General features: G+C 54.6%; 55 protein-coding genes, 1 tRNA gene and 1 pseudogene (1 of these 57 running past the window's edge). 28 read left to right on the top strand and 29 right to left on the bottom strand.

Features of this window, described 5'->3' with window-relative positions:
* Nucleotides 1-169, bottom strand: partial view of an FdhF/YdeP family oxidoreductase gene (locus ACP5OT_RS11950; protein ID WP_428132239.1) — the 5' portion only. The gene continues 2066 nt to the left of window position 1, outside the view; the window shows 169 of its 2235 coding nt (coding positions 1-169); its start codon is at nucleotides 167-169; the stop codon falls past the left edge of the window.
* Between the two features lie 202 nt (nucleotides 170-371).
* Between ACP5OT_RS11950 and ACP5OT_RS11945 the strand changes: the two genes are divergently transcribed.
* Both ACP5OT_RS11945 and ACP5OT_RS11940 read left to right on the top strand, forming a co-directional pair.
* Entirely contained in the window at nucleotides 372-1076 is a 705-nt protein-coding gene (locus ACP5OT_RS11945; RefSeq protein WP_424677262.1) for a PIG-L deacetylase family protein, read from the top strand.
* Nucleotides 1077-1408: 332 nt separating this feature from the next.
* A complete protein-coding gene (locus tag ACP5OT_RS11940) occupies nucleotides 1409-2848 on the top strand; it encodes an aspartate aminotransferase family protein (RefSeq protein WP_424677261.1) in 1440 nt (479 codons plus the stop codon).
* A gap of 3 nt (nucleotides 2849-2851) precedes the next feature.
* Here the strand turns inward: ACP5OT_RS11940 and ACP5OT_RS11935 are convergent, their stop codons facing one another.
* Both ACP5OT_RS11935 and ACP5OT_RS11930 read right to left on the bottom strand, forming a co-directional pair.
* On the bottom strand, nucleotides 2852-3169 hold the full coding sequence (locus tag ACP5OT_RS11935) for a hypothetical protein (protein WP_428132236.1): 318 nt from the start codon (nucleotides 3167-3169) through the stop codon (nucleotides 2852-2854).
* Between the two features lie 353 nt (nucleotides 3170-3522).
* Nucleotides 3523-3597 (bottom strand) — tRNA-Met (locus tag ACP5OT_RS11930).
* A gap of 33 nt (nucleotides 3598-3630) precedes the next feature.
* Between ACP5OT_RS11930 and ACP5OT_RS11925 the strand changes: the two genes are divergently transcribed.
* Complete coding sequence (locus ACP5OT_RS11925) at nucleotides 3631-4122, top strand: GNAT family N-acetyltransferase (RefSeq protein ID WP_424677296.1); 492 nt, start codon at nucleotides 3631-3633, stop codon at nucleotides 4120-4122.
* Nucleotides 4123-4167: 45 nt separating this feature from the next.
* Here ACP5OT_RS11925 and cfa read toward each other — a convergent pair whose 3' ends face one another.
* On the bottom strand, nucleotides 4168-5352 hold the full coding sequence (gene cfa, locus ACP5OT_RS11920) for a cyclopropane fatty acyl phospholipid synthase (protein WP_424677295.1): 1185 nt from the start codon (nucleotides 5350-5352) through the stop codon (nucleotides 4168-4170).
* A gap of 160 nt (nucleotides 5353-5512) precedes the next feature.
* Between cfa and ACP5OT_RS11915 the strand changes: the two genes are divergently transcribed.
* From ACP5OT_RS11915 to ACP5OT_RS11895, 5 genes are all read left to right on the top strand, one after another.
* Complete coding sequence (locus tag ACP5OT_RS11915; protein WP_424677294.1) at nucleotides 5513-5983, top strand: MarR family winged helix-turn-helix transcriptional regulator; 471 nt, start codon at nucleotides 5513-5515, stop codon at nucleotides 5981-5983.
* A gap of 79 nt (nucleotides 5984-6062) precedes the next feature.
* Nucleotides 6063-7574 (top strand): ComEC/Rec2 family competence protein, encoded by a 1512-nt coding sequence (locus tag ACP5OT_RS11910; RefSeq protein ID WP_424677293.1) that lies wholly within the window; start codon nucleotides 6063-6065, stop codon nucleotides 7572-7574.
* Nucleotides 7575-7643: 69 nt separating this feature from the next.
* Nucleotides 7644-9533, top strand: coding sequence for a S9 family peptidase (locus ACP5OT_RS11905; protein ID WP_428132234.1), 1890 nt, complete (start codon nucleotides 7644-7646; stop codon nucleotides 9531-9533).
* A gap of 134 nt (nucleotides 9534-9667) precedes the next feature.
* On the top strand, nucleotides 9668-10684 hold the full coding sequence (locus ACP5OT_RS11900; protein WP_424677291.1) for a sensor histidine kinase: 1017 nt from the start codon (nucleotides 9668-9670) through the stop codon (nucleotides 10682-10684).
* Between the two features lie 140 nt (nucleotides 10685-10824).
* On the top strand, nucleotides 10825-11535 hold the full coding sequence (locus ACP5OT_RS11895; RefSeq protein ID WP_424677290.1) for a response regulator: 711 nt from the start codon (nucleotides 10825-10827) through the stop codon (nucleotides 11533-11535).
* Nucleotides 11536-11614: 79 nt separating this feature from the next.
* On the opposite strand, the gene topA is transcribed toward ACP5OT_RS11895, so the two are convergent.
* Nucleotides 11615-13954, bottom strand: coding sequence for a type I DNA topoisomerase (gene topA / locus ACP5OT_RS11890; RefSeq protein WP_424677289.1), 2340 nt, complete (start codon nucleotides 13952-13954; stop codon nucleotides 11615-11617).
* Between the two features lie 370 nt (nucleotides 13955-14324).
* Between topA and ACP5OT_RS11885 the strand changes: the two genes are divergently transcribed.
* The 3 genes from ACP5OT_RS11885 (at nucleotide 14325) to meaB (ending at nucleotide 19847) form a co-directional block, all read left to right on the top strand.
* Nucleotides 14325-16466, top strand: a complete 2142-nt coding sequence (locus tag ACP5OT_RS11885) for a methylmalonyl-CoA mutase family protein (protein WP_424677288.1) — start codon at nucleotides 14325-14327, stop codon at nucleotides 16464-16466.
* The gene (gene scpA, locus ACP5OT_RS11880) at nucleotides 16463-18664 is read left to right on the top strand and encodes a methylmalonyl-CoA mutase (protein WP_424677287.1); all 2202 of its coding nucleotides are present in this window, start codon (nucleotides 16463-16465) and stop codon (nucleotides 18662-18664) included. Before ACP5OT_RS11885 ends, scpA begins: the two co-directional genes overlap by 4 nt.
* A 73-nt stretch (nucleotides 18665-18737) precedes the next feature.
* Entirely contained in the window at nucleotides 18738-19847 is a 1110-nt protein-coding gene (gene meaB / locus ACP5OT_RS11875) for a methylmalonyl Co-A mutase-associated GTPase MeaB (protein ID WP_428111996.1), read from the top strand.
* A 162-nt stretch (nucleotides 19848-20009) separates the two neighbouring features.
* On the opposite strand, the gene ACP5OT_RS11870 is transcribed toward meaB, so the two are convergent.
* From ACP5OT_RS11870 to ACP5OT_RS11840, 7 genes are all read right to left on the bottom strand, one after another.
* Nucleotides 20010-20687 (bottom strand): response regulator transcription factor, encoded by a 678-nt coding sequence (locus ACP5OT_RS11870; RefSeq protein WP_424676976.1) that lies wholly within the window; start codon nucleotides 20685-20687, stop codon nucleotides 20010-20012.
* Nucleotides 20688-20766: 79 nt separating this feature from the next.
* The gene (locus ACP5OT_RS11865; protein ID WP_012616623.1) at nucleotides 20767-21309 is read right to left on the bottom strand and encodes an acyl-CoA thioesterase; all 543 of its coding nucleotides are present in this window, start codon (nucleotides 21307-21309) and stop codon (nucleotides 20767-20769) included.
* Nucleotides 21310-21356: 47 nt separating this feature from the next.
* Complete coding sequence (locus ACP5OT_RS11860) at nucleotides 21357-22199, bottom strand: class I SAM-dependent methyltransferase (RefSeq protein WP_424676974.1); 843 nt, start codon at nucleotides 22197-22199, stop codon at nucleotides 21357-21359.
* A complete protein-coding gene (locus tag ACP5OT_RS11855; RefSeq protein WP_424676973.1) occupies nucleotides 22199-23512 on the bottom strand; it encodes a WD40 repeat domain-containing protein in 1314 nt (437 codons plus the stop codon). The genes ACP5OT_RS11860 and ACP5OT_RS11855 overlap by 1 nt, the downstream gene beginning before the upstream one ends.
* A gap of 105 nt (nucleotides 23513-23617) precedes the next feature.
* Nucleotides 23618-24229 (bottom strand): molybdenum cofactor guanylyltransferase, encoded by a 612-nt coding sequence (locus tag ACP5OT_RS11850; RefSeq protein ID WP_424676972.1) that lies wholly within the window; start codon nucleotides 24227-24229, stop codon nucleotides 23618-23620.
* A 33-nt stretch (nucleotides 24230-24262) separates the two neighbouring features.
* On the bottom strand, nucleotides 24263-25516 hold the full coding sequence (gene rho, locus ACP5OT_RS11845) for a transcription termination factor Rho (RefSeq protein WP_424676971.1): 1254 nt from the start codon (nucleotides 25514-25516) through the stop codon (nucleotides 24263-24265).
* A gap of 23 nt (nucleotides 25517-25539) precedes the next feature.
* Entirely contained in the window at nucleotides 25540-26553 is a 1014-nt protein-coding gene (locus ACP5OT_RS11840; RefSeq protein WP_424676970.1) for a DNA-directed RNA polymerase subunit alpha, read from the bottom strand.
* Nucleotides 26554-26909: 356 nt separating this feature from the next.
* Between ACP5OT_RS11840 and ACP5OT_RS11835 the strand changes: the two genes are divergently transcribed.
* From ACP5OT_RS11835 to ACP5OT_RS11805, 7 genes are all read left to right on the top strand, one after another.
* Nucleotides 26910-27449: a peroxiredoxin family protein gene (locus tag ACP5OT_RS11835; protein WP_424676969.1), complete on the top strand. Its 540-nt coding sequence runs from the start codon at nucleotides 26910-26912 to the stop codon at nucleotides 27447-27449.
* A 10-nt stretch (nucleotides 27450-27459) separates the two neighbouring features.
* Complete coding sequence (locus tag ACP5OT_RS11830) at nucleotides 27460-28194, top strand: prolipoprotein diacylglyceryl transferase (protein WP_428132230.1); 735 nt, start codon at nucleotides 27460-27462, stop codon at nucleotides 28192-28194.
* A gap of 58 nt (nucleotides 28195-28252) precedes the next feature.
* Nucleotides 28253-29542 (top strand): response regulator, encoded by a 1290-nt coding sequence (locus ACP5OT_RS11825; protein WP_424676967.1) that lies wholly within the window; start codon nucleotides 28253-28255, stop codon nucleotides 29540-29542.
* A gap of 71 nt (nucleotides 29543-29613) precedes the next feature.
* Nucleotides 29614-31311: a circadian clock protein KaiC gene (kaiC, locus tag ACP5OT_RS11820; protein ID WP_424676966.1), complete on the top strand. Its 1698-nt coding sequence runs from the start codon at nucleotides 29614-29616 to the stop codon at nucleotides 31309-31311.
* On the top strand, nucleotides 31304-31606 hold the full coding sequence (locus tag ACP5OT_RS11815) for a circadian clock KaiB family protein (RefSeq protein ID WP_424676965.1): 303 nt from the start codon (nucleotides 31304-31306) through the stop codon (nucleotides 31604-31606). The genes kaiC and ACP5OT_RS11815 overlap by 8 nt, the downstream gene beginning before the upstream one ends.
* A 4-nt stretch (nucleotides 31607-31610) precedes the next feature.
* Nucleotides 31611-31916 carry a circadian clock KaiB family protein gene (locus tag ACP5OT_RS11810; protein WP_424676964.1) on the top strand — a complete coding sequence of 102 codons (306 nt, stop codon included), beginning with the start codon at nucleotides 31611-31613 and terminating at the stop codon, nucleotides 31914-31916.
* Nucleotides 31917-31992: 76 nt separating this feature from the next.
* Nucleotides 31993-33141: a histidine kinase dimerization/phosphoacceptor domain -containing protein gene (locus ACP5OT_RS11805; RefSeq protein WP_424676963.1), complete on the top strand. Its 1149-nt coding sequence runs from the start codon at nucleotides 31993-31995 to the stop codon at nucleotides 33139-33141.
* A gap of 22 nt (nucleotides 33142-33163) precedes the next feature.
* Here ACP5OT_RS11805 and ACP5OT_RS11800 read toward each other — a convergent pair whose 3' ends face one another.
* From ACP5OT_RS11800 to ACP5OT_RS11765, 8 genes are all read right to left on the bottom strand, one after another.
* Nucleotides 33164-33808 (bottom strand): haloacid dehalogenase, encoded by a 645-nt coding sequence (locus ACP5OT_RS11800; protein ID WP_424676962.1) that lies wholly within the window; start codon nucleotides 33806-33808, stop codon nucleotides 33164-33166.
* 74 nt (nucleotides 33809-33882) lie between these two features.
* Entirely contained in the window at nucleotides 33883-34992 is a 1110-nt protein-coding gene (locus ACP5OT_RS11795) for a GGDEF domain-containing protein (protein ID WP_424676961.1), read from the bottom strand.
* Between the two features lie 248 nt (nucleotides 34993-35240).
* Complete coding sequence (locus ACP5OT_RS11790; RefSeq protein WP_424676960.1) at nucleotides 35241-35870, bottom strand: cyclase family protein; 630 nt, start codon at nucleotides 35868-35870, stop codon at nucleotides 35241-35243.
* 8 nt (nucleotides 35871-35878) lie between these two features.
* Nucleotides 35879-37036 (bottom strand): ABC transporter ATP-binding protein, encoded by a 1158-nt coding sequence (locus tag ACP5OT_RS11785; protein WP_424676959.1) that lies wholly within the window; start codon nucleotides 37034-37036, stop codon nucleotides 35879-35881.
* The gene (gene modB, locus ACP5OT_RS11780; RefSeq protein ID WP_428112014.1) at nucleotides 37014-37718 is read right to left on the bottom strand and encodes a molybdate ABC transporter permease subunit; all 705 of its coding nucleotides are present in this window, start codon (nucleotides 37716-37718) and stop codon (nucleotides 37014-37016) included. Before modB ends, ACP5OT_RS11785 begins: the two co-directional genes overlap by 23 nt.
* A 6-nt stretch (nucleotides 37719-37724) precedes the next feature.
* On the bottom strand, nucleotides 37725-38522 hold the full coding sequence (gene modA / locus ACP5OT_RS11775; RefSeq protein WP_428112017.1) for a molybdate ABC transporter substrate-binding protein: 798 nt from the start codon (nucleotides 38520-38522) through the stop codon (nucleotides 37725-37727).
* Nucleotides 38519-39073, bottom strand: a complete 555-nt coding sequence (locus tag ACP5OT_RS11770; protein ID WP_424676956.1) for a PadR family transcriptional regulator — start codon at nucleotides 39071-39073, stop codon at nucleotides 38519-38521. The genes modA and ACP5OT_RS11770 overlap by 4 nt, the downstream gene beginning before the upstream one ends.
* A 291-nt stretch (nucleotides 39074-39364) precedes the next feature.
* Nucleotides 39365-41398, bottom strand: a complete 2034-nt coding sequence (locus ACP5OT_RS11765; protein WP_424676955.1) for a S9 family peptidase — start codon at nucleotides 41396-41398, stop codon at nucleotides 39365-39367.
* A gap of 227 nt (nucleotides 41399-41625) precedes the next feature.
* Between ACP5OT_RS11765 and ACP5OT_RS11760 the strand changes: the two genes are divergently transcribed.
* The 6 genes and pseudogenes from ACP5OT_RS11760 (at nucleotide 41626) to ACP5OT_RS11735 (ending at nucleotide 47531) form a co-directional block, all read left to right on the top strand.
* On the top strand, nucleotides 41626-42354 hold the full coding sequence (locus tag ACP5OT_RS11760) for a helix-turn-helix transcriptional regulator (RefSeq protein ID WP_428132228.1): 729 nt from the start codon (nucleotides 41626-41628) through the stop codon (nucleotides 42352-42354).
* Between the two features lie 501 nt (nucleotides 42355-42855).
* Nucleotides 42856-43508, top strand: a pseudogene (locus ACP5OT_RS11755) (restriction endonuclease).
* A 2-nt stretch (nucleotides 43509-43510) separates the two neighbouring features.
* Complete coding sequence (locus tag ACP5OT_RS11750; protein ID WP_428132226.1) at nucleotides 43511-44053, top strand: hypothetical protein; 543 nt, start codon at nucleotides 43511-43513, stop codon at nucleotides 44051-44053.
* A complete protein-coding gene (locus ACP5OT_RS11745) occupies nucleotides 44032-44910 on the top strand; it encodes a hypothetical protein (RefSeq protein ID WP_424677375.1) in 879 nt (292 codons plus the stop codon). The genes ACP5OT_RS11750 and ACP5OT_RS11745 overlap by 22 nt, the downstream gene beginning before the upstream one ends.
* A 39-nt stretch (nucleotides 44911-44949) precedes the next feature.
* On the top strand, nucleotides 44950-45930 hold the full coding sequence (locus ACP5OT_RS11740) for an IS5 family transposase (RefSeq protein ID WP_424677376.1): 981 nt from the start codon (nucleotides 44950-44952) through the stop codon (nucleotides 45928-45930).
* Nucleotides 45931-46403: 473 nt separating this feature from the next.
* A complete protein-coding gene (locus tag ACP5OT_RS11735) occupies nucleotides 46404-47531 on the top strand; it encodes a glycosyltransferase family 4 protein (protein ID WP_428112026.1) in 1128 nt (375 codons plus the stop codon).
* A gap of 18 nt (nucleotides 47532-47549) precedes the next feature.
* Here the strand turns inward: ACP5OT_RS11735 and ACP5OT_RS11730 are convergent, their stop codons facing one another.
* Nucleotides 47550-48110, bottom strand: a complete 561-nt coding sequence (locus tag ACP5OT_RS11730) for an SH3 domain-containing protein (RefSeq protein ID WP_424677378.1) — start codon at nucleotides 48108-48110, stop codon at nucleotides 47550-47552.
* Between the two features lie 12 nt (nucleotides 48111-48122).
* Entirely contained in the window at nucleotides 48123-49007 is an 885-nt protein-coding gene (locus ACP5OT_RS11725) for a GNAT family N-acetyltransferase (protein WP_428112031.1), read from the bottom strand.
* A 54-nt stretch (nucleotides 49008-49061) separates the two neighbouring features.
* Here ACP5OT_RS11725 and ACP5OT_RS11720 point away from each other — a divergent pair, with 54 nt between their 5' ends.
* Entirely contained in the window at nucleotides 49062-49565 is a 504-nt protein-coding gene (locus tag ACP5OT_RS11720) for a protein-tyrosine phosphatase family protein (protein WP_424677380.1), read from the top strand.
* Nucleotide 49566: 1 nt separating this feature from the next.
* On the opposite strand, the gene ACP5OT_RS11715 is transcribed toward ACP5OT_RS11720, so the two are convergent.
* Nucleotides 49567-50481 carry a phosphatidylglycerol lysyltransferase domain-containing protein gene (locus tag ACP5OT_RS11715; protein WP_428132222.1) on the bottom strand — a complete coding sequence of 305 codons (915 nt, stop codon included), beginning with the start codon at nucleotides 50479-50481 and terminating at the stop codon, nucleotides 49567-49569.
* Between the two features lie 98 nt (nucleotides 50482-50579).
* A complete protein-coding gene (gene udk / locus ACP5OT_RS11710; protein ID WP_012616656.1) occupies nucleotides 50580-51209 on the bottom strand; it encodes a uridine kinase in 630 nt (209 codons plus the stop codon).
* A 110-nt stretch (nucleotides 51210-51319) separates the two neighbouring features.
* On the opposite strand from udk, the gene ACP5OT_RS11705 reads away from it, so the two are divergent.
* The gene (locus tag ACP5OT_RS11705; protein WP_428132220.1) at nucleotides 51320-51475 is read left to right on the top strand and encodes a hypothetical protein; all 156 of its coding nucleotides are present in this window, start codon (nucleotides 51320-51322) and stop codon (nucleotides 51473-51475) included.
* A gap of 190 nt (nucleotides 51476-51665) precedes the next feature.
* On the opposite strand, the gene ACP5OT_RS11700 is transcribed toward ACP5OT_RS11705, so the two are convergent.
* The 5 genes from ACP5OT_RS11700 to ACP5OT_RS11680 form a co-directional block, all read right to left on the bottom strand.
* Nucleotides 51666-51803: a hypothetical protein gene (locus ACP5OT_RS11700; protein WP_424677382.1), complete on the bottom strand. Its 138-nt coding sequence runs from the start codon at nucleotides 51801-51803 to the stop codon at nucleotides 51666-51668.
* A 4-nt stretch (nucleotides 51804-51807) separates the two neighbouring features.
* A complete protein-coding gene (locus ACP5OT_RS11695) occupies nucleotides 51808-52515 on the bottom strand; it encodes a zinc metallopeptidase (RefSeq protein WP_424677383.1) in 708 nt (235 codons plus the stop codon).
* A 372-nt stretch (nucleotides 52516-52887) separates the two neighbouring features.
* Nucleotides 52888-53106: a YtxH domain-containing protein gene (locus ACP5OT_RS11690; protein ID WP_424677384.1), complete on the bottom strand. Its 219-nt coding sequence runs from the start codon at nucleotides 53104-53106 to the stop codon at nucleotides 52888-52890.
* A gap of 22 nt (nucleotides 53107-53128) precedes the next feature.
* Nucleotides 53129-54415 carry a Glu/Leu/Phe/Val family dehydrogenase gene (locus tag ACP5OT_RS11685; RefSeq protein WP_424677385.1) on the bottom strand — a complete coding sequence of 429 codons (1287 nt, stop codon included), beginning with the start codon at nucleotides 54413-54415 and terminating at the stop codon, nucleotides 53129-53131.
* 107 nt (nucleotides 54416-54522) lie between these two features.
* Complete coding sequence (locus tag ACP5OT_RS11680; protein ID WP_428132217.1) at nucleotides 54523-55587, bottom strand: M42 family metallopeptidase; 1065 nt, start codon at nucleotides 55585-55587, stop codon at nucleotides 54523-54525.
* Nucleotides 55588-55843: 256 nt separating this feature from the next.
* Between ACP5OT_RS11680 and ACP5OT_RS11675 the strand changes: the two genes are divergently transcribed.
* Together ACP5OT_RS11675 and ACP5OT_RS11670 are read left to right on the top strand one after the other, a co-directional pair.
* Nucleotides 55844-56197: a metallopeptidase family protein gene (locus tag ACP5OT_RS11675; protein WP_428132215.1), complete on the top strand. Its 354-nt coding sequence runs from the start codon at nucleotides 55844-55846 to the stop codon at nucleotides 56195-56197.
* 36 nt (nucleotides 56198-56233) lie between these two features.
* Nucleotides 56234-57481: a glycosyl hydrolase family 18 protein gene (locus ACP5OT_RS11670; protein ID WP_428132213.1), complete on the top strand. Its 1248-nt coding sequence runs from the start codon at nucleotides 56234-56236 to the stop codon at nucleotides 57479-57481.
* The last annotated feature ends 190 nt before the right edge of the window (nucleotides 57482-57671 follow it).

Genomic DNA, 57671 nt, shown 5'->3' with positions numbered 1-57671 from the left:
CACAACCATCGCATACACCCTTGTGCAAAATGCGCCATGCTGTACCTAAGTTATCGCGATTTTCCCAAATAGTGCGCACGATTTCCCAATAATGGTTGGGCTTCACCTGACCCAAACCATTAGGGACCAAACTAACCCACGTTGCCGGATTCCAGCCCCGTCGTTGCATATTGACTCCTCACGTTTTGAGCGAATTGGGAAAGCTCTGCCTTTAATTGTACTGCAACTACCGGTGAGATTACAACTTTTGCTTTAGCAGTGATCTGGTTGTAGGAATAAGCACCAACGACCATCTGATGGTACGACATCCTTCGTTACAACCCTCTAGACAAAACCCCTTCAATTCGTGTAGACTAGGATAAGGAGGTTGTATGCATGTCCCACCCGAACCCATCGTAGTGATAGCCGCTCACGCTGACGATATAGAGTTCGCCGCTGCCGGCACGATTGCCGGTTGGGCAGCAGCCGGGCATCCGATTACCTATTGCATCGTTACCGACGGATCGGCCGGGTCAAACGAACCGGGAGCCGATCTCACCGCTTTAGTCCAACGTCGGCAGAAAGAACAGCGGGCCGCCGCTGCTGTTTTGGGTGTGCATGATGTGCGCTTCCTTGGCTATCGTGATGGCGTGTTACAACCCACCCTCGAATTACGACGCGAACTGACGCGCCTCATCCGTGAGGTACGTCCATTCCGTGTCCTCTGCCAGGACCCAACGCTGGTCTTTGCCGGCAAGAGCTACATTAATCACCCTGACCATCGTGCGGCTGGCGAAGCAGCGATCTATGCCGTCTTTCCCAGCGCCGAAACGCGCCCCATCTTTCCAGAACTGCTCGCCGAAGGCTACGAGCCGCACAAAGTGCGCGAACTCTACCTGATGTTCCCACCAGCACCCGATCTTTATCTAGACATTAGTGACCGGATCGAGCAAAAGATCGAGAGCTTGCTCTGTCATCGATCGCAACTCGGCCCCGAAGTCGCCGATTGGGTGCGCAAGTGGGATGCCGAAAACGGCGCGCAGATTGGCGTTGCCTACGCCGAAGCCTTCCGGGTGCTACGTCTCGTCGATAATTAACCGCGCGACACGAACCATTCCGATCACGGGTAGCGTCTGCTACACCCGGATGGTTTGGTGTACGCGCTGCGTTGTTGTTGCTAGCGCCGGTGTATACCGGCTAGAAAGGAAAACCATTGGCAGATTGATACCAATGCGGTGTGCGTGAGTCAGGGCCGCGCACATCTCAGTTGCACCGAGGTTGATGTTCGGTGTGTTGCCCTGGTGTCCGTGTCCGCGCCAGCGTCGGGGCGAGTGCCTACGATGTGGTTTCCCCTAATTGCCTACTGCGGCGTAGCAGTCGCGCATTGCGCGTCGGAGATCACGGTAGCGGACGTAGTTAGTGAGGCTATATGAGTACCTTGACGAACAATCGATTACAGGCCCTCAGCGACAATGTGTGGTTACACTTCTTCCAAATGGGCCATTTCTCCAGTACCGGCGTGCGACCCACTGTGCTCGTGCGCGGTGAAGGTTCGCGCGTGTGGGATCAAGACGGTCACGAGTATATTGATGGTTTGTCCGGTCTTTTCACAGTCAATGTTGGTTATGGTCGCCGCGAAATCATTGAGGCGATCAGTGCGCAACTGAGCGAGATTGCATACGTTAGCCCCTTTAGCTTCCCCAGCCTCCCCCAAATCGATCTATCGGCACGGCTAGCCGCTCTTAGTCCGACCGGCCCTCGCTCACGGGTCTTCTTGACCACCGGTGGCTCAGATGCGGTTGAAACTGCCCTGAAGCTGGCAAAAGCCTATCAACGCCGCCGTGGATTTGCCGACCGTACCAAGATCATTGCCCGCCGGATTAGTTATCACGGTACCTCGATGGGTGCCCTGTCGGTTAATGGTGTGACCTCGATCCGCAACGGGTTCGGCCCACTGGTTCCGGGAGCGCGCCACGTACCGCTCCCCTATCGCTACCGCTGCGATTACTGTGCTTTACACAGTGGCTGCCGTGGCGTCTGCGCTGATGAGGTCGAGCGCCTGATTGAGTTTGAGGGGCCGGAGACAATTGCCGCCATCATCATGGAACCAGTCCAGAATAGCGGCGGTGCGATCGTCTCGCCGCCCGGCTACCTCCAACGTATCCGCCAAATCTGCGATCACTACGGGATTGTGATGATTGTCGATGAAGTCATCTGCGGTTTTGGGCGGGTAGGTGACTGGTTCGGTTCCACGGCGATGGCGGTTCACCCCGACATCATTACCTGCGCCAAAGGGATTACCAGTGGCTATGCACCGCTCGGTGCGGCAATTGTGCGTGACACCATTGCCGACATGTTTGTTTCCGAGAATGACGCCGACAAGTTCATGCACGGTATTACCTTCGGTGGACACGTGGCGAGCTGCGCTGCCGCGCTCGCAAATCTCGACATTATCGAGCGTGAACACCTGCTTGAGCGCAGCCGTGAGATGGGGACGTACCTTATGCGTGAACTAGAGGCAGCGATTGGTCAGCACCCCAATGTCGGCGATGTGCGCGGGATGGGCATGTTTATGGCGATTGAGCTGGTGCGTGACCGTACCACCCGCGAGTCCATTGCTGAAGAGCGGTTGATGAGCTGGTTGAGCGAACAATTGAAGCAGCGCGGCTTGATCTGCCGGGCCGATGACCGGCTCGAACCGGTTATCCAACTGGCCCCACCGTTGATTCTCACCCGCGAAGAGGCCGATCGCTGCGTCACCATCATCGCCGAGGCCGTGCATGCCCTGGGCCGGAAGCTCAATAGCACACCCACGGTCATTGCCCTCAACCCACCGGTTGAGGCGCCAACGGCTGTGGCAGCGGATTAGCATCTAGATTTCTGACACTTCATGCCAGGCCGGCTTGATCATTGCCGCAGGCCTCGCTAGTGTTATTGTTGCTAGAGAGGCCTGTTTGTCTGCACGTGCGCACGACGATACCGGCATTGCAGCCGGCCCCCGCAGAATCCCTCCGACAAACCCCACATCACTCGGGGAAGATTGGCATACAAGTGCCGGCGCACGAGCGCTCTCGTCAGGCAAGAGCGCCTGCACTTGCCATGCCAACATGGTGGTTCGGGCAAACCGTTGATTCACCCACTGCACAACACCATCCACACCGAGCACCACCATTGCCGGTGCCGTATCCACCTGCGGTCTTGTAAGCAATACCTTGCCGGTTGGCACAACTACGGCGTTGCAGTGCGATGGTGATGGCCCTTTGCACGACCGCACGGCTGAGCGTCTCTATCGTGTATCGATGTGGAGAGCTAATGATCGGCCATCATTGAGTCGTTTGGTCAAATAGGGTACTATGAAACGTGCTCACATTGCGGTATGACAAGATGGCGTTATGCCTCCCCGATGACAACGCCGTTCATACGGTGTTGCGCGCCGTTGACCTGTGACCACGCGATCTGTCCGTACCGGTAGTCAAGGTGCTATCGGGATACTTCGGAACACAACAAAACGCCGGAGCGTTATGCTCCGGCGTTGTATCATGTTGGTAGCGGCGGCAGGATTCGAACCTGCGACCTTCGGGTTATGAGCCCGACGAGCTGCCACTGCTCCACGCCGCGTCGCGTGTAGTAATATATCACATCGAGGCGAGTATGTCAAGAGGTTTTTTGCTACATTGGATTGACGGGCAGGCAAATGCTACCGACCATCTGGATCTCATCCGAGCACTCTTCCGTGAATACGCAGCTAGCCTCCCGATTGATCTCGGGTATCAGGGGTTCGAGGCCGAATTAGCCACGCTTCCGGGCGCATATGCACCACCACAAGGTCGCCTACTCCTCGCACTGGCTGAAGGTAGCGCCGCCGGTTGTGTTGCCTTACGTCCGCTTTCGGCAACGATCTGCGAAATGAAGCGGCTCTACGTGCGACCACCGTTTCGTCGGTTTGGACTGGGCCGCTTGTTGGTCAGCAAGATCGTTGCCGAAGCGATAGCCATCGGCTACGAGCTGATGCGCCTCGATACCCTGCCTTCTATGCACAGTGCGATTCGGCTGTACGAAGCGCTCGGGTTTACCCGCTGTCCTCCCTATTATCCAACACCGATTGCCGAAACCGTCTTCATGGAACGACGATTGCAGGTATAGCCACCCGGCACAGCGGCACTGCTGCGCGATGCCGCTGCGCCATCACTATCGAACCGAGCGATAGCCGCCGCGTACACCCCGCGGTGACAACACCAATTGCCACAGTTGGCTGGCTCGGGCCATGAAGCTCCCTGCACTCATGAGTAAATACAAACGCCACATACGGTAGAAGCGCTCGCCATACCGCTGCGCCAAGCGTGGCCATGCCTGCTCGAAATTGGTATGCCACGCTTTGAGAGTTGCAACGTAGTTGACACCAAAGTTATGCCAATCTTCGAGTACAAACAACCCCTCAAATGCTGCAGTTAGCAAACGGGGCGACGGCAACATTGAATTGGGGAAGATGTACCGTTCGATCCACGCATCGCGACCCTGGTAAGCGACATTTGAACCAATCGTGTGGAGGAGCAAGAGACCATCATCGGCGAGCAGGCGGCGAGCCGTTCTCATAAAGGTACGGTAGTTGCGATAACCTACATGCTCGAACATACCGACCGAGATGATGCGGTCAAAGACACCGGTCGTCTGACGGTAATCTTCAAGCCGGATGGCGACCGGTAAACCACGGCAACGGTCACGCGCCAGTTCGGCCTGCTCCTTCGATACGGTAATACCCACAACGTGGACACCGTAGCGTTCGGCCAGATACTGAGCTGTGCCACCCCAACCACACCCAATGTCGAGCACACGCATCCCGGGTTGGAGATCGAGTTTCCGGGCGATCAGATCGAGCTTCGCCTCCTGCGCCTCATCGAGGGTACGCGCACCGCCGTCCCAATAGGCACAACTGTAGATCATGCGGCGGTCGAGCATTGCAGCATAGAGATCGTTGCCGACATCGTAGTGGCGTTGACCGATGACAAACGCACCCTTACCGCGTTGCCGGTTACGCCACCGACTATCGATCCAGAGCGGGAGGTTGACGAGCCAACCTACCTGCACCGGTGCCTGAATCTGGAGCAAGCGACAAATGAACTCGTCGATGGCGTCGCAATCCCACCACCCATCCATGTACGCTTCGCCCAAACCGAGCGAGCCGTGCAAAAGGCAACGGAGATAGAGCCGCTCGTCGTGAACACGAATGTCCCATGGCTGTGAACCGTTGATCGTAATGCCGGCGGTATTCAGTAATTGTACGGCGTAATCATGGGCGAAGTGGTGGAGTATCCGTGATGTGGTTGATGGCGTGGACGATACCGTCGTATGAGAAGCCAGCTCACGTTCCGTCATGCATTCCTCCTTGTAAATTCTGCATAACATCTGAACTCGCTTCACAACCTTACTTGCTGCATATTCACTTTTCAACGATCATTTCATCACTTGTCACCCCCTGCTAAGAGCGGTATACTGCTTGCAAAGAAAATGATTGCACATGTGCAGGTTTACTATTATGAAACAGCACGATGCTCGTTCTCATCTGCCGCACCAGCTCATCCACGATGTGTACGTCCTGCTCGATGATGGTGATCGGCGCGCGTTAGCGCATACCAACCTGACTCCGCTCGAATTTAATCTGCTCTTGCAACTCGATCTTGAGCAGGGTCAGCGGCTTACCGATGTCGGCGCAAAGTTGCTCTGCGTGAAGAGCACGATTACCCGGTTAGTCGACCGGCTCGAGCGTGACGGGTTAGTACGTCGCAACCCCGATCCCGACGACCGGCGGGCACAGCGTCTCATTTTAACACCACGCGGTGCGGCCGTGCGTGCTGAGGCGCTAGCGATGCATAATGCCGCAGTCGAACGTCGGATGAATCTGCTCGACCCTGAAGAACAAGAGCAACTAACCCGGCTATTGCTCAAATTGCGCGACGGGTTGGCGGCCGATTTAGCTGCCCAGCAAGCTGTTGAGACCGAACGGTAATTGGTGTCGACCATGAGTCCTTTCCTCGTCTCAAACGGTATTCTTCATGATACCGTGTTGTTGACGACAGGCAAAGGACATGAATCTAATCCATCTGACGCTAGGCTGGTTGGCCGGCATTGCAGTAGCAGGGAGTACCGACGTTTCCCCGCAGTGGCTCATGCTGGCTGCGGTTGTGGCATTGTCTGCTGTTCCCATTGATCGCAGCCGGCATCGCTGGTTGTCGCTTGCGGTATTGTGTTTTGCCGTGGGTGGCCTCCGCTATCACATTGCACAGCCGTGGTTGGGACCACAGCACGTTGAACGTTGGGCCGATACCGAAATTACCCTGGTCGGGCAGGTAGCTGAGGAACCACGCCGCGACGATCTCGGCCAACAGGTAGTCCTTGTTGCCAGCCAAGCCGGCCCACCCGGTCAGATGAATCTGGCAGAGGGGCACATCCTCGTGCGCCTCCCCCCCTATCCTCCTTACTATCCCGGCGATCGGTTAATGGTGAGTGGACGCCTTACCCAGCCCAAACCACCCCAACACCCAACTGATTTTGATTACCGCGCATACCTCGCCCGCCGTGGCATCATGGTCCTGATCAAGCATCCGACATCGGTCAAAAAACTCGCTAACCCCGCACCTGCATGGGGATTGTCCCACATCAGCCAATTTCGCGAACATTGCCGACGCGTGGTGTTACGCCTCTTTCCCGAGCCACAAGCGGCGCTGGCGATCGGTATTTTACTCGGTATTCAGGCCGGTTTGCCCGAAACGGCCCGTCTGGCATTCGCCACGACCGGTACCTCCCACATTCTCGTAGTTTCAGGTTGGAATTTTAGTATTGTTGCCGCAATGCTGACCGGGCTTGCATCGTTGATCCGCTTGCGTTCGTGGCCCGCATTTTGGCTCAGTTTGGCGGTGATGTGGATCTACGCCGGTTTCACCGGTGCCTCGGCTGCGGTCGTTCGAGCCGCGATGATGGCGAGTCTTGCTTTACTGGCCCGCACGGTCGAACGACAGAGTGAACCGTGGCGTCTGCTGCTCGCAGCCTGTTGGTTACTGACCTTAATCAATCCACAGACGCTGTGGGATCTCGGTTTTCAACTCTCAGCCCTGGCAACTGCTAGCCTCTTCGCGTTCGGCAAACCGATGGAGCGCTGGCTCGCTTGTGAACGGTGGCCGAACCATCCGGTGACGGCAGCGGTGCGCGAGGCCCTGACGGCAACCCTCGCTGCACAAGTGTTGACCCTGCCACTGATGCTGTACCATTTCGGCAACCTCTCACTGATAGCACCCCTTGCCAATATTCTAATCGTACCACTCGTGCCGGTGGCGATGCTCCTGAGCGCATGCGCATTGATCGGTGGGCTGGTCTGGCTTCCCTTCGGGCAATGGCTATCACCAATCGCATGGTTACCGCTGAGTTGGATCACCAACGTGGCGATGATCTTATCCCAACCGGCATGGGCTGCGCTCACCGTACCGGTATTCCCCGTCTGGCTGTTGTGGATGGTCTATGCAATCATCGCACTGTCTTGGCTCCGACAACGTCCAGACTTGCCGCGTCCACACGATAGTGTGGTACCGCAGCGTATGCTATGATGGTCAACAAGACACATTTGCAAACCGCCCATATGTAGCGTGAATTGTGCTGAAGATAAGGAATCACCTATGCCTCAGATCGCACCCTACGGCAGTTGGCGCTCGCCGATCACCGCCGCGATGCTCGTCACCAAACAGGTGAGCCTCAGTTGGCCGCACATTGATGGTTCTGACCTCTACTGGATCGAAGGCCGACCACAAGAGGGTGGTCGTAATGTGCTCGTTCGACGCACTGTTGCCGGCACGATTGACGATGTGACGCCGACCGGGATGAATATACGCACGTTAGTACACGAATACGGTGGTCGGAGTTATGTCGTTGATCAAGGTGAGATCTTCTTCGTGGAGTTCAGCGATCAGACGCTTTACCGCCAACACCCCGGCGCCGCACCGGTTCCGCTTGGCACACCGCCCGGGCTGCGGTTTGCCGAGCCGATAGTTGATCGCCAACGTAACCGGTTGATCGCCGTTGGCGAAGACCACCGGCGCAATGGCGAACCGCTCAACATGCTCGTCGCTATCAGTCTGGCCGATGGGACAGTCACTCCATTACTGAATGGACGTGATTTTGTGGCTGCACCACGCCTCAGCCCCAACGGTGCGTGGCTGGCCTGGTTAGCGTGGGATCATCCCAATATGCCGTGGGACGCTGCTGAGTTATGGGTAGCGCCGGTGCTGACCGATGGCAGGTTAGGTGCCGCCCGCCGTTTAGCCGGTGGCCCCGGTGACTCGTGCTTCCAGCCAGAATGGACGCCCGATGGCGCATTACTGGTCGTCGCCGAACGTACCGGCTGGTGGAACCTCTACCGCCTCGACCTCGATGGCAACACTACCCCACTCTACTCGCTTGATGCCGAGTTTGGTCAACCACTCTGGCAACTGGGTATGCGCACGTATGTTCCACTTCCCGACGGACGCATCGTAGCGACCTTCAGCCGCGAGAGTCGCTGGCACATGTGCGTGATCGGGCAGCCGGATCACGCCGAACCCATCGAGTTACCGGTTTCGGTGATCAATATCGTCAACGGTGACGACGAACGGATCGTCTTTGTCGGCAGTTCGCCGACGATGCCGGCAACGCTCTTCTTGCTCAACCTCGCCGATCGATCGCTGACACCGATCCGCAGCAGTGGCGATGTGCCGGTCGATCTATCGTACATCTCACAGCCAGAGGTGATCAGCTTTCCAAGTGCCAGTGGGCGGATTGCGCACGGCATTTTCTATCCACCCCACAACCCCGATTTCAGCGCACCTGACGGTGAACTGCCCCCATTGCTGGTAATGATCCACGGTGGGCCAACCGCTGCCACCTATCCCACCTTACGCCTCTCGATCCAATACTGGACGAGTCGGGGGATCGGTGTTCTCGATGTGAACTACGGCGGTAGTACCGGTTTTGGTCGTACTTATCGTGAACTGCTCGACGGACAGTGGGGTGTGGTTGATGTAGAAGATTGTGTTGCCGGTGCCCAGTTTCTTGCCGCTGAGAGCAGAGCCGATCCCAACCGGCTCTTGATTACCGGCGGCAGTGCTGGCGGATTCACAACATTAGCCGCATTAGCCTTCTACAATACCTTCCGCGCCGGCGCCAGTCATTTTGGTGTTGCCGATCTCGCAGCCCTAGCGCGTGACACCCACAAATTCGAGTCACGGTATCTCGACCGTCTGATCGGCCCGTACCCCGCACGAGCTGACCTCTATCAGGCACGTTCACCGCTCTACCATGCCGATCGGATCAACAGCCCGGTTATCTTCTTCCAGGGGCTAGAAGACAAAGTGGTGCCGCCAGATCAATCGGAGCGTATGTACGAAGCGCTTCGCTCACGCGGTATTCGGACCGAATACGTGCCCTTTGCCGGCGAACAGCACGGTTTTCGCAAGGCCGAGAACATTATCACAGCTCTCGAACGTGAGCTAGCGTTTTACCAGGAAGTGCTAGGGATCCACACTGAGCGGTGAACCGCCCGGAGAGCGGCGTGAGCTTCTTAAAACGCACGCTCTCCTCGATCTCCACTCTTCATTACCGACCGGCCGCGTGCTATACTTACACCATCAACAAGATTTGATTACCGAGGTGCATTTTAAGGTAAGGTATGGAGCCAGCCGCCCTTCTCGAGCGTGCTACCGCCATTGTTGCCACCCAACTTGCCGGATTACGAGAACTCTATCAAGCCGCTCTGCGCCAACAAGAGGGCATTTCTCAACGTGTGCGTCAGTTATCACACCAACTTGACGAAGCTGTTATTCAAGAACAATTTGCTCGTGAACACGGTCTCTCAACCGTCACGGCGGCTGCCCGCGTGAAGCAGTTACGTGCCGAACATGCCGCGGCCGTTGAGGCAGAAACCGAACTGCGTCGCTCATTACGTCAGCTCGATCAGCTCATCCGTCAGATCGAGATGAGCAGCACCACACTTACGCACAACGCTGAAGGCATCGCCGCCGATCCTTGGGTCCAAGCCCTCCGCGCGCAGGTGATCAAAGGCCGTGAGGAAGAACGGATTCGGTTGGCGCGTGAAGTGCATGATGGACCGGCACAAGTGCTGGCCAATGCGCTGATGGGTGTTGAAGTCTGTCAAAACTTACTCAAAGAGCAGAACTTCGAGCGCCTCGGCTCGATCTTGAGCCAGTTGGGTGATAGCGTGCGTGAAGGCTTGCGCGACGTGCGCAGCTTCATCGCCGACCTCCGTCCGGGCAAGCTCGAAGAACAGGGCCTTGTACCGGCCCTCCATGACTACATTCGCCGTTACCGTGACACGGTGAGTAACCCGGTCGTCTTTGAAGCCGATCACATCCCTCGCCTACCTGCTGAGACCGAAATTGTGCTCTACCGTATCGTACAAGAGGCATTGCAGAACACACGCAAACATGCCCGCGGCGCACCGGTTCATATTACCCTGGCAAGACGTGGAGGGCGGTTGTATCTCGCGATCCGGGATGAAGGACCGGGATTTGATCTGCGCGAAGTCGTGCGGCGCGCCGGGCGCGAAAGCTGGGGACTAACCAGTATGCGCGAACGAGCTGAGTTGATCGGGGCCGAGCTGACAGTCACCACCCGACGCGGCGCCGGCACCGAGGTCCTCGTGACAATGCCATTGCCGGCGGGATAACCCATCGTTCACAGGTGATGCAGTGCTTGTCGCAATTGGGGTGAAACAAACTGTAAACTGCTGCAAAAAAGACCGTTTAAAGAAATAAGCGGTTTATATGCAGCAACAACATAGGGAAGACGAAGGTAAGGGAGATTAGCGTGACAGCGCCGCTAATGATAAAAGTCCTGGTGATCGATGACCATCCGCTCTTTCGGCAGGGGATTCGCTGGAGTTTGGAGAGTGCCCCTGATGTAGAAGTGGTGGGCGAAGCCGAAAACGGTCAAGAAGCAATAAAGCTCACCGAACGCCTCATGCCCGACGTCGTGCTCGTCGACATCAATCTACCCGGCTTAAATGGGTTGGAAGTGGCACGGGTAATCAAGCGTCGCGAACCCCGGACGGGGATTATCGTGCTCAGTGTCTATGAAGACGACGATCAGTTGTTCCAAGCCATTAAGGTGGGGGCAGCCGCTTTTACATCAAAAGACATTAGTCCTGATGAATTAGTGCAGATGATCCGTGAGGTTGCACGCGGACGCTACTTAATCAACGATGCAGTGCTGGCCCGTCCTAACGTGGCAGCCCGGGTCTTACACCAATTCCGCGAACTCGCTGCAACCGAAGAGGAAGATAGCGCGAGTCTCTTCGCGCCCCTCACGTCACGTGAGATTGAGATTCTTGACTGTATCGCCCGCGGTCTCTCGAATAAAGAAATTGCGAATGAATTGAGTATTAGCGGGCAGACCGTTAAGAATCACATTACCTCTATTTTGTCGAAACTCCAAGTCAATGACCGCACGATGGCGGTGATCGTCGCGATTAAGAAGGGCTGGATCAAGATGGGGTATTCGCAACCGCCTGAAGGATAAGTGTACGCTTTCTCCCCATTACCATCATACAACCAGAGGCGCACGATGGTACGCCTCTGAGCTTGCGTATCACGTAGACTTACGCCGATTTGCGGGTCTTGCCGCTCGATTTTCGGGTCGGTGCAGCCGATTTCTCGGCGGCGGGAGGAGCCGGTTTCACTTCAACGACCACACCGGCTTGGGCTTCATCAAGCGAGTTTGTAATGTAGTCGCATTTTGGGTAGCGCGAGCAGCCGTAGAACGGGCGACCAAATTTACCACGTCGACGTAGTAACTCCCCTTCACCGCACTTCGGGCAGGTAACGCCAGTTGGTTCGGGAAGTGGAACCGGTTTGCCATCGCGGCCAATCCGGCGGGTATTGGTACATTCAGGATACCCCGAACAGCCGAGGAAGGGGCCGAAACGGCTCTTCTTGATCACCATTGGCCGTCCGCAGACATTGCACAAGACATCGCTCGTCTCCGGCGCACTGGCCTGATCGAGCACAATATTGCCATTTTCGTCACGGTGAAAATCGCTGGTGAAATCGCACGAATCACCCTCGCCTTCCCGGTTGTAGCGCGAACAGGCCAGAAACTCGCCGTTGCGGCCAAACTTGATCACCAGCTTCCCTTTGCCGCACTTCGGGCAATCGAGATCGGTGGTAATCTCTTCGCGCTTGACATTGCGCATCTGGTGTTGCGCCGTCTCGAGCGTCGAGCGGAAGGGGCCATAGAACTCGCGCAGTACCGGCACCCACTGCTTCGAGCCTTCGGCAATATCGTCAAGCTGCTGTTCAAGCGACGACGTAAAGTCGTAATCGACGATGTTGCCGAAATGCTCAACCAACAAGTCGGTCACAATCCGGCCAAGCGTTGTCGGAATCAGTTTCTTATCGACCATCTCGACGTACTCGCGTTCCTGGATGGTCGAAAGAATCGTTGCGTAGGTACTCGGACGCCCAATCCCAAGACGTTCGAGTTCTTTCACCAGACTGGCCTCGGTGTAGCGCGGCGGCGGTTCGGTGAAGTGCTGCACCGGCAACAGCTCGACTAACTGGAGGTTTTCGCCCTCGACCAGTGGCGGCAAGCGACGCTCACTGTCTTCGTCTTCCTCGCCCTCATCAAGGCTCACGTTGTAAACGGCAAGGAAGCCGGGGAACTTGAGCACCGAGCCGGTAGCACGGAATAAGTAGGGTGGCGCACCAGCCACACTCGGTTGAGCAGCAATATCAACGGTGGTGCTGTCGAAAATGGCCGGAGCCATCTGTGAAGCGATAAATCGCTTCCAAATCAGATCGTAGAGCCGCCACAGATCGCGCTCTAGCCGTTCGCTCAACTGCTCAGGAGTACGGGCACTGCTAGTAGGCCGGATTGCCTCATGGGCCTCTTGCGCGCCTTTCGCCTTGGTCTTGTAGACCGGCGGCTGGTCGGGCAGATACTCACGCCCAAACCGCCGATCGATCACCTCACGCGCCTCAGCTTGGGCTTCTGCCGCCACCTGCACACTGTCAGTACGCATATAGGTAATCAGACCAACTGTGCCCTCTTCGCCGCCAACATCCACACCTTCGTAGAGACGCTGAGCCAGCGTCATCGTCTTCTTTGCGCTGAAGCCCAACTTACGGGCGGCCTCTTGTTGTAAGGTGCTGGTGGTAAACGGTGGTGGTGGTGATCGCCGCTTATCGCGACGGGTTACTTTGAGGACGGTATACGCCGCACCTTGTAGATCGGCGACAATCGTCTCAGCTTGCTCACGGCGTTCAATCGAGAATTTCTCAAGCTTCTTACCGTCGCGCTCGATGAGCGTCGCTCGAAACAGATCACGCGGCGCGATGCCGGGCTCTTTCAGCAGATCAACCTCGATTGTCCAATACTCTTGCGGCTTAAAGTTCTCAATTTCACGCTCGCGCTCGACGATCAGCCGCACCGCCACCGATTGCACCCGCCCGGCACTCAGCCCGCGCTTGACCTTATCCCACAACAATGGACTAAGCTGGTAACCAACTAAACGGTCGAGCACGCGCCGTGCCTGTTGCGCGTCAACCAGATTTTGGTTGATCTGACGTGGCTGCTGTAACGCCTGCTGCACGGCATTGCGCGTAATCTCTTGAAAAACGACGCGATATATCGGCGTCTTTTTCGGCGTCTTCACCGCCTGGGTAATATGCCACGCAATCGCCTCACCCTCACGGTCAGGGTCAGTTGCCAAATAGATCGCGTCAGCATTGCGCACAGCTTGGTTCAGCTCACTCACTACCTTGGGCTTCACAATTTCATAAGAAGGAGCAAAATCGTGCTCGATATCGATCGCCAGCCCATTTTTCGGTAAATCGCGCACGTGACCCATACTTGAGGTCACTTTATAGCCTTTACCTAGATATTTCTGAATCGTCCGTGCTTTGGCCGGCGACTCAACAATCACAACTTTTTCACCCATGTATCTCTTCCTGAATAAAAAACCGATCGTTGCTATCTTGCCGATCGTGGTTGCTATCGTCATCGAACTATACGCGGCGTTGGCTTGCTTGTCAAGAAGTTGTAGCCCGAACTTGGAGGGGCGCGGCGTGCCGCGCCCCTCCATAAATCCATATCCAGCATCGCCCATCGGTATCACGCAGTCCTATTGCCATTCCAGCGCATAACCCACATAGTCTTGGTTACCGTACTGTAACTCATTCACCTAAGATACAATATTAACACACCGCAGTTATAAGATACTCTATAAAATGAGGCTAACCAACTGAGTTTTTCTCACGTTGCCGGTACACTAACCAATAGCAGGTGAGAATGCCGGTAAGGAGTATGCTATGGCTCCAGAGACGCAGGAGACGGTACAGCGCACTCCACTGTTCGACATGTTCGCTCCCGCGACGTATGAGGAGTGGCGATCAGCAGCGGAGAAGACGCTGAAAGGTGCGCCTTTCGAGAAGCGTTTGATTACGAAGACCTACGAGCAGATTCTGCTGCAACCGATTTATAATGCCGGTGATATTGCCGATCTACCGCATATCAACTCATTGCCCGGTTTTGCCCCTTTTGTACGAGATACTCGCATTCTCGGGCCGTTAGTCGAACGCTGGCAGGTAGCGCAAGAACTGCCTTACCCAACTACAACTGAAGTTCGTCAAGCGCTCCAAGCCGATCTGCCGCGTGGACTGACGGCGCTGAATCTGCCGCTTGATCAAGCGACCCGCCTTGGGATCGACCCCGATTCAGCCGCACCAACACAAGTCGGGATGGGGGGCGTGTCGTTGGCAACGCTTGACGATGCCCGCCGCTTGCTAACCGATCTCGATCTCAGCCGGTTGTCGCTTGCGATCAACACCGGCGCACAAGCCATGCCAGTGGCAACCCTCTTGCTGATTGCCGCCGAGGAGCAGGGTCTCAATCCTTCCCAACTACACGGCTGGCTAGGCGCCGATCCTTTAGGGGCGTTGGCTGCCGATGGCTCGCTGCCGGGTTCATTGGATCGCTGCTACGATTTACTGGCCGAATGGACGAGATGGGCTATAGCATATGCCCCACACGTGCGAACTATCCTTGTTTCTTCTCATGTCTACCACAACAGTGGTGCGCACGCCGCTCAAGAACTGGGCTGCGCGCTGGCAACCGGTGTAGCCTATCTCCGCGCAATGCAAGAGCGCGGCCTGAGTGTGAACGAAGTTGCCCCCAGGATCCAGTTTACCTGTTCGGTCGGGTCGCAATTCTTTCTCGAAGTGGCCCGGCTCCGCGCTGCCCGTATGTTGTGGACACGCATTGTGTCGGCATTCGACGGTGATGATACCGCCCAACGTATGCATCTCCACGTCCGCACCTCGGCATGGACGAAGACACGCTACGATGTCTACAACAATATGCTGCGCGCAACTGGTGAGGCGATGGCAGCAGTCATGGGTGGCGCGCAGAGTATTCATATCAGCCATTTTGATGAAGCGTGGGGCTTACCCGACGAGTTCTCGCGCCGGATTGCCCGCAACCTGCATGTGATTTTGCAAGAGGAGTGTAACTTCTTCCGCCTTATCGATCCACCCGGCGGGTCGTGGGCCGTCGAAAAACTGACCGACGAGATAGCTGCGAAGGCATGGGAGTTCTTCCAAGCGATTGAGCGGCAAGGTGGTATGGCGGCGGCCTTGCAAGCTGGGATGCTGCAAGCAGCAATTGCCGCCACTCGTGCTGAGCGCTTCGATGCCATTGCTCATCGCCGCGAGGTCATCGTGGGCGTCAATATGTACCCCAATCTGAACGAGAAGCTCCCCGAGGTACGCCAGATCGATCACGTGCAATTGCACGCCGCCCGTGCTGTTGATCTGCGCCATGCTCGCGAAACACGCGCTGAAGATGTCTGCCAGTCAGCCTTGATCGAACTCGCCCAGCAACGCACGATGACTGCGGCCCTGGCGGCTACCCGTGCCGGTGCCACACTTGGCGAAATGAGCTGCGCGTTGGTCGCTGCCGATAGCGCTGCACCACAGGTAACACCGTTGCCTGCCCACCGCGCCGCTGAACAGTTCGAGGCGCTGCGGGCTACAGCCGATGCGTACTCTGCCCGCACCGGTCGCCGACCAAGTGTTTTCCTCGCCAATATGGGGCCGATTAGCCAACACAAAGCACGTGCCGATTTCGCTACCAACTTCTTTGCTGCCGGTGGATTCGCCGTGATCGGTAACGATGGCTTCGCAACTGTTGAGGAAGCGGCCGCAGCAGCCCTCGCTGCCAATGCCGAGATCGTGACTATCTGTTCGACCGATGAAACGTACCCTGATATTGTTCCGGCCTTGACCCACGCTATCAAATCGCAACGACCTGAGACAACGATCGTATTAGCCGGATATCCGACTGATTTTATCGATATGTACCGCGCTGCCGGGATCGATGAGTTTATTCATCTGCGCGCCAACTGTTATGAAACACTGGCCCGGCTGCAACGTTTGAAAGGAGTAGCCGAGTGAAAAACCCTGACTTCACGACGCTGCCATACCGCGATGAATGGCCTACCCCCGCACCGGCCGAGTGGCAAACTCGTGCCGAGCAGGCTGCCGGTAAGCCATTGCACGAACTCGTATGGCGCACGATGGAACAGATCGATGTGCGCCCTCTTTACACAGCCGCCGATGTGGCCGGACTCGAACACCTCGGCTTTACTGCCGGCATCCCACCTTACCTGCGTGGCCCCTATCCAACAATGTATGTGACCCAACCATGGACGATTCGCCAGTATGCCGGTTTTTCCACAGCGGAAGCCAGTAATGCCTTCTACCGACGTAATCTTGCTGCCGGACAAAAGGGACTATCGGTGGCTTTCGATCTAGCGACCCACCGCGGCTACGACTCTGACCATCCACGGGTGGTGGGCGATGTTGGCAAGGCCGGTGTTGCCATCGACTCGGTACTCGACATGAAAATTCTGTTCGATGGGATACCGCTCGATCAGATGTCGGTCTCGATGACGATGAACGGGGCGGTCATTCCAATTATGGCCTTCTACATCGTCGCTGCCGAAGAGCAGGGGGTACGCCCTGAACAGCTTACCGGCACCATCCAGAACGACATCTTGAAAGAGTACATGGTGCGCAACACTTATATCTACCCGCCTGAGCCGTCAATGCGCATCATTGCCGACATCTTCGCGTACACGGCCAAGCACATGCCTAAGTTCAACAGTATTAGTATTTCGGGCTACCACATGCAAGAAGCCGGTGCAAGCGCCGATCTTGAGCTAGGCTATACGCTGGCCGATGGGTTGGAGTACGTGCGGGCCGGGCTAAAGGCCGGGCTGAATATCGATTCGTTCGCCCCGCGCCTTTCATTCTTCTGGGCGATCGGGATGAACTACTTTATGGAGATCGCTAAGATGCGCGCCGCCCGCATCCTTTGGGCCAAGATTATCAAGCAATTCAACCCGCAAGACCCACGCTCGCTGGCGTTGCGTACCCACTGCCAGACCTCGGGCTGGAGCTTGACCGAACAAGACCCGTTCAACAATGTCGCCCGCACATGCATCGAGGCAATGGCTGCCGCGCTTGGTCATACCCAGTCATTGCATACCAATTCGCTCGATGAGGCGATTGCCCTGCCAACCGACTTCTCGGCCCGGATTGCCCGCAATACCCAGTTGTACCTCCAAGAAGAGACCGGTATCTGCAAGATCGTCGATCCGTGGGGCGGCTCGTACTATCTTGAGTGGTTGACTGACGCACTTGCCCGTCGAGCATGGGCACATATCCAAGAAGTGGAAGAACTGGGTGGTATGGCTAAAGCGATAGAGGCCGGCCTCCCCAAACTGCGCATCGAAGAGGCAGCCGCACGCCGGCAAGCACATATCGATTCGGGCCGCGAGACGATTGTCGGCGTCAATAAGTATCGTCTCGAATACGAAGAGCCGATAGAGATTCTCGAAGTCGATAACACAGCAGTTCGCCAAAAGCAGATCGAGCGGTTACAGAAGTTGCGGGCTGAGCGCGATGAGACGCGCGTACAAGCAGCCCTTAACGAGCTGACCCGTGTCGCCGCTACCGGCGAAGGTAACCTGCTGGAAGCGGCCATCGAAGCGGCACGCGCGCGGGCCACCCTCGGCGAGATTTCAATGGCAATGGAAAAGGTGTTTGGCCGCTTCAAAGCCGAAATTCGCTCGATCTCCGGTGTATATAGTAGTGAATATAACGACAGTGAGCAGATCCAGCACGTGCGCGCCTTAGCCGATGCATTCGCCGCAATCGAAGGCCGGCGACCACGCATCCTCGTCGCGAAGGTTGGACAGGACGGACATGACCGGGGTGCGAAAGTCGTAGCGACGGCATTCGCCGACCTTGGCTTCGATGTTGACATTGGTTCACTCTTCCAGACCCCCGAAGAGGTGGCGCGGCAAGCTGTGGAAAACGATGTCCATGTGGTGGGGATCAGCTCACTGGCCGGCGGTCACAAGACTCTCTTGCCGCAAGTCGTGGAAGAGTTGCGTAAACTAGGCCGCGAGGATATTATTGTGGTCATCGGTGGGATTATTCCACCACAAGACTATGAGTTTCTACGTGCGCATGGTGCAGCCCTGATTTTCGGCCCCGGTACCATTTTACCGGTGGCTGCCGAAAAGTTGCTGCGCGAATTGCAACAGCGACTGCACGGCGATAGCATAGCTGCACCGGCGTCGTAGCACTACGACATCAATCATGAAGTCCACTCCCCTTGCTACGGGAAGTAGGCCGGGGGTGAAAACTGAGATACGTATGACCAACAACCAGCCAACTGCCGAAGAGATGCCATTTGCCTTGTCAGTGCTGGCGGGGATCGCCAGCCGCCACGACGGCCTGCCCGGGAACGCACCGGCATCTGCTACCCCGCCAACCGGCCCACGTCGCCGCCAGTTGTCTGTGGAAGATTATGTCAATGGTGTGCGTAATGGCGATCGTGCGATCCTGGCTCGCACCATCACGCTCATCGAGAGCAATGCTCCCGCTCACATTACCCAAGCGCAAGAGGTGTTACGCCATCTCCTGCCCTATACCGGTGGCTCCCTACGGGTGGGCATCACCGGCGTGCCCGGTGTTGGCAAGAGCACGTTCATCGAGGCACTCGGCACAATGCTCTGCGATCAAGGACACCGGGTTGCAGTATTAGCTATTGATCCATCGAGCAGTATCTCGCGGGGAAGTATTCTCGGCGACAAAACGCGCATGGAGCGTCTCGCGCGCCATCCCAACGCCTACATCCGGCCCTCGCCATCGGGAGGGAGTTTGGGAGGGGTGGCCCGTAAAACACGTGAAACGCTGCTCCTCTGTGAAGCCGCCGGCTTCGACATTGTGCTGGTCGAGACGGTCGGTGTCGGTCAGAGCGAGACGGCGGTGCGTGGCATGGTTGATTTCTTCCTGCTGTTAATGCTGGCCGGCGCCGGCGATGAGTTACAGGGGATCAAGAAGGGTGTGATCGAGTTAGCCGACGCGCTTGTCGTCACCAAAGCCGATGGCGACAACAAACCGCGTGCAATAGCAGCACAAGCCGAATACCGTCACGCTCTTCGCTACCTCACTCCGGCCACACCGGGTTGGAAACCGCCGGTACGTACCTGTTCGGCGGTGACCGGTGAAGGTATTGCCGCGATTTGGCAAGAGATTGAGCGTTTTCGCACCGAAATGACGGCAAACGGTACATTCGCCGCTCGTCGCCGTGAACAGGCGCGTGACTGGCTCTATCACCTAATCGATGAGCAATTACGGAGTCTCTTTTTTGCCCATCCGGTGGTACGCGAGCGGTTGCCTACCATTGAACAGGCGGTGGTGGAGGGAAGTTTGCCGGTCGTGAGTGCGGTACAGGAGTTGATCGCAGCTATCGGACGATAAACTACTACGAAAGATGGACGGGCGATGTCACCTTTCACGAACGAAGGGAATGGGCGATCGGAAGCGGGGTGCACTACCGTGCCCCTGACCATGCGTTTTTGCGTCTTTGCGTGCTCTGCGTCCTTGCGTTCAACCCTCTGCGTCTTTTGCGTACACAGTTTCCTACGCATCCTCCCGCAAAATATAGCCTACACTACGCACCGTGTGGATAAGACGAGGTTCGCCATTCGCTTCTAGCTTCTGGCGCAGATAGCGCACATACACTTCAATGATATTGCTCTCTCCCCCAAAATCGTAATTCCATACCCGATCGTAAATAACATCACGGGTCAACACCTGATTGGGGTGACGCATAAAGAGTTCAAGCAGGTCGTATTCTTTGGCCGTTAGCTCAACACGACGGTCTCCCACGCGCAACTCACGTGAACGGGTATCAAGCGTCAAATTCGCAAACCGAAGCACCTCTTGGTGCTGATACGTCTGTTGACGGCGCAGTTGGGCACGGATGCGGGCCAATAACTCTTCAAACGCAAACGGTTTTACCAGATAATCATCAGCACCTGCTTCAAGGCCGGCCACCCGATCACGCACAGCATCCCGAGCCGTCAGCATAATGATCGGGACATTTGACGCGGCGCGGATACGGCGCGCTACCTCGAAGCCATCGATCACCGGCAACATTAAGTCAAGTACGACGAGATCGTAATTGCCGGTCGAGGCCATCTCCAACCCTTGCAACCCATCGAACGCTACATCAACGTGATAGCCTTCAAGGCTTAGACCACGCCGTAGGTAAGAAGCAATTTCAGTTTCATCTTCAATAATGAGTATGCGCATCATGCTTCATAGTATACGAAGCGATAGCGCGCTCGTCAATGTTAATGATTAATGACAAGCGAGCAAATGAAAAAGCACCGTGCTAATGCGGCTCACTATCCAGCTCGTTCAAAAAATCTTCGGGATGCTGACGAATCTCAAGACTCCGCTGCTCGATCTCACGGCGTAATTCGCGGCGCAAACGCGCTGCCATCCACCGCCGACGCTGCTCGGCTGTCTCGATCCGCACCGGTGGTACAGGGCACGGACGAAACTCTTCATCCACAGCAACCATCGTAAAATAGCAGGTCATGACATGCCGCTGCGTGCGCGCCGTAATATTTTCGGCCACTACTCGAATACCAACCTCCATCGAGGTCGTACCGGTATAGTTGATCGATGCCAGAAACGTCACCAATTCGCCCACGTGAATACGGGCCCGGAAGATGACTTGGTCGACCGAGACGGTGACAACATAACGCCCCGAATAACGCGAGGCACAAGCATAAGCAACTTGATCGAGCAGTTTCAAAATATGGCCACCGTGAACATTACCGGCGAAGTTCGCCATATCAGGTGTCATCAAGACCGTCATTTGTAGAGTACGAAACTGCTCGGTTTGTTGAGTTCCGCCGTTAGCTTCCATAAGCCACTCCGCGAGTATCGTTCACCGCTGCTTGATAAAGTATACTCTTAGGAGATACGGCTTTCGGATCGCGTGAATAGGAGCAGATAGTAACGCCAGAGTCCGGCATTGAGGGTTTGCGTTTGGGTGATACAGCCGCGCATCGCCGCAATCTGGAGATCGGATTGCAACCGAAGCATATGGAGTACCAGCGCTGCCGGTAGCGTTAACCGGGCAAAATGGCCGAGGAAGCGAAGAGAGGGGCCGGCGCTGATGGTCAAATCATCACAGCGCTGCACACGCAGCCCGGCAACGTTGGCCAGAGTCATCAGCTCATCAACCGTAACGAGATCGGGCATTGCCCATGACCGTAACCAACCCCGTAGCGCCGCACGTTCGACCGGAGGCAGATCGGGCCGGGCGGCAAACCGGTCCGCGATTACCAAACGACCACCGGGGCGCAGCACCCGAGCAACTTCGGCCAACAAGGCCGGTTTATCGGGGGCATGACAGATACTTTCCAGCATCCAGACCACATCACACGAGGCAGAAGGGAGTGGTATAGCAGCGTAATCGGCACAGATAAACTTGGCACACCCACCACGTCGCGCGCGTTTTGCCTGTTCTGGAACTATCGTAAGGCCGATCACCGGCCCATCGTGGTGTTCGGCGATCCGGTTAGCACTTGCTCCGGCGCCACATCCGGCATCAAGAAGGCATTCACCTGGTCGCAGTTGAGCCGCAGCGAGCAACGTCTCATCAATGGCCTGCAACGCTGCGCGGTGGCTACGTGCCTGTTGCCATAGCCCGGCGTGCATTGCCTGCGAACCGCGCAGCATCCCCAATACACGAAACATCCAATCGGTCTGACGATAAAATGCGCGTACTGCATTATGGTAATCGCTCACCATCACGTATACGCCCAGATTCGCACTACCGCATCAAAACTCCCACTCGCCAGAACATTGCCGCACGGTGCAAATGCCACACACGTCACACGTTCGCCATGACCTCGCAGTTCCCAACGCAGCTCTCCATTACTTACCTGCCACATGAGCACAGTCCGACCATCATGAGCACTCGCCAAATACCGATTATCAGGACTAAACGCAAGACTCGAACACGCTCCAGCATAGGAAGGCAACATCTGCACCGGTTGCCAATCAGCGACCTGCCAGATAATAATCACCCCATCAGCACTTGCACTTGCGGCTAACTCGCCATCAGCGCTAAATGCAACGCTGAGAATTTCGTCATCGTGACCTTGCATGTCCCGAATCAATGACCGATTGGGCGAACTCCAGAGTCGAACGACCCGATCTTGTCCTCCCGACAAGAGCAAGTCGCCGCGCGGGTGGAATGCCAAACTATAGATGAAACCTTCGTGACCGGATAAGCCCCCTCTTACGCTGCCATCAGTCGCATTCCACAGCCAGATAACCGGTGCCCAGCCGGTAGCCGCGATCAGATCACCATTGGGCTGAAAAGCTACACTAAAAAGTGCTCCGTGGTGTTGGTCGTTACCGAGATACAGGAGCGGTTCTCCATCGGCTACTCGCCAGACCTGTACTCCATCCTGACGACCCGCAGCCGCAATCCGTTGACCATCAGGACTAAAAGCCACTGCATTGATTTCATCAATCCTACTGCTCAGCACGCGCTGCAATTGACCATCAGCCCACCGCCAAAGCCGTAGTTTCCCATCCAGAGAACCGGTCGCTAAGGTCTGCTGATCGGGACTAAATGCCAGCGTTTTCACCCAACTCTGCACGGCCAATAATCGCTGTACAGAAGGCGGTCGCGCCGTACAAGAGTCAAGAGACGGTCGCTCAAGTTGAAAAAGGCGATGATGAGCAGCCAACATATGTCGGCTTGGTCGAAGGGGCAACCGTTTCGGCTGACGGAGACGTTTACCTGCCAGTGCTCTGTATTCACTATTCTGCAATCCCGGCGCCACAAGCACTTCGAGGGTCATGGCATCGATGGTCAGAAGACCGGATTGAAAAAGCTGCTGGAGATCGGCCCGCAACAACAACGCATTATACGGCTCAGCCGGCCCATTGGGATCGATCAAAACTGGACGCAAGACAGCATCAACTTGACAACCACTAATTGCACATGCGCCATCATATGCTATCAGCAATTGTTGTCGCAGATGTTCCAACCCTAACGACGCAGGAGCTGACGACTCAATGGGTTCGTTGAAGGGAGAACGGTGCTGCATTGGTACACTCGGTCGTCATCGGTAAAGCGACTCACTTGGTGAGTAGTATAGAGCCGATACATAAATACGACCTGTGTACACAATGACTAGTAGTTAACAAATCATTTAAATGTTGGTCGTGCCAAGATATGCCTGCACGAGTTTCAAATCGTCCGGCGTATTGAGATTGAGTAATGAACGGCCCGTAGGATCATACATTTGCCACAACTCAGGGCCGGGATCGACCCAATGCAATGCCGTCACGGCGACTTGTAAACGCCGCTCACCGGCGGCAAACACTCGACGCAATGGGGCGAGCGCACTATGCCGATACACAGCCAGTAGCGGTTGTAGTTGACCGGGATGCGGATAGGAAGAGGGGATCAGGGCATCACCAACGAACGGCCACTGCGCCAACGCAGCCAGCAACGTCGGTACAATGACAGGCATATCGGCGGCGATGACCAACGCCGTCGGTGTCTGCATCGCTTGGAGACCGCTGATCACCCCCCCCAAAGCACCGCTACCCGGTTGTTCATCGGCTACTAACCGCGCCGGCAGATCGGGCCATGCGTGCGCATCATTCAGCACAACAAGTACCTCGCTACAAAGAGGTTGCAAAAGTGCCACAGCTCGTTCAAGCACGCATGGACCCTGTTCGCCCCACAACCGTAACCGCCGCTTATCGGTACCAAAGCGACGACTACGGCCACCAGCGATAATAATGCCGCTCATCATAATATGAAAGACATTGCGTTAAGGGCAAACGGTTCACGAACCTACCTTACCGAGCGAAGCCAAAAACTCAGCGTTGCTCTTCGTCTTCGCCATTCGGGTCAGCATCAGCTCAGCACCTTCATTCTCACCAACCATGCTGACCATCCGTCGCAACATCCAGCTCTGGCGCAGCGTCACCGGATCGAGCAACAGATCCTCACGGCGCGTACCCGAGCGCTGAATATCAACGGCGGGGAAGATGCGCTTCTCGGCCAGTTTACGGTCGAGATGCAGTTCCATGTTACCGGTGCCTTTGAACTCTTCGTAGATCACATCATCCATCCGCGAACCGGTATCGACCAGACAGGTCGCAATAATGGTGAGGGAACCACCATCTTCAATATTGCGTGCCGAGCCGAAGAAGCGTTTTGGCGGATAGAGGGCGGCGGGATCGACACCACCGGAAAGAGTTCGTCCACTAGGCGGCATCGCGATATTGTAGGCACGGGTCAAGCGGGTCAGTGAGTCCATCAAGATCACCACGTGACGACCGTGCTCAACTTGTCGTTTTGCCTTTTCCAGTACCAATTCAGCTACCTTAATATGCTGCTCAACCGGTTCATCAAAGGTAGCGGCCACCACTTCGCCCTGCACCGACCGCCGCATATCGGTCACTTCTTCGGGTCGCTCACCGATCAGCAGCACGATCAACTGAATATCGGGTGCATTGGTCGTAATACCGTTGGCAATGGCCTTCAGCAGCATCGTCTTCCCGGCCTTGGGAGGTGCAACAATCAACCCGCGCTGTCCACGCCCAATCGGCGCGATGACATCAACAATCCGGGTAGGCAAAATATTCGGCTCGGTCGAGAGCACAATTTGCACATTGGGATGGATCGGTGTCAAATGCTCGAAGAGTGGCCGTTTTTGTGCAGCTTCCGCCGGTAAGCCATTCACCCGCTCGACATAAAGCAGCGACGGGTAGCGCTCGACCTCTTTCGGCGGACGCACCCGTCCTTCGATCATATCGCCGGTACGCAGGTTAAAACGACGAATTTGCGACTGTGCCACGTAGACATCATCGGTGCTAGGTGTCAGGCGAGGATTGCGGAGAAAACCGTGACCATCAGGAACAATTTCGAGGATACCAGAACCTTGCATCGTCACCGGTTCTTCAACTACCGTTGTGGTTGTGGTTAGAGTGGTCACCGCCACTGTTTCATTGGTCGTAGATTCGCTCGCCTCACCATTCACCCGGCGACGCCGACGACGAACCTTCTCGGCGGTTTCGGCGATTCCTGAAGTCATAAGTTTGTCATCCATTGCGTATGTCACTTCTCCTCTGGGTGGGAATCATGAGTTGACGGCACATTCTGATTGGTGGTATCAGGTAAATGGCCGGACGTCGTTTCACCAGAACGATACCCAAGTGCTGCCAGACGCTGGTGTATCTCTTCAATTCCCTTGGCCCCCAAATTACGAATACTCATCAAACCACGATCATCAAGACGCAGCAACTGGCCAATCGTTTGAATATCTGCTCGGCGCAAACTATTGTAGGTGCGCGTACTCAGGCCAAGCTCGTCAATTGTGCGGTTGGCAATCTCCTCGGGGATCGGTGGTGGTAGCGTAGGTTGCTGTTCTGGTTCTTCTGGCTGGTTCAAACTGACGATCCGGCCAAAATATTGAGCCAGAATCTGGGCAGCATGGCTCAGCGCATCACCGGGCTTAATCGTTTCATCCGTCCAAATCTCAATGATCAAGCGATCATACCCGGTGAGTGGATCACCACCTATCTCCTCGACCAAAAAGTTCACCCGCGGAATAGGGCTAAAGAGCGCATCAACAGCGATCTCGCCGATTGGCATTCCGCTCACCGTATCGGCCAACTGGACCCCACGTCCGCGTTCGACGGTCAGTTGCATTTCGAGTGTCGTGTGTTCGTCATCGATAGTACAGAGGTAATGTTGCGGATTAACAATCTCAACCGTACTGGGAGCATCAATATCGCCGGCAAAAACCGGACCGGGACCTTGCTTAACCAGTTGCAATGCAACTGCCCGATCACTGTACGAACGTAAGCGAATGCCTTTGACATTTAGCACCAACTGCGTGCCATCTTCAACAACGCCGGGGATTGCCGTAAATTCATGAATAACTCCGGTAATTTTAATCCTGGTCACGGCTGCACCGGGAATCGATGAGAGCAACACACGGCGCAGCGCATTCCCCAACGAGGTGCCATGACCACGCTGGAGCGGTGCAATGGCAAAACGGCCATAATTTTCAGCCGCAGCAAGGAGGGTAACTCGTGGTGTTATCAGCGATAGTTCGAGCGTTTCCATACTTTATTCCAGAATCCTTCGCAACCTTGATCGCGCCCCTCACTGCCATCGCGGCTTGCGGCTCTAGAAAACGGTACACCTTGCCGGACGATGACAGATCCGACCTCCAAACTCAACCAACATGACGAGAGCGGGAAGCTGTGCTCACAGTGCGCCTGCTAGGCGGCGCTGCAACGCAGTTGGTGGCAGCAGTACGCCTACACGTGTGCGTGACTTGATTATACCGACAAGAGTTACATACTGTGCCGGTCACAGACTCATTATATGATACCATATGTTATGAGATTTGCAGCAAGATCTTGGGTCAAGTTGCGGGATATACTATTGTGCTCAGTACCAATACAATAGAGAATGTTATGCACTCTCCCCCAAAGCGTGATTGGTTTCTCGTCACATTGATCATAGCCGGTATCAGTTGGATTATCATCAGTCGCCCGCCGGATATCCAACCACCAACCATCAGCCCTCGCCCCGGTTTTATTGCCCCGACTATTGCGTTACCACAGGCTAACGATCAAACCATTGTCTTGGCCGAACTACGAGGCCGTGTTGTGGTTGTCAATTTCTGGGCCAGTTGGTGCGGGCCATGCCGTGCGGAAATGCCAACGCTTGAACGTCTCTATCAGGCAGAACAGGATCGCGGCTTGATCGTGCTCGCCGTCAATCAGACCATGCAAGATAGCGAAACGGCGGTTATGGCGATGCAACGCGAGCTAGGGCTGAGTTTTCCGATCGTCTTCGACCGTGACGGTACAACCACCGAACGGTACGGTATTCGTATGTTGCCAACAACGTTTATTATTGACCGAGCCGGCGTTATTCGTCACGTGTTCTTTGGTGGGCCGTTGAGTGAAGCACACTTACGCAGCGTGATCGAACCACTCCTCGCCGAATAGGGAAACCGCTATGTTGCCTGTATTGCAAATTGGACCTGTTGCCCTTTATACGCCTGGTTTGATCATGGTACTCGGTGGATGGTTTATGATCCAGGCGGTTGGGCGAGCCGCACATGAGCACGAACTGGATGGCAACCGACTCGAACAGATAATGTTTATCTCTTTGCTCGCCGGTGTAGTCGGCGCACGTCTTGGGTATGCCGCCGGCTCGTGGACGAGCTATCTCGCCGATCCGTGGGCCTTCCTGTCACGGGATCTCCAAGCATTCTCGCTCCCCACCGGAGTCGCCACGGCGCTGGTCGTCGGTGGCTGGCTCCTCTGGCGGCAACATTGGCCGTTCTGGTCAACCCTTGATGCACTTGCCCCAGGTCTTGCGATCGCGATGTTTACCTATGCCCTCGCCCAATGGGCCAGTGGTGATGGTTACGGTCTCCCGACAACGCTGCCATGGGCGATCAATCTGTGGGGTGAATACCGCCATCCGACCCAACTCTACGCAGCGATAACGGCCCTCGGCGCGTTGATTATCTGGCGACGACGCTATCATCGGCGCCAACCGGCCGGTGCCCGCTTTCTGATCGTCTGTGCTACCCTCGCCGCCGGTACCCTGATCGGTGAGGGATTTGCCGCTACCGGTTGGTTGCTACCGGGAAATGTTCGTCTCTCACAAGTTGTTGCATTAACTATTCTAGTAATTATCACCTACATTTGGCAACATATCTTTTCTTATCAAAGTCATCGGTAACGCGGTATACTAGCATGGGAAAGAAAGGTACATTTATTACTTCATCACGAGAAAACACATGCGGGTATTGATCGTCGAAGATGAATTGATCATTGCGCAAGATCTCAGTCACACTCTACGGCGAATCGGGCATTCGGTTACCGATGTGGTGACGAATGGCGAGGCCGCTTTAGCTGCTGTAAGCCGTCAACCACCTGATCTGGTGTTGATGGATATCCGACTCAGTGGGCCAATGGATGGCATTGAAGCGGCCCGCCAGATCTATAACCGCTGGGGGGTGCCGGTCATCTTCCTCACAGCCCACGCCGATGACCAAACGGTACGCGAAGCACTGCTCGCCGAGCCGTGGGCGTACTTGCTGAAACCGTTCGACGAGCGGGAGCTGGAAGTTGCTATCGCAGTCGCAGCTTACAAACATCGTCTCGAACGACGATTGCAAGCGAGCGAACGTCATCTGCGGACGACGTTGACCAGTATCGGCGATGGCGTCATCGTGACCGATCCGCAAAGTCGGATTACGTTCATCAATCCGGTGGCCGCTCGTTTGCTGGGTGTTACCCCCGAAGAGGCGATTGGCTGGCCATTGGTGCGCGTCTATACGTTAGTTGCCACCAACACCGGTCTTCCTGCCGATAGTGCCACTGTCCACACCGATACAGTCAATGGGCTACCGGCGCCGGCCACCCTTTTGACGCGCAATGGCGAGCGCTTACTGGTCGAACACACCGTAGCGCCAATTACCGGTGATGACGGGACAAATGAAGGGGTCGTTATTATTTTTCGTGATGTTAGCGAGCGACAACGCGCCATTAACCAACTACACGAGTCAAAACGGCGTTTGCAACACGTCCAGTCGCTCCTCGAGCAGCGTGAACAAAATATTATTACCTTTGGTACACTGGCCCATACCCTACGCGAAGTACGCTCACGCCAGGAACTCTACGCTGCGATTATCACCGCCGGTACGCAGTTGTTACCCAATTATCGCGGTACACTCTTGATCTACAACCCTAATGCCGATCTCGTGGATGCGGTTGGACATTGGGGGGAACCTCTCGTCCATCACCCTGTACCGCGCTGTACCTGCTGGGGTGAACGGTTTTGGTCGTTGAGCTTGGCCGGCGATACCCATGCTTGTCATTTTTTGCCGAAGGGCCTGCTTGGTGAACGCATGTGTTTACCCATTCACCAACACAATGAGGTGATAGGTCTCCTCAGTTTGTACCATCCCGATCCGAGCAACGGTAGTGGTTATCAGTTGGCAGTAGCACTGGCCGAAGTGGCGAGTTTGGGCTTTGATGCCCTGGCCGATAGACTCGAATCGGCCTCCCAATCGATGTCGTCGTAACGATAATACCCGGGAATCGTCAGTTGTGTATCGTTGGCGCATGATAACAATACGAACTGGTGGAACTGCTTATGACCGTAGCACATGTACTCAAAGCGCCAACCGGAATTCGTGGTTTCGATGAGATCACCGACGGGGGGTTACCCCGTGGTCGACCAACCCTGATTTGTGGAGGTCCCGGCTGTGGCAAAACCCTCTTTGCATTTGAGACGCTCGTCCACGGTGCAGCTCAGTACAACGAACCCGGCTTGTTTATTTCGTTTGAAGAAAGCCCGAACGATCTCCGCACCAATTTTGCCAGTTTCGGCTTCAATGTCACCGATTTAGAACAACGCGGTACACTCCTGATCGAGCAAATTCCGCTCGACCAGAGTGAATGGGCTGAAGTCGGTGAATATGATCTCGAGGGGTTATTTATTCGGCTTGGACTGTTGATCGACCGCATTGGCGCAAAGCGTATCGCCCTCGATACGATCGAAGCTCTATTTAGCGCCTTCAGAAATGAATCATTGCTACGGAGTGAATTGCAACGTCTGTTTCGTTGGTTACGTCAACGTGGTTTAACTGCGCTGATTACTGCCGAACGCACCGATACCAACCCGAGTCGATACGGCATTGAGGAGTTTGTCGCCGATTGTGTCATTCTTCTCGATTACCGCATCACCGAACACATACTTACCCGCTACGCACGTATCGTGAAGTATCGCGGTTCAGCGCACGGCGTGAATGAATACCCTTTCACGATTGGGCCGCATGGCATCACCATGCTGCCGATCACCTCATGCACCCTCGATTATCCTGCGTCGACCGAGTACATTTCGAGCGGCTTTCCCGATCTCGACCGTCTGTTGGAGGGTGGTGGCTATTATCGTGGATCAACGATTTTGATCAGTGGTCCGACCGGTTCGGGAAAAACCAGTCTTGGCGCCCTGTTTCTCAACGCTGCCTGTGCTCGAGGTGAGCCGGCCATCCTCTTTGGGTTTGAAGAATCGGCCGAGCAGATTATGCGGAACATGCGCTCCATCGGCGTTGATCTGCAACAATGGTATGAACGAGGTTTGCTTCAGATCGTGAGTAGTCGCCCGACCCTGACCGGTATTGAAACGCACTTGATCACAATCCTTTCCACCGTCGAGCAATCTGGTGCTCGTGTGGTTGTCATCGACCCGATCACGGGCTTTCACACGATTAGCCGGCCGGTCGACATTACCGCGATGCTTCTCCGCCTGTTCGACGGGCTAAAATCGCTGGGAGTTACGACACTTGCCACAAGCCTTACTACCACTGGAGCCGATCCTACCCAAAGCGAAGTCAATATCTCGTCAATCGTTGATACGTGGATCGTTTTACGCCATCACGAAGCTAACGGCGAACGTAATTGCAGTCTGCTCGTGCTCAAATCGCGCGGCATGCGCCATTCCAATCAGATACGTGAGTTGGTGATGGATCGGCAGGGGCTCAAACTCGTTGAGATTCTTACCTCTGGAGATACTGTACTGGTCGGCGCCGCACGCATCGCCGAACAAGCGCGTCTCCGCTATGAACAAGAACTCTACCACCATGAAGCACTGCGGCGTCAACAACGGTACGAGCAGCAACGCCGCCTCCTTGCCCTCCAGATCGAAGCACTACACATCGAACTTGCAGCCCTCGATGAGGAAATGAAGAGCGATACGGCTATCGCGACTGCTCGTATGCAAGCCCAAGAACAGAGCCAATTAGCGACTACTCGATACCGCAACGCGCGCAACGAGAGCAGCAATGAATGAGGAATTACCGGAGTACGACCTCTGGCTATATATTGCCGGACAAACGCCAAAAAGTTTGCTTGCCATCGCCAATTTACGGCGCATCTGCGATCAGTATCTGGCGGGTCGCTACCGTATGCACATCATCGATCTCCATCACGAACCCGAACGGGCAATCGGTGATAATATTCTCGCGATCCCTACGTTAGTCCGCAAATTGCCACCGCCGATGCGCAAAATTATCGGCGATCTGTCGAATACTGAACGGGTGCTGGTTGGTCTCGATCTGACGCCCTGGCAACATATAGGGAGTTGAGCCGATGGACATCACCAATCAGCCGGTTGTACCACTCTTACGTCTGTACGTTGCGGGTGCGACGAGCCGTTCCACGCGCGCAATCGCAACCGTGCGGCGGTTGTGCGAACGATACTTGCCCGGTCGTTATCGGCTGGAAGTAATTGATGTCTATCAACAACCAGACCGGGCACGCGACGATCATATCATTGCGACACCAACTCTCCTGATTGTTGAACCCGGCCCACCAACTGCGTTTATCGGTGAATTACGTTCGTCAGATTGGCCACGGGTGGCAGCAGCACTGAATATTCTGACCGATGAAGATTAATGATGTGCCGGCTCGCACCGAGACCACGATGGTTACCGATTGGTGATAATAACACTGTGCAGATAGGGAAGTCAGTATGGGAGACGAGGCAACGTTGAGCCCAGCCGAAATAGCGCGCATGCAGGCACGTTTGGCCGAGCTTGAAGAATTGGTACGCGCCTTGCAGACGGGAGCAGCCGACGCAATTGTCATCGATGGGCCGCGTGGCCCTCTCATCTACACCCTCCGCGGGGCTGAACATCCCTACCGGGTCTTGGTCGAAACGATGAACGAAGGCGCATTGACGCTGCTCGCCGATGGTGCCATTCTCTACTGTAACAGTAAATTTGCCGAAATGGTCGGTCTACCCCAAGATCAACTGACCGGCCGCTCACTGCTCGACCTTGTCGCCCCGTCCGACCAATTGCTCTGCGCTGAATTATTGTCGGCGGGGGCTGCCGGTTCGAGTAAAGGGCCGATTACCCTCCAAGCTGTTGATGGTTCACAACGACCGGCCCAGATTTCGTTGCGTGCCCTCAAAGATGAGACAGAAGCGCATATGTGTGCCGTAGTGACCGATCTCTCCGGCCCGCAAGCAGTCGCAGCCCAACTGCGCGCTGCGTTAGCCGAAAAAGAACTGCTGCTGCGCGAAGTCCATCATCGGGTCAAAAACAATTTACAGATCGTTTCGAGCCTCTTGCGGTTGCAAGCCGAAAATATTAGCGATGAACGGGTAAGCGCCGCAGTTCACGATAGTCAAAATCGTATCCGTGCACTAGCGCTCGTCCACGAACAGTTGTATCGCTCCGAAAGCCTGGCACACATCGATATCGGCGAATATTTGCAAAATATTGCCACCAGTGTTTGGCGCTCGCTTAGTATGCGCGGTAGCCCGATCCGGTTGGTCAGCGAGGTGATTAACGGGATTAGTATCAATATCGATCAGGCAATCGCGCTTGGGTTGATCGTAACTGAACTAGTCTCAAATAGTGTCAAACACGCCTTCCCAACCGGCACTGCCCAAGGGACGATCAGCCTCCGTGTGCGCCAAGAAAATGCCGTCTTACATGTGGAAGTCGCCGATAACGGCATTGGGATGCCGCCACAGATCAATGCCGGTGGTGGAAGCCTCGGTATGCAGTTGGTTCATGGACTCTGCCGCCAAATCGGAGCAACGCTGAGTTTTGGCGAAGGACCGGGGACAACCGTCGTGATCAAGGTACCGATGAGCAAACCGGAAGCGTAGGGGCGACGGCAATGCACCGACCCTACGCTGCACCGAGCTTATCGTTCAATCGCGCTTCCAATGCCCTCATAGCAGCAGTTAACTGTTCTTGCCGAATCGCCGCCGTGACATCACCACGTGTTCGTTCGAGCACAGTTCGTAGTGCATCGGTTGAACGACGGAGACCACCGGTAATCGCTTCAGGGTAATCCACCGTTAGGAGTGAACTATACACATCGTCCATAATGGTGAGCAAGCCTTCGCTGCGCTCGATCTCGCCATGACGCAGCCCATCGAGAATCGCCCGACGAAGCTCACTTGCTGCTTCAGCCAAACCGTTGAGATAGGCCGCCGGTTCTACGCCGATCATCTCACCGGTTGGTGGCTCTTCGCCGGCCAAGAAGGCGATTACCAAATGCGCTTCGGCATACTCCTTCAGCGCATCTTGCGTATAACCGGCGTAGCGTACCTCAGGAGCACCGGCCGTGGCGTCGTTGATTTCCGCTACTACTTCGGCCGCCAATGCCAATAGATGACGTGCCGTCACAAAATCCCCACGGTGGGCGGCACGAATACTATTGGCACTCTGTCGAACTAAGACACGCGTCGCGGCAATTGTACGTTCACGTGCCGTGTGGATACTCTCGATTTGTACGACACAGCCGGCAACAATCTGCTCAATACTCATACACAACCTCGTGCGTGGTTTGGACAGTGCGTATTATAACGGTTTTTTATTACCAAGGAGCGTAACTGTGCATCCTACACCATCACAACAACCCGATCCCGCCCGGCTGCCTTAGCTGCATACAATGCTTCGTCAGCCCGTCTTATCAAGCTAGTGAGATTATCGGTTGTATCGTATTCGACGAGACCAAAACTAGCCGTTACCGGTTGTTCCCCAATGCACACCTGCGTCTTGATCAGATGACGTAAGCGATCAACCAATACTTCGGCTTCAGATAGACGTGTATTTGGCAAGATTAAACAAAACTCTTCGCCCCCCCAACGCCCAACCAGATCGGTCGAGCGAATAGACGATTGAGCAAGACAGGCAATTTGGCGCAAAACCTGATCACCTACCCCGTGACCGTATGTATCGTTGACCTGTTTGAAATGGTCAATATCCCACAAACAGATCGTCAAAGGTTGGTGATAACGCCGGCTATGCTCAATGTTGGACTGTAACAGTTGTTCACAGTGACGGCGATTAAACAGCCCGGTGAGCATATCGACAAAGGCCCATTCCTGCATCAGTTGATACTCGATCTGCAAGCGCTGCGAGATTGATCGGTAGCGACTGACAATGTAGATGAAACACAAGAAGATGCCACCCATGCCGTACACTTGTAGTGCGTGCAACCCCATCGTCACGTCGCTCCCTTGCAGGACGGCAACGAGTATTTGCCCGCCAACGATGGCAAGTGCAAGGCCGTACAAACTACTGACAAGAATGACACTGGTACGATGTTGGAAAAAGTGAAACCCAAGTGTGCAGATCATTAAGAGAAACCAAATATCATCATTCACCGTCTGCTCCCAAAGCAGTGGCAACGTTTGACCGAGGAGCGGCGGTATAATTCCGTTAAAGAGCAGTGCTTCGGCGGCGAAAACGATAAACATGAAACGCTCGATGGCGGCTAGCGATCCTTGTCGTGTGATCACCATCCAACACACACTTAGCGAAATAATAATCAGCAAAACATCATTTGTCACATAGATGATGGTTTCTGCCAACGGTAGGACGGGATCGTTGATCAGCTTGACAATATCGATTGCGACCATCAAACTACCGAGCAGCCCGGCAATCAGATAGGTGTGGCGACGTTGGCGGTCAAAACGTTGGCGTTCTTCTTCAATCACCGTTTGCATATATCGCGCAAAGAATGTGTTGGGCGTAGCAGAATGCTAGCGCTAGCCCAATTACAGGGTCATCATAACATAGTGAACAGTCAATCGGCAGGTGGATTGTGGTTGGAAAACTCGTCTGGAGGATAACCTGAGGGTGAGAAACCTGTTGAGATAGTCGGTTGAGAAGAACGCGCCGTAAACAAGTTTTTAAGTATTCAATCAGCCGTGGCTTTCACCCGCGTATCATACATACGCATCAAACAGATTATTTAAGATGGATCAATATCGTTAGCGCGCCAGGCTAGCACCCGAGCTGGCGCACCATCACCACCGACGATCAAGAGGGGAAAGCACGCAACTGTATATACAACTCCGCGTTCCAGGTTGGCGAGATGACAAAGATTTTCAACGATCAGAATATTGTTGCCCAACAACACCGTATGGGCCGCGTCACCGCCGGCAATCGTTGAATCGACGCTGAACGCATCAATCCCGACAAGCCGTACCCCCTGTTGGGCCAGCGCTTCGGCAAGTGCAGCACCAATATAGGGGTGATGGGCATAATCGTCACTCCCCCAATACACCTCCCAGCCGGTACGAAAAAGCACTGCCATGCCAGGTCGTAGCTCATACCCCGCCAGCACTGATAGCCCTAGCTCAGCATAAGCTGGATACCCACGGGCATCGATCACGATCCCCGGGCCGATCAACCGATCCGGTGTGATGTCATCGATCCCCACACCGGTGGCAAACCGATGACGTGGCGCATCAAGGTGGGTTCCACTATGACTCCCCATGTGCAACTCACTGATCTGCCATGGTGGGAACGACAGGTGCTTTACCTGCACCGGCGGATCACCTGGATAAACCGGCATACCGGAGCGAATTGGACGACTCAAATCGTAAATCATAACCGGTGAGCAACAGTCGCCGATCCGACCGTCTCAGACGCGGATGGCTGAACCGCACGACGCTCTGGAATGATGACAACACTTTCGGGACGAAAACTAATCTGTACTTCACTCCCGACATTCGCATCAAGACCGGCATATGCCGTGTATGGATGAGCCACCTCAAGCGTAGATGACCCGACCGCAACGATCAGGTTATGCAAATACTGATCGGCACGCTGGCCGACAATGCGCGCCGGCAACAGATTGCAACCGGTAAAGCGATGTAACGGTCGATCAGGATAAACCAACCGTATCTCGACAGGATTGATAAAGGCGTACACCATCTGATCGACTGCGACCCGTTGTGCCGGACCACTTGCTTCGACGCGCCATCCCTGCCAATCGAGCCAGACCCGATCCAACTCTTTCCCAATCACCTGTGCATGAATCAGGTTCCTGATGCCTAGAATCCGTGCCACCTGTACACTTGCCGGATAGCGATACACCTCTGTCAATGGCCCCACCTGCTCGACATGCCCCTCGGTGACAATCGCCACACGATGACCGACAGCAAAGGCATCGTTGAGATTATGGGTAACGTAGATCACGATCAAACCACGTTCGGCTTGCAAGGCGCGCAAATCGGCGTGTAACCGATCACGCACCGGCTGGTCGAGCGCCGAAAACGACTCATCGAACAGGATCACCGGTGAGTTGGTCGCCAATGCGCGGGCAATTGCCACCCGCTGTTGTTGCCCCCCCGACAGTTCGTGCGGCTTACGATGAGCGACATGCGCCAAATGCATCTTTTCAAGCAGCGCGCGTGCATGCTGACGGGCAGAGGAGCTACGACCAAGCGGAAATGCCACATTTTCCAATGCCGTCATATGGGGGAAGAGAGCGTACTGCTGAAAGACATAACCAATCCGTCGGTGACGTGGTGGGATGTTAATCATCCGCTCACCGGGCCGACGACGAAACAGGATTGTCTCGTTGAGTTTGATCAACCCTTCATCGGGTGTTATCAGGCCAGCAATCGCCTGGAGTGTCTGTGTCTTACCGGCCCCGGAAGGCCCAAACAACACCAAAATCTCAGCCCCAACCTGCAATTGCATATCCAGGTTCAGATGTTCTAGTTGACGCCGGATGTCAACGTGCAATTGCGGTTGCATCCATCTCCTCCTGTACTGTAGCAACACCGGTCGCCGGTCGTGCCGAGTTGTCTTCCAACCAACGCACCAACCACAAACCGAGAAATGCAATGACCGTCATGACCAACACCATCAGATGCGCATCTTGATAGCGCTGGGCCTGCACGGCATCGTAGATCGCTATCGGTAATGTCTGAGTTCGACCGGGAATATTCCCCGTCACCATGAGGGTTGCCCCAAATTCACCTAAAGCCCGCGCTCCACCTAACACAACACCGGCTACAATCCCACGCCGGGCCAATGGCAAGGTAATGCGCCACAGAATACGCCACTCACTCGCGCCCAAGGTTCGTGCCGCCTGTTCGAGGCGTGGATCGATATTTGCCAGCGCTGCTCGACTACTCTGGATCATCAGCGGTAAGCCGACGACGACCGACGCAATAACGGCTGCCGGCCATGTAAAAAGAAGTCGGATCTGAAACCATTCTACAATTGGGCTACCCCTACCTAACACGAGTAACAAATAATAGCCAACCACACTTGGCGGTAGAACCAACGGTAGTAACAACAACGTCTCCAAAATCGTTTGCCCCACAAATTTGGTACGTGCCAAGAGCAGTGCAATCGGCAAGCCGATCAACCAGATAAAGAAGGTTGCAATTGCCGTAACTTGCAACGACAACCAAAAGGCCGGCCAGTTCATGGTCTCTCACTTCGTAAGTTCCACGATCTCACCGGGCAAAACAAACCCGTACTTTTTCATAATCTCGTGTCCGTCTGAACTATTTACAAACTCCATAAATTGGCGGGCTACATCTACGTGTTTCGTGCCCTTTACCACCGCTGCCATCTGGATCAACGGATTATCAGGGTGTAGTTCAGCCGGAATCAGCACCCACCTCCCAGAACTCTGTACACTTAGCGAAAGGGCAACAATCGCTACCTCAACATTACCGGTATCAGCAATGGTCAAGGTTTGCGCAATATTTTCACCGAATACCAGCCGATCCTTCAGTTGATCCCATACACCGACTCGCTCCAGTGCCTCACGTGCCGCTTGACCATACGGCGCATGTTCAGGATTGGCAATCGCAATTCGTTTATACGCCGGGTCAAGCAAATCGCTAAGCTGCTGTGGCCGCAACGGTTGATCGGCGCGCGTCCAAATAGTGATCCGCCCTTGCGCATACACGGTTGTTGTATCAGGCTCGATAGCTCCTTTCGCTGCCAGGTCTTCGATAAACGATTTATTCGCTGCGAAAAAGACATCGAACGGCGCTCCACGTTCAATTTGCTGCGCCAACTGTCCGGTTGAGCCAAAGTTAAAGATAACTTTTATGCCGGTGCGCTCGGTAAACAACGGACCGATCTCTTTGAAAGCCGGGGTAAGATCGGCGGCAGCAGCCACCGTTAGCTCCACCGCTTCGGTGGGAGTAGATCCGGTCGCTTGCGATGTGCTACAAGCCGTTAACGCCAATAGCACGATGAGCAGCATTCGTCGAATCATCGATCACCTCCAACTACGGCAAGTGTCTCACGACATTCCTCTAACCATACAAGCGTCGCTCGGATTTGACCGATACGATACTCCTGCACCAGTCGTTCAAATGATTGCTCAGGTAGGGCTTCTAATCGGTGAGTATGATCATTAAGCCAACGCCGACAACACACGATTTGCCGTTCGAGTAATTGATCGGCCACAGCCAAACCCTCACGGCGCGCGAAATAGAGTTTGGTCAGAAACTCCAGCCGAATGTCACGCCCGTGTGACACCGGCGTCACTACCCATTCAGCAAACGCTGCTTCACCGGCAGGAGTTAGCGAGAGGACTTTTCGCGGCGGGCGATGACCCTGGAGTTCGAGACGATGGGTAAGATACCCCCTCGCTTCGAGCCGGTCGAGCAGAGCGTAAAGGTGACTCTGCTTCAGGCGCCAAACACTCCCAAGGCTGTCAGGCTGCTGCAACTGCTGAAAAAGTTCGTAGGGGTGTAATGACCCTTGACGAAACAGACCCAAGAGTGCCAAGTCAATGGTAAACGTTGGTTTTGAAGCAGACATAAGGTAACGAATGGACTTACCGAGACACACAACGGCTCAAGCACAAAGCATACTATGTGAATATTCACGATGTGAGTATACTAACACAATAACGATACCCTGTCAATTCAATAAAAGCCACCTCAAACGCTTATCGGGCGACTCGGTTGACGCATTGCAAGCAACCTGTGTGGAAGGGTCTTGCCACACCCCCTACCGGCACACCGGCGCGGATCAGGCTACTGAGGAGACGGGGGCACCGACACAAAGCACGTCGCTGTCCCTTTGCGCATCTCACATCGTTCAGGGTAACTACACCTGACAATACCGATCAAACCACTCAAGCGTCCGTCGCATATGATCGGCACGGTGACGTGGTTCACCGCTGCGCGTCAGCTCATGACCTTCGCGCGGATACCGTACCAACTCCACGACCTTCTTTTGGCGACGGAGGATGGCAAAGAGCTGCTCCGCTTCACTAATCGGCACCCGGTAATCAAGCTCACTATGCAAGAGCAGCAACGGCGTTTTAATCTTGTGCGCGTGTGCTAATGGTGAATGATCCCACAACTCCTCGTACAACTCCCATGGATAACCACCAAACTCGATTTCGATCAACTCGTGAGCGTCACTCGTACTCTGTAACGTCAGCAGATTATATACGCCACGAGCAGCAACAGCGCAGACAAACCGGTCATCGTGCCCGATGAGCCATGCAGTCATATAACCACCATACGAACCGCCGGTAACGGCAATTCGGTTGGGATCGATATACCCTCGTGCCACCAGCGCATCGATTCCGGCCAGAATATCGGGCGCATCCGCTTCGCCCCAATTACGCCGAATCGCATCGCGCCACAGCTCGCCATATCCCTCACTACCGCGCGGATTACAGAAGAAGACCACATATCCACGCGCCGCTGCAACTTGCCACTCGTGCCACATCGAGCGAAAACCCGGCCCCCACATCACGTGCGGCCCACCATGGATGTACACCGCAAGCGGGTAACGCTGCATCGGATCGAAATCCGGTGGATGCAGCGTCCATCCCTGTACCTCACTGCCATCAGGGGCAAGATACGTCATTTCTTCAATCGGTACAATAATCCGTTGCTGAAGCAACCGATCATTGATCGCCGTCAATCGCCGCTCGTTTCCATCAGCGCTACGGAAAAAGAGATCACACGGATTATCAGCACTCCCGGCAATAAAGACGATACTCCCATCACGCCCTACATCAAACTCACTGACCAACCGCGCCCCACCGACCAGCGTCAGTCCATTACGATAGGTCGGTGTTCCTGGGAGACCAATCTGATAGACGTGAGCATCGCCGCGCCATCCGGCACTAAACAGAATCCCTTGCCCATCGGGTTGCCAGCGGAATAGCTCAACGTTCAGATCGGTATGGGCCGTAAGATCGTGCGGTTCACCGCCTTCCGCCGGAATGATCGCGACCCGCCGACCTTCACCAAGCAATCGCTCTTCATTGAGGCGTAAGAACGCAATCTGGCTCCCATCAGGAGAAGGCTGCGGATCAAAGTACGAGAAGCCCGGACTCGTCAATGCATGGGGCAATCCATCAAGCGGAATACGCACAACATCGTAATATGCGAACAGCGAATCGGCTTCAGGATCGCGCGTCGCCGTACTAAGGAGTGCTTCACCGTTGGGAAGCCAAACCGGTGTACTGTAGTGAATCTCACCCGAAGTGAGCCGGCGAGGTGTGGCGGTGCGATCTTCATCACCTACCTCTACAACATACACCTGCCGCCACCGATCATCGAAATAGCTGGTCCCACTCCGATACGGCAATCTTGTCACCACCCGCGGATCAATCCGAAGCTCCTCATCGTGCTGACGTTGCTCACGAGCACGACGGGCTTCCCACGCATCCGCCGGCGGTGACGGCATCTCACCGGCATCCTCACGAGCCTGTTCTTCAACACTCACCGGTGATAAAAACGCAATCCACCGACCATCAGGACTCCACGCCGGATCGCTCGCACCGTTAGGCATTGCCGTTAATTGCCGCGCCTCACCACCATCAACCGGGATCAGATAGATTTGGCCGTGTTCATCGTCGCGATGTGACACAAACGCCAACCACTTCCCATCTGGGCTCCAGCGCGGCTGGCGATCATGTTTTCCCCGTGTAAACCGTCGCAGTGGCTTACCATCTGTTGGTACCAACACAATTTGCCGCCGATACCCATTGTTGACCCGATCAACCGTTACCCACACAACTGCTACTGTCTGGCTATCGGGGCTAAGACGCGGATCTTCCAGCCAGCCCAGCTCATAGAGATCATCAATCGTAAAGTGACTAGGGGTTTGATTCGTCATGAGTGATCCTGCAATTGTGAAACTGGTGTTAGTGCATTGCTATTGTAACACACATCTTGCCCTTCGTCACTTGATATTTTTGCTAGAAAGCGTCGCATGATTGCAGCATAAACTTTGACATTATAGCGCCTCACAATTATAATTCCAAAATAGCAAGAGTGATTAAAGAGGTTTTCATACTTTATCTGTTATCATATCGCCTTACTGATACGAAAGGATTGTCTCCAGTGAGCACGTCTAATGAAAAATTGCCGCTCTCGGTGCTCCTCTTCCACGCTGCCATGCAGCGGCGCATGTCATTGGCCGATTTCGCGGCAGTCCTCGGTTTGAGCGTCGCAACCCTGCGTTCGTATCTTTTTGAAGCAGGATCACGTTCCCGGATGCGTAGCAAGACGGTTGAGCAAATGGCAGAAATATTGAACATACCGGCTAACGAGGTACGTGAACGGGCCGAACTCATCCCTTACGACGATCAACTGTTTAGTGAATGGTTGAAAGCACACATGCAAGGGCGTTTTACCCGCGCCAGCCTTTGTACCGCTACCAAAATCAGTGATAGCGCGATGAAAAATTACCTCAACGGCCAAACGACGCCCGACCCCGATAACGCCATCCGCTTGGCCGAGGTGCTTGACGCCGATTCGCTGACGGTTGCCCGCCTGATCATCGCCTCCGAACTGCGCCGGCGCGGTGTCGAATTGCCAAGTGCGCCACGTCATGAACGTACGGTGCCGGTTGAACCAATGCCGGAGCCAAAACCGGAACCTGCTTCTACGCCGACTGCGACCACCGTTGATGGTGCAACGCCCACTCCCAAGAGCGATACCGTCATCGATGAGGCTACCATCAACGCCTATAACGAACAGCGTTTGCTCAACCTGTGGCGGCGCCTCCACCCCCAAGGTCGTCGCGCAACCCTGACCTACATCGCTTCCCTGTTGGCCGAAGGGATGTAATGTTACGTTGAACCCGGATGCATAACTTCATTGTTTGGAGTAAAACAGAGTAGAACGGAGTGCTATATTGTGACCTTCAGAAAACCCTCGTCGGATGGATAACGAAGGCTAAAAACATCCGAGTCAAGGAGAAAGCACTGTTAGATACCAACAGTGCTACAGCACCGGCTATATGACAATAGCCCTCGTAGTCGCATCCATATTCAAATGTGAATGTTGTGACGGGTTTACCAAACACACTTGCCCTAGCTGTGGCGGCGCAGGCGAATCAGAAGATTACCGGTAAAACGCACGTTCTTCTGGTTCGCCTCAATCCGTTCTTTGGAGCTGATAGAATTCTCTTCAGTCGCCTGCGGCGCAAGCGTGATTTGTCTCCTTACTTGATCACCAGGGAACCGGCTAACATCCGCTCTTGCCGATCGTTTCATCGGCTCGCTTTGCTCGCCTTGGTCGCAGCGGCTAGACTCGAGACCGTTTGTCGGTACATCGTAAGGCTAAGCAATGAAACAAAAGTTGACACTGGAACTGCTGAAGACAGAAGCACACACATTCGCCGAAATCGAGTCAGGGCATCGAGAGCTGGCCTTGTACGGCGTTACTGATGGGAAAGCAGTTGGGACGTACTTCGAGCACAAGTTCAGGTCTTACCTTCGCGAAAAGTACGACTTTGAGGAAGGAAGTTCTGCAAGTGGGATAGACTTTCCTGAGCTTGAAGTTGACGTGAAGGTAACAAGTATAAGGCAACCGCAATCATCGTGTCCTTTCAAATCTGCTCGACAGAAAATCTATGGGCTGGGCTATTCTCTGCTCGTGTTTGTATCCGAGAAGACAGATGACCCACAAACATCTACGGGAATTTGAACGTTTTGCACACAATTTTTGTCAGTAAAGAGCGGACAGCAGACTTTCAAACTACCACGGGGCTCCGTCGAATACTTGAAAATGAGGGAAACAAGGATGACATTATGGCTTTCATTGAAGAGCGCAGACTTCCAGTAGATGAGATTGAGGCATCGGCGTTAGCCGACGAGATCCTCGCCAATCCCCCTGAGGTCGGCTATCTTACCATCTCGAATGCCCTGCAATGGAGACTTCAATACAGTCGAGTAATTGAGAAGGCCGGTTCGGTTGTAGAACTTGAAAGACTGAGATAGCGATGCGCGATCAAAAACAACGCAAAGCCGAATTTGGGGATTTTCAAACGCCCCTCAGCTTAGCCAGGGAGGTATGTTCCCTCATTGCTCGGACTGGTTTTCGTCCAGCTTCGATTCTCGAACCGACATGTGGGACGGGTTCGTTTCGCAAAGCATCTTTAGAAACATTCCCAGACGTATCGCGTGTTCTTGGCTTTGAGATCAATCCGAAATACGTGTTGCAAGCGCAGTATGCTGTCGCATGCGCATTTCCTCATGCGTCTATTGAAGTTCATCAGTCTGATTTCTTTCTCACGAGTTGGTCTGAGATTGTTGAAGCGTTACCTGAGCCCATTTTTGTTATAGGCAATCCACACTGGGTGACGAATGCAGCGTTGAGCACTTGGGGCAGTAACAATCTTCCGCAGAAAGCAACCCTTGACAATCTCCCTGGTATTGATGCGCTCACCGGCAAGAGTAATTTCGACATTTCGGAATGGATGCTTAGAAAGAATGGCTTAATGGTAAGAATGGCTTACTTGCAATGCTTTGTAAAACGACAGTAGCACGTAAAGTTCTCTTGTACGCTTGGCAAAACGGGCTGCGGATCGAGTCGGCATCACTTTATACCCTAGACGCGCAGGAATACTTTAGAGCTTCGGTTGACGCTTACCTTCTGTTCATTCGAAGCAATCCGACCGGCAAGAGCAAAGAATGCCAAGTTTTTGGTTCTCTTCATGCACAACAACCCCATAGCGTATTCGGTTTGCAGGATGGAATGCTTGTAGCTGATGTCAAATCATACCTGAAACGGGAAGACCTCACAGGGACAGGCTTTCGGGGCTGGCAGTCAGGAATAAAGCATGATTGCAGCAAAGTCTTTGAGCTGTGCATTGAGCGTGGGAATCTTGTTAATGGCCTAGGAGAATTCGTTGAGATTGAACCTGAAGTGCTCTTTCCTCTGTTAAAAAGTTCTGATCTCGCAGCGCATAGGAAGCCGCATCGGTGGATGCTTGTTCCTCAACGGGCAATGAGTGACGATCCGAGTCGTCTTAGGTTGGAAGCTCCCAAGGCATGGAATTACCTTACTGCCCATGCACATTTTTTGGACAAACGAAAGAGTTCAATATACAGGAACTGTCCGCGCTTCTCAGTCTCTGGAGTTGGACCATATTCATTTGCTCCTTGGAAGATTGCTATTTCGGGTTTATACAAGAAACTCGAGTTTGTTCAAGTTCCACCTTTTCTGGGAAGCCCGGTGGTTCTCGACGACACATGTTATTTTTTCCCATGTCAGTCTGAAGAAGAATGCAACCTATTGTACGAATTGGTTACATCCGAACCGGCCAGAGAGTTCTGGTCTGCATTCATTTTCTGGGATGCAAAGCGGCCAATTACGGCACAACTTGGCTTTGGTGCATGAAAGGTTGACAAAGGGAGCGTGACCGTGTAACTTTGGTTTATGACAAAACAAAAGCACACACGCTCACGCTCAAAGCTATTATACCGTGTCAAGAACTGGTCTGAATACGATCAAGCGCTGGTTCAGCGCGGTTCGCTTACCATCTGGCTGTCGGATGAGGTCAGCGAGAAATGGCGCTATACAGGCGAACAGCAGCGCGGCGCCCAATTTGAGGACAGCGACTGGGCCATCACCATAATGTGGACCCTGAAGAAACTCTTTCATGTGCCCAACCGCGCCACGGCAGGGTTTGTGCGTGCGATATTTGGGTTGATGGGGGTGGACTTGCCTGTCCCCGACCACACCACCCTGTCGCGGCGGGGCAAGGGATGGAACGTGAGATTGCCGAAAAAGGTCAGCGGGCATCTTGATATCGTCATCGACAGCACCGGGCTGAAAGTGTATGGCGAAGGGGCTTGGAAGGTCAGAATACACGGCAAGACAAAGCGGCGTACCTGGCGCAAACTCCATCTGGGGATAGACCCGCAGAGCGGCGAGTTTGAAGCCGTTCTCTTGACCGAAAACAATGTTCATGACGCGGAGGCGATCGAACCCTTGCTGGGCCAGATGGAGCAGCCGATTGACCGCCTGGCGGGCGATGGCAGTTATGACCGGCGCAACGTCTATGATTGCCTGCGCCAACATTCCCCACAGGCGAAGCCGCTCATCCCGTCGCGCACGGATGCGCACATCTGGGAACATGGCAACTGCCATGCGCCGCCCCATCCCCGTGACGAGAACCTGCGCGCCATTCGCAAGATGGGACGAAGAGCCTGGCAAGAAACGTCTGGTTCCCATCAACGCTCACTCGCTGAGACGGCAGCCTGTCGTTATAAGCCCATCGTTGGCGAGCGCCTCTCTGCGCGCCTGCTGGCTATCCAGCAGACCGAGGCCCTGGTTTGTTGCGCCGCGCTCAATCGGATGACCCATTTGGGCATGCCCGAAAGTTACAAGGTTATTCTCCCAGGAGCAACTGCCTGAACCTGACGTTTTCTACCCTGCAATCTCATCTCAATGCGAGTTACAAGGTTATTCTCCCAGGAGCAACTGCCTGAACCCCCAGCAGGGGAAAGGGGGGGCTGTCTGTTCCTCAGATTTATGCACCAAAGCCGCACAACTTCTTAATTCACTTGATTTGATGGCGCTTGCACGCCGCTTGGGTAAGGAATACGATATAGCCCGGACTCTTGCGAAACGAGATATTGTAGAATATATGGAAGGGGCCTCCCAGCTCTCCCTTTTCAGCGAAGAAACTGCTACAACGATAAACCGGTTACAAACGAATTATTACTAACCACTCAACAAGTACATACCAGGAATTAGTAAGAGCTGCAGTAAGAGGCGTAAAGGGTAAGTCCAAATAGGCAACGTTGCTCACTCCCGATAGGCCTGCTAACAAAACTACACCCTTCGCCATCTTTGACCTACTTGACAAACACACCGCTAGAGTTCACATGCCGCCTCTTCGCATTGGCTTCGATGCCCGCTACGCTCGCGACCATTTTCCCGGTATCGGTCGCTACATTACCGCTCTCTTACCGGCACTCAGTCGGCATTGCCGCTCTCATCACCTGTTCGTCTTCACCAATGCCGATCAATCGCTGCCATCCCTTACCGCCGATGTGGTCGAATTGGTCCCGGTACGGAGTGGCCCTTTTGCTCTAAGCCAACAGATTGAACTACCCCTTATTGCTCGACGGTTGCATCTCGATGTGTTCCATTCGCCCTATCTCGTCAAGCCGTATCTGCTCCCCTGCCCATCGGTTGTCACTATCTACGATGTTGTGCCGTTGCGTTACCCACAAACGCTCAGCCCACGCGGACGACGTTTTTATCACGTAAGCTTACGACTCGCTGCACAAAGCGCGCGGAAATTGATTACCATCTCGTCGGTCTCGCGCGATGATCTTGCCTTTCACCTTCACATACCACGCCAACAGATCGCCGTAACGCCGCTGGCCGCTGAACCATTGTTTGTCCCACAACCGATTGATGAGATTACTGAAGTACGCTTGCGCTACGGTTTACCGCGACACTACGTACTCTACGTTGGATCGAATAAACCACACAAAAACATTGACCGCCTCCTGCGGGCATGGCAGCGCGTGCTCCCGGCCTTACCAGAACAGTATGCCAACACCGTACTGGTCATAGCTGGAAAGTTTGACCCTCGCTATCCGTTGCCGACTACGCTTGCCGCCGAACACGGCGTGGCCGACCAGGTGAAGGTCTTACCGAATGTCGCCGACACCGATCTGCCCGCACTCTACAGCGGTGCCTTACTTTTTGTCTTTCCTTCGTCGTATGAGGGATTTGGTCTTCCACCACTCGAAGCGATGGCCTGCGGCACCCCGGTGGTTTGTGCCTACGCCGGTAGTTTGCCCGAAGTGGTTGATGACGCCGCATTGACGGTTGACCCACACAACATGCACGACATCGTCGAGGGCATCTTGCGCGTCCTCCGTTCGCCCGATCTCCGTGAATTGCTGCGAAGTCGTGGATTACGGCAAGCAGCACGATTTTCGTGGCAAGCTACTGCCCAAGCTACCCTTGCCGTTTACGAGGAAGCGGTGCAGCGCTGAACACCTGGCATCCCGCTATCATCGCTCAATTGCACCGAGCAATTGCCCATTTACCCAGCCTTCTGTACCGGCGCTGACCCGTTCAGGAACACAACGACCAACGGTTTCGACGACCCGCAACCGGTACCAGCGGTTATTGGTATCAACGATCCGCTCTTCGAATAGCTCAACCCGATCACCGACACAAACCTGTCCAATCACGGTTGCCGGTACAACTTGTGGTGCACTGCGAATGTTGCCGCCCCTGACCACTTGGGCACGACCAAGGATCGGTTCTGGTGTAAGCGTTGGCGTGGCAGTGGAGGTAGCCACAATAGTTAGTGTTACCGGCGGGATTGCACTTTGGGTTGCCGCCTGCTGGATTGTTGCCCGTGCCTCGCGCGTCTGCAACGCAATCTGCGTTTGCGCCGTTGTAACGCGAGCCAACTTGATCTGGTTCATTATCAACGGTGCTACTCCAATCAGACCGAGCACGAGCAACCCACCCACGAGAGCACGCAGCAAAATACTGAGCGGCCCACGTCGCCGTCGGCGGTTAAACAACCGTTCCCAATCACGCGGATCAATTTTGGCAGGCACAGTTTCCTCTCTCTACAGCCAGCGACACAACACCGGCTGGCGTTCACCGGTTGGCGTAAAGCCAAACCAGCGATACAGCCGCTGAGCGTGATAGTTGTACGCTTGTGTGTTGAGAGTGAGCAACCCGGCGCCAATTTCAGCCGCATACGAAACGAATTCCGCTAATAACCGCACGCCAATCCCTCGCCCACGTTGGGATGGATCGACGGCAATACGTACTAGATGGACTAACCGGCCACCAAAATGACTCGTCGCGTAACTATACCCGACGACCTGTCCATCAAGTTCAGCCGTCACGAAGAATGATCCATCGGCAATTGCCGGTGCCAAAATCCCTTCATCCTTAACCCACTGCGGTTCAAAACAGCGCATGTCGAGTTGCAACACCTCAGCTAGATCAACGGCATAGGCGGGGCGAACTTGCACATGCGCATTACCATAGTTAGGAATATTCCAGCCGCGTTTCTCATAGACGACGACATCGGTTTGGTGAGCATAGCCGGCATGTTCAAGGAGCGGACGCAACCATTGATCCGACTGATCATCACCGGCGTAGTATACATGTTGGATCGTGAGTCCACGAGCCACATCGTCTAAAGCTGGCAAGAGACGAGCAATAGCCTCACGTGGCTGTACTCTTTCACTCAACGCCAATCCCCGCAACCACGCTACCTGAGCGATAGGCCGACTCAGTACAGCAACCGCCAACACCTCTTGGTCGAGTTGGAGCACCGCTGCCCGACTATGTTCGATGGCAGCGTACAAATCAGCAACCCCGACCGCTAAAAACCGGCGGCCAGCAGACCGGAACAGATGGCTCACCGCAGGAACGTCATCGGGCTGGCTAGGTCGGACAACAGCAGCATTGAGATCTGGAGGTTTACGAAACGGCCACATACTTGTGTTACCATAAACGTAGAATCTAGCCTTGTATTGTAGCAGAGAAGTACGATGATCGACTTGGTACATAAGTACGTTTCGACCCAATGGCAACGATTTTTCGGGCTAAACATTAGTCAAATCAACACCATGCTGTTCGTCGGCGGGCAATTTCACCCTGAACAATGGTCAGACATCTATGCACTCGGTGTGCGTGCCGTACTCTCCCTCCAAGCTGAGCGGGCTGATACCTTTTCTGAGCCACTGCCTAACCGTAGTCTCCGTTTATTGGTCCCGGATTTTCACCCCCCAACCATCGAGCAACTCGATGAAGGAGTCCATTTCATTGCCAATGCTATCAGTGATGGTCTGCCCGTGTTTATCCACTGTCACGCTGGGGTAGGGCGCGCACCATTGATGACGGCAGCGTATCTGATCGCACGTCATGGTGTTGATCATCGGACAGCCCTCAAGATAGTGCATGCTGCACGTCCGATCATCCGGCCCAACCGCCGGCAGCTCGTCCGACTCCGCGAGTACGAGCAGCTCCTTCACCAACGCCGCCAACATCGGTAGATCATACCGCCTGCCGACGATGAAGCCCACTCGTTGCCAGTTCGAGGCATCCCGATACGGCAAAGAGATCGGCTAATGCGAGCAAGGGTAGCCGCGTTTGCACACAGAGGTAGATCGGTCGCCATACGGGAGCAAACTTGTTTTTAAAACGGTATAAGCCCTCGCTATCGTAGACGGTTGCCATCTGGCGCCCGATCAGCGTGATGAGGCGCTCTAATGGACGTAAATTGTCGTCAAGATGGTGGAACGGCACTTCATTGAGGCTTAGACTACGGCAACCCTCAGCCAACAACTGGGCACCGACAAAACTGAACAGCGCCTCCATCACCCCTGCCGGTGCTTGTGGTCGGCGCAACATCAATTCGGTCACGGCAGTAGTCGGTGATGGTTGGGTGAGTAACACTGCGCCTTGCCACACACCGGCAGTATCACCAAACACAAAGAGACGTGTTTCTGGATCAAAAGTGGTCCGAAACAGATAACGAAGCTGCGGTCGTTGCCCATACCGTGACTCGCGCGCCAGCCAACGCAAACGTGCGACCGCCGCTGGACTCCAAGGAATTTCACTCACTTGACCAAAACGAAGGGCAGCCCGCGCCATTTTGCGCACCGAACGCCGCTGTAAGCCATCACCGGCCAGATCGATCACCCCTTCGATCCCTACCCGGAACGTCTCCCATCCAGACGCAGCCAACCGACAAGCCACCTGTTCCGGACAACCTCGCACCAACCAACGCTGCCCCGCTCGATGATCGTGAAACCAATCGGAGCGACTACTATCCGGTAATGTCGCATACGCTAACCAAGTTAACCGCGACAGAGGCAAGCGCACATACTGCAAACGCGGTACAGCAAAACTGCCCCGCGTCCAACTGAGGGGCAGTTCATTGCTATCAACGAGCGCAGACAAGGACATACCAATATCTGAGTGTTAGAGAATTACTACATCGCAACTGTATAGCGCAGACAGATGAGTGCTCTATGTATGTAGTTTGCGCCTGATTACCAATATCGTCAAGCCATCGATTGCAATGCCGCCTCAATCCGTGCCACCACCATATCAATAGCTATCGGATTACGTCCACCACCGGGAAAGATGACATCGGCATAACGTTTGGTCGGCTCAACAAACTCAAGATGCATTGGACGCACCGTTGCCAAATACTGCTCGATCACCGACTCGACCGACCGCCCACGTTCAGCAATATCACGACGCAGACGGCGAATAAAGCGCAGGTCAGCATCGGTATCGACAAACAGCTTAATATGCATGCGACGACGCAATACCGGCTCGTAGAAGATTAAAATGCCCTCCACCAAAATCACCGGGCGCGGCTCGATCCGTTCGGTATACGGCAAACGCACATACGTTGCGTAGTCGTAGGTCGGTAGATCAACTGCTTGTCCGGCACACAACGCATCGAGATGCGCTACCAGCAGATCGTTGTCAAGCGCGTCAGGGTGATCAAAATTGAATCGAGCCCGCTCTTCCAGCGGTAGATGACTGAGGTCTTTGTAGTAGCGGTCGTGATCAATGTGAGCAATTCGATCAGCACCAACCCGCTGCAAAATCGCCTGTGCCACACTAGTCTTGCCACTTGCACTGCCACCGGCAACACCGATGATAATAGGGTTGAACTGCATATGTGTCGGAGGTTTGAACATACGTTAGGATACCCAAGGTAAAAATGAGGAGCACCACAACTGATACCCTTGATTTGCCATACCCTCTTTACACGGTGCGGAGATTCTCCATGCACAAGTGTATCCACATCCGCCCATTTATGCAATGTCTCTTTCGTCGTAGTGAGCGGAGCGAGCCATCTTCAACGCTGCTTATCGGTCTTTGTTGTGTCGAGTGGAACGCGACGGATGGGCAGATTGCTCGCTTCGCTCAACTCGAAATGTAGGGAGACAGCAATACGCTACTGCGTCCCTACCCCATCACGAACTAGCGCGAGCTATGATGGCAGCGCACTGTTCCACCCTTTCCCCGGTTTATTCTATTATAGGTCAATCGTACCTGACCGACACATACACCTGTGCAACAACACCAAGGCGTGAAGGGTACCAAGCAGATCATCGCCGCGCAAACGTTGCCTACACCGTTTGCGACTCCGGCTTCGACGGTTCACCGAGAATCTTATTGGTCAGATAGGTTGCCAGCCATGCCGCAGCCAGACTCAACACGAGACTGATCAGACCATGCACGAGTTTCCGGCGCAAGTCTTCTTCCATAGCTTTAGTCCCTCCGTCGCATTAAAATCGTGACAAAGTAGAGCAACTGGGCGATGGCTTGGGCCGCAGCAGCCACATACGTCAACGCGGCAGCATTCAGGACTGCGTTCACCCCCTCGGCCTCTTGTACCGTGACCAGACCGTTACGTTGCAGCATCTCACGAGCCCGAGCACTGGCATTAAACTCCACCGGTAACGTCACCAGTGTAAATGCCACCGCCGCGCTGAACAAGATTACACCCAAAACTGCCAATTGAAAACCGAAACGGCTCCCACCGCCGGCACCGAGCAGCATACCGATAAAGAATAGCCACGTCCCTAGTTGCGAGCCAATGTTCGCAAAGCCAACAATCCCTGACCGAACCCGTAACCATACGTATCCCGCTTTATCTTGAGCGGCATGGCCCAACTCATGGGCAACAATTGCCATCGCCGCTACCGATGGTTGTACCGATCCTTCCGAGAGACGGATTACTTTGCTCGATGGATCGTAGTGATCGGTGAGCATGCCGGGAATGGTCTCAACCCCGACATGCTCTAAGCCCTCATTCCGAATTAAGATGCGGGCGACATCAAAACCGTTCAGACGCCGCATATTCGGAACACGAGACCATTTATTAAACGCCGACTGGACCTGAAACTGGGCCCACAGCGCGAAAAGCATCGCCGGTACCGCAAAGATGATATACATTGGATCGAAGAAAAATGGCATAGTCGCCTCCTTCGTGTGCTTAAACGTAATAGATGTTTGTTGCTATGCTCAGTATACCACTACCACGTATCTGGTGAGTAAGGGCACAATGCACAGTACCTCACAGCATACCGCTTTTGTGCTACAAACCATGATACTGAATCATTGTGTAGAAAATGTTGAAAAAGTATATGATCTTCGCAAATATCGCGCGCCGCAACCCATGATCCGATTAATCATGCGATCACAAACACCAAAAGCAGAACTATGCCTTAGCGCATAGCTCTGCCTTCGATGCACATAGCGGTATTGTATCGTTGACTTGTCAACGCCCATTATGTTTTCGGTGGTCAGCGTACCACCGAGAACACAATATCTGGGCAACCATCCCACTTACAAAGATTGCCGACCATTCAAGGCATGGCGTAGCTGCCCCAACCCTGCCTGCATTCGCTCGGCCACCAACGCCCGGAGCACCGGCCCACTGCGCGGGCTAAACAGTGTTGCGATCCCACTACCGATAAGCAACCCGATTAGCAGACCCTGCCAAAAACGTCTTCCGCTGGTCCGACGTGGGATTAAGCTATCGATCATCGCATCAAGATCATCCATAGCGATATACTCTCCATCTTCGTTATGGATAGATACCGCGTGTTGTCACTGCATCGGCCACACGCTGCACCGCCAAGATATAAGCGGCTGTGCGGAGATCAACGTGCTGCTCGGCAGCCACCCGCAACACCTGCTGGAGTGCATTCGTCATCACCCGCCGCAGTTGTGCATTGACTTCACGCTCACTCCAGAAAAACTCTTGCAACCCCTGCACCCACTCAAAATAACTCACCGTCACGCCACCGGCATTGGCGAGGATATCGGGGATAACCACACAACCTCGCTCGTACAAAATTGCATCGGCAGCTCTCGTCGTCGGACCATTGGCCGCTTCGGCAATAATCTGTGCTTTGATCCGGTCGGCATTGTGGGCCGTTATCACTCCACTCAACGCTGCCGGAACCAACACCTCACACTCAACCTCGAGCAACTCTTCATTGGTTAGCGTATCGGCATTCGCAGCACCGACCACACTACCGGTAGCAGCTTTGTGGGCTAATACCGCTTCCACATGAAGACCATAGGGATTGTACACCCCACCGCGGCTATCACTGATGGCGACGACCTTCATCCCCAGTGCAACTGCCTCCCGTGCTACCGTCGAACCAACATTACCACAGCCCTGGATTGCCAGACGGATATCAGGTACGTTTAGCCCAAGATGTTGCGAAGCCGACATCAATACGTAGGTCAATCCACGTCCGGTCGCTTCCAACCGCCCTTCCGAGCCACCGACATTAATCGGCTTACCGGTCACCACTGCCGGAACGGTATGACCCTGATGCATCGAGATCGTATCCATAATCCACGCCATCACCTGTGGCGTAGTACCAATATCAGGGGCAGGAATATCACGTTCAGGGCCGATAACGACGCTAATCTCGGTAGCAAAACGGCGAGTGAGCCGTTCGATTTCACCAATAGAGAGCTGTTTCGGATCGACAATGACGGCACCCTTGGCCCCACCATACGGCAAGCCGGCCAGCGCACATTTCCACGTCATCAACATCGCCAACGCCCGTGTCTCATCGAGCGTCACCGCCGGATGATAGCGAATCCCGCCTTTCGTTGGGCCACGGGCCAGATTGTGCTGCACCCGAAAACCTTGAAAGACCTCGATCCGACCATTGTCACGCTTAACCGGGAAGTTAACGGTTAGTTCACGCTGTGGCACGCGCAAAATGCCACGCAGACGCGCCGGTAGATCGAGGCGGTCAGCAGCTTCGTCAAACTGCTGCAAAACCGTCTGCAACAGGCCTACCCGCTCTGAAGGTGCAGCTGCAGATCGTTCAACATCAGTCATCACCATAATGCTGTACCTCTCAACGATGAGCTACACGGCCAACATTGGCCGGTTGCGACTCCGATGTCGCAGTGGATGGTATTGTAGCATGCAATGATTGCGTTGGAATGAGATCATTCATCAACTGGAATGAATTCATTGACACTATTCACAGAATGAACGAACGCAGCGATCAATTGCACTGCGTACTCAACGTCACTCAATGCGATCATCTCGTTCGGCGAATGCATATAGCGATTGGGAATGGAGATAACCGCACTGGCAATCCCGCCACGCACGTGGTGGATCGCATCAGCATCGGTACCGGTATAACGTGGCGAGATTTGTACACTGTACGGAATTCCTTCGCGTTCGGCCAGATCAACCAAGCGGCGGAACACACGCCCACTGTTGGCTGAACCTCGTGACAGTACTGGGCCACCACCGAGTTTCACAACGTTCCATTGCCTTTGGTCCGCGTCGGGATGATCGGTGGCAAAAGTAACATCGACCACAATCGCCACCTGTGGATCAAAACTAAACGCCGCCGTCGTTGCACCACCGAAGGTAATCTCTTCTTGGGTCGTCGCAACCGCGGCAACACAAGCAGCCGGACGATTCTGACTCAGCAAACGCAACGCCTCCAATACGGTAAACGCCCCGATCCGATTGTCAATCGAGCGACTAACGATACGACCACCGCGTAATTCGTAGACAGGTGCGTCGATCACACCTACATCACCAACATTCACCAGCTCACTTGCTTCGGCGCGATTCGTGACGCCAATGTCGATCCACATCTGTTCGATCTTGGTCGCCTGATCGCGCTCACCGGATTTCAGCAGGTGAATAGGTTTCTTACCGATCACTCCAATAACTTCACCATGCCGACCCAGCAAACGTACCCGCTGCCCAATTAAGACCTGCGGATCCCAACCACCGATCGAACTGAAGAAGAGAAAGCCGTTATCATCAATATGGCTAATCATCAACCCAATCTCGTCGATATGGCCTGCCAGTAGAATCCGGGGATCACTTCCTTCCAATACCGCAAAACTATTCCCGAGCACATCACTGTACACCGTATCGGCAAAAGTCCGGGCCTCGGTACGCCAAACCCGTGCGGCACGATCTTCCTCTCCTGAAGGCCCCGGTGCGGCAAGAAGGCGCTTGAGGAATGAAATTTGATGTTCTTGCATACTATCCCTCGATTCGTTAGGAAAGGCTGAAACCACAAAGTCACAACCCGTTTGTAGCACATCCGGTTGACGAGAACCTTGACTGTACCACACATTGTTCGCGTCGTGCAACCGGCCAAGTGTTACCGCTTTTGCCGATTCTGATCACGCCATCACCGGCCATATCTCGCATCAACACAGCTCAAATGCTTGACGCTCATTACTCGCGACAAGTATAATGAGCTATGGTGTTGATTATATCTAATTACACAAAGTAATGGAGAAACCACAATTCGCCGATCTGGTTGCGGAAGTGCTCGAACAATTACCTCCCACCTTTGCTCGCCATCTCGAAACGGTTGAGATCGTCATTGCACCCCGTCCGAGCCGCGCACAACGTCGCGCACTCGGCTTACGACCATGGCAGACAATCTACGGTCTTTACGAGGGGGTCCCGTTCACCGAAGAGTACAACGCACCGGCAACCATCACCATTTTTCAAGCACCGCTCGAACGAGACTTTCGCACGATAGCGTCGCTGCGTGAGCAGATTCGACGCACCATTCTGCATGAAATTGCCCACCATTTTGGGATTAGTGATGAACGACTACACGAACTAGGTGTATACTAAAGTTGCCAACTTAGTCGTCGAAAGGTGAGAAAATCCGTGCGGATCGGCACGATAGTAGCCGGAGCAATCTACATTGGTGCCTTGGTCGTGGCAGGGCTACTACTCTGGCAGACGGTAGAAATGTCACGTACTCTCATCGCGCTCTCGGCCAACGCATCAACTCCAACACCAGTACCAACACCAATGCCGACAGCCGCGCCGTTACTGGTGTTACCAACCCCTATCCCACCAACACCCTTGCCTACCACCGCACCGCCGCAACCGGAAACTTTCGGCTATCACCCCAAGAGTGGGCGATACATTGCCGTTTGGCTACCACCGAACTTCACCGGTGATGCCCGTGAGTCGTTTTTCGCCAACGTCGATATTATCGACGACATCAGCCCATTCTGGTACACCACCGATGCTAGCGGACGGCTGTACGGGCAGCGCGACGATGATCTGGTGCGCATTGCCCATGAAAACAGCATACGAATCATCCCCTCGATCCACAATGTCGGCAACCCCGGTGTGGTTGTGCCGGTGTTAACCAATCCACAGCTCCGTGCGCGCCATATTCAGAATATCGTTGATGAAGTACTGGCTCGTGGCTACGACGGCATCGACATCGACTACGAAGCACTAGATCCCTCACTGCGCGACGATTTTACCGCGTTTATCATTGACTTGGCTGCCGCACTCCACGCACACAACAAACTCTTGACCGTCGCCGTTCATGCTAAAGACCGCGATAATGGCGGATTAGGGGCATTCCAAGACTGGCGGGCTATCGGACCGCATGTTGATCAATTGCGGATCATGACCTACGATTATCATTGGCGCGGCTCAGGGCCAGGACCGGTCGCACCTGCCTACTGGATTGAAGCAGTAGCCAATTACGCGCGCGAAGTCGTTGACCCGGCCAAAGTGTTGATCGGTGTTCACTTCTATGGCTACGACTGGCCACCCAACGGCAACGCAACTGCGCGTCCATGGCGTGTGATCGAGGAGATTATCAACGAGTATCAACCGACGGTAAGCTTCATTGAACGGAATGCACGTGGTCGGGTCGGCGAGAGCACCTTCACCTATCGCACAAGCGTCGGTACGCGCACCGTCTGGTTTATGACCGATACCGGTCTCGCCGACAAAATTACCACCGTGCAGAAGCTTGATCTGGCCGGCATTGCCATTTGGCAATTGGGGTACGAACGTCCCGAATATTGGCAAACAGTACGAACCAATCTCGTGCAGGATTCAACGTTGATACAACGCGCATTAAACACCTTGTTACCAGACCCCTAGGTAGCGGCGCACGGTGTGCGCCGCCACTGGCACGGTGTGCGCCGCCACTGGCACGGTGTGCGCCGCCACTGGCACGGTGTGCGCCGCCACTGGCACGGTGTGCGCCGCCACTGGCACGGTGTGCGCCGCCACTGGCACGGTGTGCGCCGCCACTGGCACGGTGTGCGCCGCCACTGGCACGGTGTGCGCC

Source organism: Chloroflexus sp., from assembly GCF_049970315.1.
In the GTDB taxonomy this organism is placed as follows: Bacteria; Chloroflexota; Chloroflexia; order Chloroflexales; family Chloroflexaceae; genus Chloroflexus.
The sequence above is the reverse complement of the archived record's forward strand: the minus strand, read 5'-3'. Positions and strand labels throughout refer to the sequence as shown.

Bases quoted from the DNA above. Each gene is read 5' to 3' on its own strand.
- ACP5OT_RS11945 (WP_424677262.1), top strand. From the start codon at position 372: ATGCATGTCCCACCCGAACCCATCGTAGTGATAGCCGCTCACGCTGAC.
- ACP5OT_RS11940 (WP_424677261.1), top strand. From the start codon at position 1,409: ATGAGTACCTTGACGAACAATCGATTACAGGCCCTCAGCGACAATGTG.
- ACP5OT_RS11925 (WP_424677296.1), top strand. From the start codon at position 3,631: ATGTCAAGAGGTTTTTTGCTACATTGGATTGACGGGCAGGCAAATGCT.
- cfa (WP_424677295.1), bottom strand. From the start codon at position 5,352: ATGACGGAACGTGAGCTGGCTTCTCATACGACGGTATCGTCCACGCCA.
- ACP5OT_RS11915 (WP_424677294.1), top strand. From the start codon at position 5,513: ATGAAACAGCACGATGCTCGTTCTCATCTGCCGCACCAGCTCATCCAC.
- ACP5OT_RS11910 (WP_424677293.1), top strand. From the start codon at position 6,063: ATGAATCTAATCCATCTGACGCTAGGCTGGTTGGCCGGCATTGCAGTA.
- ACP5OT_RS11905 (WP_428132234.1), top strand. From the start codon at position 7,644: ATGCCTCAGATCGCACCCTACGGCAGTTGGCGCTCGCCGATCACCGCC.
- ACP5OT_RS11900 (WP_424677291.1), top strand. From the start codon at position 9,668: ATGGAGCCAGCCGCCCTTCTCGAGCGTGCTACCGCCATTGTTGCCACC.
- topA (WP_424677289.1), bottom strand. From the start codon at position 13,954: ATGGGTGAAAAAGTTGTGATTGTTGAGTCGCCGGCCAAAGCACGGACG.
- ACP5OT_RS11885 (WP_424677288.1), top strand. From the start codon at position 14,325: ATGGCTCCAGAGACGCAGGAGACGGTACAGCGCACTCCACTGTTCGAC.
- meaB (WP_428111996.1), top strand. From the start codon at position 18,738: ATGACCAACAACCAGCCAACTGCCGAAGAGATGCCATTTGCCTTGTCA.
- ACP5OT_RS11870 (WP_424676976.1), bottom strand. From the start codon at position 20,687: ATGATGCGCATACTCATTATTGAAGATGAAACTGAAATTGCTTCTTAC.
- ACP5OT_RS11865 (WP_012616623.1), bottom strand. From the start codon at position 21,309: ATGGAAGCTAACGGCGGAACTCAACAAACCGAGCAGTTTCGTACTCTA.
- ACP5OT_RS11860 (WP_424676974.1), bottom strand. From the start codon at position 22,199: ATGGTGAGCGATTACCATAATGCAGTACGCGCATTTTATCGTCAGACC.
- ACP5OT_RS11855 (WP_424676973.1), bottom strand. From the start codon at position 23,512: ATGCAGCACCGTTCTCCCTTCAACGAACCCATTGAGTCGTCAGCTCCT.
- ACP5OT_RS11850 (WP_424676972.1), bottom strand. From the start codon at position 24,229: ATGATGAGCGGCATTATTATCGCTGGTGGCCGTAGTCGTCGCTTTGGT.
- rho (WP_424676971.1), bottom strand. From the start codon at position 25,516: ATGACTTCAGGAATCGCCGAAACCGCCGAGAAGGTTCGTCGTCGGCGT.
- ACP5OT_RS11840 (WP_424676970.1), bottom strand. From the start codon at position 26,553: ATGGAAACGCTCGAACTATCGCTGATAACACCACGAGTTACCCTCCTT.
- ACP5OT_RS11835 (WP_424676969.1), top strand. From the start codon at position 26,910: ATGCACTCTCCCCCAAAGCGTGATTGGTTTCTCGTCACATTGATCATA.
- ACP5OT_RS11830 (WP_428132230.1), top strand. From the start codon at position 27,460: ATGTTGCCTGTATTGCAAATTGGACCTGTTGCCCTTTATACGCCTGGT.
- ACP5OT_RS11825 (WP_424676967.1), top strand. From the start codon at position 28,253: ATGCGGGTATTGATCGTCGAAGATGAATTGATCATTGCGCAAGATCTC.
- kaiC (WP_424676966.1), top strand. From the start codon at position 29,614: ATGACCGTAGCACATGTACTCAAAGCGCCAACCGGAATTCGTGGTTTC.
- ACP5OT_RS11815 (WP_424676965.1), top strand. From the start codon at position 31,304: ATGAATGAGGAATTACCGGAGTACGACCTCTGGCTATATATTGCCGGA.
- ACP5OT_RS11810 (WP_424676964.1), top strand. From the start codon at position 31,611: ATGGACATCACCAATCAGCCGGTTGTACCACTCTTACGTCTGTACGTT.
- ACP5OT_RS11805 (WP_424676963.1), top strand. From the start codon at position 31,993: ATGGGAGACGAGGCAACGTTGAGCCCAGCCGAAATAGCGCGCATGCAG.
- ACP5OT_RS11800 (WP_424676962.1), bottom strand. From the start codon at position 33,808: ATGAGTATTGAGCAGATTGTTGCCGGCTGTGTCGTACAAATCGAGAGT.
- ACP5OT_RS11795 (WP_424676961.1), bottom strand. From the start codon at position 34,992: ATGCAAACGGTGATTGAAGAAGAACGCCAACGTTTTGACCGCCAACGT.
- ACP5OT_RS11785 (WP_424676959.1), bottom strand. From the start codon at position 37,036: ATGCAACCGCAATTGCACGTTGACATCCGGCGTCAACTAGAACATCTG.
- modB (WP_428112014.1), bottom strand. From the start codon at position 37,718: ATGAACTGGCCGGCCTTTTGGTTGTCGTTGCAAGTTACGGCAATTGCA.
- modA (WP_428112017.1), bottom strand. From the start codon at position 38,522: ATGATTCGACGAATGCTGCTCATCGTGCTATTGGCGTTAACGGCTTGT.
- ACP5OT_RS11770 (WP_424676956.1), bottom strand. From the start codon at position 39,073: ATGTCTGCTTCAAAACCAACGTTTACCATTGACTTGGCACTCTTGGGT.
- ACP5OT_RS11765 (WP_424676955.1), bottom strand. From the start codon at position 41,398: ATGACGAATCAAACCCCTAGTCACTTTACGATTGATGATCTCTATGAG.
- ACP5OT_RS11750 (WP_428132226.1), top strand. From the start codon at position 43,511: ATGCGCGATCAAAAACAACGCAAAGCCGAATTTGGGGATTTTCAAACG.
- ACP5OT_RS11745 (WP_424677375.1), top strand. From the start codon at position 44,032: ATGCTTTGTAAAACGACAGTAGCACGTAAAGTTCTCTTGTACGCTTGG.
- ACP5OT_RS11740 (WP_424677376.1), top strand. From the start codon at position 44,950: ATGACAAAACAAAAGCACACACGCTCACGCTCAAAGCTATTATACCGT.
- ACP5OT_RS11735 (WP_428112026.1), top strand. From the start codon at position 46,404: ATGCCGCCTCTTCGCATTGGCTTCGATGCCCGCTACGCTCGCGACCAT.
- ACP5OT_RS11725 (WP_428112031.1), bottom strand. From the start codon at position 49,007: ATGTGGCCGTTTCGTAAACCTCCAGATCTCAATGCTGCTGTTGTCCGA.
- ACP5OT_RS11720 (WP_424677380.1), top strand. From the start codon at position 49,062: ATGATCGACTTGGTACATAAGTACGTTTCGACCCAATGGCAACGATTT.
- ACP5OT_RS11715 (WP_428132222.1), bottom strand. From the start codon at position 50,481: ATGTCCTTGTCTGCGCTCGTTGATAGCAATGAACTGCCCCTCAGTTGG.
- udk (WP_012616656.1), bottom strand. From the start codon at position 51,209: ATGCAGTTCAACCCTATTATCATCGGTGTTGCCGGTGGCAGTGCAAGT.
- ACP5OT_RS11705 (WP_428132220.1), top strand. From the start codon at position 51,320: ATGCACAAGTGTATCCACATCCGCCCATTTATGCAATGTCTCTTTCGT.
- ACP5OT_RS11700 (WP_424677382.1), bottom strand. From the start codon at position 51,803: ATGGAAGAAGACTTGCGCCGGAAACTCGTGCATGGTCTGATCAGTCTC.
- ACP5OT_RS11695 (WP_424677383.1), bottom strand. From the start codon at position 52,515: ATGCCATTTTTCTTCGATCCAATGTATATCATCTTTGCGGTACCGGCG.
- ACP5OT_RS11690 (WP_424677384.1), bottom strand. From the start codon at position 53,106: ATGGATGATCTTGATGCGATGATCGATAGCTTAATCCCACGTCGGACC.
- ACP5OT_RS11685 (WP_424677385.1), bottom strand. From the start codon at position 54,415: ATGGTGATGACTGATGTTGAACGATCTGCAGCTGCACCTTCAGAGCGG.
- ACP5OT_RS11680 (WP_428132217.1), bottom strand. From the start codon at position 55,587: ATGCAAGAACATCAAATTTCATTCCTCAAGCGCCTTCTTGCCGCACCG.
- ACP5OT_RS11675 (WP_428132215.1), top strand. From the start codon at position 55,844: ATGGAGAAACCACAATTCGCCGATCTGGTTGCGGAAGTGCTCGAACAA.